This is a genomic window from Flavobacterium sp. ov086 (genome assembly GCF_900187965.1).
Taxonomy (GTDB): domain Bacteria; phylum Bacteroidota; class Bacteroidia; order Flavobacteriales; family Flavobacteriaceae; genus Flavobacterium.
Genome location: NZ_FZNL01000013.1, coordinates 115343 through 173013, shown reverse-complemented (window position 1 = coordinate 173013; position 57671 = coordinate 115343). Strand labels below are relative to the sequence as shown.

Genomic DNA, 57671 nt, shown 5'->3' with positions numbered 1-57671 from the left:
GAATATTAAAATCTAAAAACTAGATTATAAGAACCTTAACAGCTTCTTTTGAAATTTAGTTGTAATTTTAAAGGATTGAAAATAAAAGCCATGAAAAAATGTCTTTCCATATTAGTTCTTCTGTTTACAATAATCGCTTGCTCTACGGCATCAAAAAATACTAGCGTAACAAATCCTGTACCTACACCCAAAGTTGCTCTAAACGATACCGTACGAATTGCCAATGATTCTCTGGAATATGAGGTTATTATTATTGACAATGGTTTTAGTACCTGGCTGGCCTCAATGGCACTTCCTCGAAATTATTACTCACTGTCCTATCTCGAAATCAAGAATCGCTTGTATGTAACAGAATGGAATATCAGAGCTTCGCAACCACAGCGTTACAATCCAAATTTATACGAAATGACGATTGATTACCGACCTGAAATTCATTACGGATATGAGGTAAACTATTTGATTTATAATTATATGATTTATTTTCAAAATACATATAAACAAAAGCTTGCGGGTTACGTTCCAATGCGATAATCTTGCTATATTTGTAATTGTTATAAATAAAGCATGAATAGATTAAAGAAACGTTGGGGAATAACCTCAAATCTACAAGCCATTATCATACTTACCGTTTTTGCCATTACCGGATCGGCATCTGCGTATTTGTCTAAACCTTTTTGTGTATGGTTAGGTATTACCAAAGAAGATTTTGGCGGTTGGTTTACTTTAATATGTCTATTGATTATTTTCCCTATTTATCAGGTTTTATTGGTTGCAATAGGAGCCATTTTTGGGCAATTCCGTTTCTTTTGGAATTTTGAAAAGAAAATGCTTAAAAATATGGGACTTGGATTCCTCTTCAAAAACTAAATTTCCCTATCTGATTTTTGAAAATAATAGGTATAAATCCACGTCAGTGTAAACGACGGAATCACATCTGTAAAAGGTAATATCTCTTCAACAAAAGTCAAAATACCCGCTACTTTCCCTACTCTGCCTTTGTACATTCTGGTCATTACAAAAGCTGCAATTGGCGCCCAAATTACATCTGAGAATTCTCCCAAAAGCGGAATTGTAAACGAAATCATCCCAATTCCGTCCAAAAGTAAACCCAAAAGCAATTTTCTGGTTCTGTCGTCTTTCGTTACTTCTAAATCTTGCATTTTCATTTATTTAGATATTATTCGAATTTAAAAAGATTTTACTAACTAAAATTATTTCCTAAAACAATTTCATTATTTAATTACCACCTTGATTAATCTTTCTTTTTTCCCGTTACTGCAAATATTACACCAAAATTACCATCGGTCTGAATCCAATTTTCTGACGGAATATAAGCACGTGATACAAAACCATCCAAATACAAGGCATTTTTACATCCTAAACTTTTAAAATAATTCGCGAAATCATAGAAATTAATTTCTTTTTTAGACAACACAAAAACTATTTTTCCATTTGGTAAAATTCCAACTCCATTTCGAATGTTCAAATTAACTGATCCTTCTTTAAAATCCGGATGAATTTTACCATCGATAACTAACATTGGTCCGGATTGTGTCGCATATTCTATTTTTCCAGTGTTCTGAAATTTTTCAGTAGTACAAATTTCAGCCGTTTTATTCGTTGTTAAATAAAATACTCCATTCGGCTTTAGATAGAAATTCCCCTCTGATTTAGTCGTATCTAATGGCGACAAAACCTTCTTCTTTTCAATATAAAGACCTTGCGGAGAATTGTCTTTTTTATACATTCCGGCATTCATTGCAAATTTCAATGTCAAATTATTTTTTTCTGTCCAATTTTTCAAATTTAGAATACTCCCAAAATTTTGCGCTGCCTCATTTTTCCAGTACAATTTTAGATCTTGTTTTTTAAGATCTACTTTATAGACCACGAATAGATCATCAGAATATATTTTTGCATTGATAAAAACCGCAAGAACAATTACGATCAATACCCAAAATCCAATTTTTAATTTCATTTTTCAGATACTTTCTCATAAATGTAAACAAAAAAACTAATACTACTTTATATATCATTCTTCTTAAATTTCTGTTACAACCCATTTTTATATCGGCAGAATCTTTGTTTCTTTGTAAAAACAGTTTCAAAATGATACACGCAAAAAATATACATAAATTCTACGACCAACTTGAAGTTCTAAAAGGAGTTGATTTGCATATTAAAAAAGGAGAAATTGTTTCGATTGTTGGTGCTTCAGGCGCCGGAAAAACAACTTTATTGCATATTTTAGGAACATTAGATAAACCTTCGAAATCCGAAACAGAAAGTTCTTTAACCATTAATGGTCAGAATGTTTTGGGTTTTAATGACAAAGCACTATCCAAGTTCCGAAACTTGAATTTAGGTTTTATATTTCAGTTTCATCAGCTTTTACCAGAGTTTACAGCTTTAGAAAATGTTTGTATTCCAGCGTATATTGCGGGCAAAAAACCTTCAGAAACCGAAGCCGAAGCCAAAAAACTATTAAACTTCTTAGGATTATCTCATAGAATTAATCATAAGCCAAACGAACTTTCTGGCGGAGAACAACAACGTGTTGCCGTAGCAAGAGCGTTAATTAACAAACCCGATGTTATTTTTGCCGATGAACCTTCGGGAAATCTGGACACACATTCTGCCGAGAATTTACATCAATTATTCTTCCAGCTTCGTGACGAATTCGGACAGACTTTTGTAATCGTAACCCACAACGAAGAACTGGCTAATATGGCCGATAGAAAATTAGTTATGGTCGATGGCTTAATTAGTAATTAGAAGCAATTTCCTGCTATCCACTTGTATCTTTTTCTGTCTGAAAAAGCCAGAAAAAGGATACCGCTTCTATCAGGGCTAAGGCTTTACGATAACAATTACCTTTCATTAAATTATGACCAAATCAGAATTAAAAGATTTCCTTGACGAAAAAGTCATTCAATATAACAATCAGGATTTCATCGAAAGTGATCCCGTACAAATTCCGCATTTGTTTACTCAAAAAGAAGACATTGAAATTGCCGGTTTCTTAAGCGCTACAATTGCTTGGGGAAATCGCAAAATGATCATTAAAAATTCGCATCAAATGATGGAATTAATGGGCAATACGCCTTACGATTTTGTCATGTCACATAATGATGAAGACATCGAAAGATTAGAAAATTTTGTTCATCGTACCTTCAACGGAAAAGATTTTGGAGGATTTATAAAAGGATTACAGCATATCTACAAAAATCATAATGGTTTAGAAGCTGTTTTTGTCAAAAATCAGGAATCAGACAGTTTACAAAAAAGCATCAGCGAATTCAAAAAGATCTTTTTCGAAATTGATCATTTGCCCCGAACTCAAAAACACATTTCAGATCCGCTAAATAATTCGGCAGCAAAAAGAATCAATATGTATTTGCGCTGGATGGTTCGTCAGGATACAAAAGGAGTCGATCTGGGAATCTGGAAAACCATTTCGCCAGCTGCATTATCATGTCCGTTAGATGTACATTCCGGAAATGTAGCCCGAAAATTAGGTTTACTTGCGCGAAAGCAAAATGACGGTAAAGCATTAGCCGAGTTAGATTTAAAACTCAGAGAGATGGATGCACAAGATCCAGTTAAATACGATTTTGCCCTTTTCGGATTAGGAGTTTTTGAAGGATTTTAGCTTCAAAAACAAGAGATTTTATTAGCTTTTCTCCTTTTTTTTTCGTAATATTACCATATAAAAGCCTTTTGTATGGAACATTTTATTTTCGATTTAAAATATTATATCATTCCGTCTTTTTTAATTGTAACGCTGTCTTTAGCCATTATTCTAATATTCAATAGAGTTTATTATCAATACAACCTGCCTTACAGACACATCATAATTCGCAAATCTGAAAAATTTTTAACCGAAATTACTTTATCAAAACCGGATAAAAACATTCTAAAATATAAGATCGCAAAGTTCAAATCCGAAATTCCCATACATCGTACCTGGTGCAAGGAAATGCTCATTGAAGATATGATCAGAATGAAAAGTAATCTAAAAGGACAAACGGCAAAAAACATTCTAATCATTTATAAACAACTCAATCTAAATCATTATTCAGCGAGTTTAATTCGGGATTTTAGAAAATATAAAAAATGCGAAGGCATTTATCATTTCCAAGCTTTGGGTTACAAACCCGGAATTTCTCTTATCAGAAAGTATTTATACCATCCCAATAAAATTATTCGTTCCAATGCTAATATTGCTTATCTGGCTTTATCAAAAGGAGATTGGCAGGCAATTAATAAAATTCACGTTAAGGTTTCGATCATAACCACCATAAAAGTAATGGATGTTTTGCATTCAGAAAAAATTCCAATTCCGCCACAAATAGATCTTTGGATAGAATCAGATAGTCCAACTATTTTAAAATTAGCGATTATGACGATGGTTTTTTACAACTATACCAATAAAGCTGCCCAGATTATAAAGCTGCTGCATCATGAAGATAAAGCATTAAAAATTGATGTTATTACGGCAATTCAAGATCTATTTCTAGAAGAAGCCGAAGAAGAACTCATCAAAATTTTACCCACAGAATCAGTAGAAATTCAAATCGAAATATTAGACGCTCTTGCCGTAATAGGTTCTGAAAAAACAATTGCCTATTTAAAAAACGAAATCGAAAAGCAGGAAATAAAAGATATCAAATTAAAAATGGTCTTTTGCTTAAACAAGCTAGATTCAATAAGTCTTGATGTTTTAGGAATTCAAGATCCGGACACTCAAAAAATGATTAATCACACTAGAAAATTACAGCTATGATACATGATTTTCTATCTTACCTTATTCGTGCTTATGATGTTTTTGTAGCCTGTTTTTCTATTGGTTATATCTTGTTTTATATCGTGCTTTCCGTTTTGTCTTATTGGGCGATTATAAAGCATTTGAAATATCAAAAATATCTAGAAGAAGAAGTCCTGATTCGGTCCAATCATATTTTAGGCGTTTCTATTGTAGCTCCTGCGTTTAACGAAGGTGTAAATATTGTTTATAATGTAAAATCATTGCTTTCATTAACTTATCCCAAATTTGAAATCATTATTGTAAACGACGGAAGTTCAGATAATACACTGGAAAAATTAATAACCGAATTTGATTTGGTTAAAATCGATTTTTATTATCAGGAAAAGATCGTAACGCAACCCGTTCGCGGACATTATAAATCAACAAATCCCGTTTATTCAAGATTGCTTATTGTAGATAAAGTAAACGGAAAAAGTAAAGCAGACGCCTCAAATGCAGGAATAAACTCCTCGCAATATCCGCTGTTTTTATGCACAGATGTAGATTGTATCTTAAAAAGTAATACAATTCTAAAACTGGCAAAACCATTCATGGAAAATGAAAAACGTGTTATTGCAACAGGCGCGGGAATCAGAATTTCAAATTCATGCGATATAAAAGAAGGCTTTTTGTACAAAGTTCATTATCCTAAAGAATGGTATCCGCGTTTTCAGGAATTAGAATATGTGCGGTCATTTTTGTTTGGCAGAATGGCATGGAGTCAAATAAACGGTTTGTTACTGGTTTCCGGCGGACTCGGAATGTTTGACAAAGATATTGTCATAAAAGCCGGTGGATATTGGCATCAATCCTTAGGCGAAGACATGGAACTTATTACCAGAATGAGAAAATACATGCATGATACTAACGAAAAATTTCTAATAAAATACATTCCCGAATCGCTTTGCTGGACAGAGGTTCCAAGCACCAGAGAAATATTCTTAAGGCAACGAGTTCGCTGGGCAAGAGGATTGGTACAAACCTTGTATTTACATCGAAAAATGTTTTTAAATCGCAAATATGGCCGAACTGCATTTGTCGTTTTACCGTTCTTTTTTAGTTTTGAATTTCTGGTGCCCATTATAGAATTTATTGGCATCATCACTTTGATAGCAAGTTTTGCCTTTGGAATAATAAACTTTCAATTTCTATTTCTTATTAGTTCTCTGGTTTACCTGTTTTATCTGTCAATAACCATAATATCAATCTTAATTGATGAAGTACTTTATAAGAGTTATGCCAGTTACAAAGAACTGATTACACTTGTTGGAATGGCAATGATTGAGCCTTTTGTATTTCATCCTATTACGGTTTATGCATCGTTAAAAGGATATTGGTATTTCTTTAGAAAAAAAGAACAAAAATGGGGTGTTATGGTTCGCAAAGGTTTTGAATCTCCCTCTAAAAAATAATCTGATTATGAAGTATCTTAAACACATAAATATAGCCAAACTGCTTTTCTGTTTGTTTTTACTTTCAAATCAAACTATTAAAGCACAAAAAAAAATCGACACTGATAGTCTTTTGACCGTCGTGACAAAAGATATGAAAAGCGCACATCCTGATTACAAACTCAATATTCAAAGAGCTTTATTAGGTAAAAAACTAGCACCCGATTATATTGATTTTCACTTGGCTTTAGGCCGAAATTACGATTTGCTAAAACAAAAAGACAGCGCCCGATTCTATTATAATTATGTAATCGAAAAAAATCCGGGATACGAAGATGCTTTTCTATATCTCATAAACATGGATTTGGAAGACAAAAACTATGACGAAGCTTTAACCACAACTTATAAAGCGATTGATTTATATCCTGATAACAAAACGTTCAGGCTTAAGAGAATTGCTCTTTATTCGCTACAAAATGATACTCAAAATGAAGCAAAATATCTTAAATCAATTAGAGCAAAATTCCCTCATGACGCGGATATTGAACAGCGTCTTTTTGATTTATATTCTAAAACAAATATTGACCGTATAGGCGCTTATTACAACCTGACCACGATTGATCGGGACGGAGTTGGTCCATGGCATTTGGTCAGCGCAGATTATATGCATCAACGTACTTGGGGAAGTTTGATTGGAAGAGTTAGTTATGCAAAAAGACTTTCGTCTAATTTGGTTATGGCAAGCGGACTTCAGTTTGAAGCTGAATCGTATCTTTTTGCCCAGAAAAAGCATTATCATTATATTGATGTTGCTTATAGCAAAGACAGTGCTTTTCCGGAATGGAGATTGGGTTATTCCTATTTTCAGAATTTCAATAATGGCTGGGAGGCAGATTTAGGAGTTCGATATATTGTAATGCAGGATAATAGCGATTTAAAAACTTTGAATGTAGGAATAGGGAAATATCTTGGTTCTTATTGGCTTAATTTTAGATCGTATATTCAAAAAGATAGTCCGTCATTTATTTTAACTTCTCGTTATTATTACAAAACAAAGTTTGATTATGTAACCGTAATTACAGGATACGGAACTTCGCCAGATGATAGAACAAGAGCTGCAGAATATGATACGAGAAAATCATTAAACTCTTATAGATTAAGTGCAGGATTCTATAAACTAATAAAAAACCATTATGTTTTTGGATTTCTAATCACGGATAATGAGCAGGAATACACACCAAATAAATACCAGACTGAACTTGATTTTGCAATTCAGCTGCAATATAAATTTTAAATATCATGAAAAAAAAGCATCACATTTATACCCAATTTCTCTTTTTTTTCCTGTTTACCTTTAATATGATGGCACAATCTGAAATCGTTATAACCGAAAAAAATAAAATTGTTACTGCTTCTGAAAACGCTCAGCAAGCAGCAAAAGTTTTAAAATTCTATTTGGATAAAGCCTTTAAAAGACCTTTTGAAATCACATCAGAAAGTAAAAAGGACAATACTTCGGCTGAAATAATTTTAGAAATTTCAAATACAGAAAAACTAAAAGCCAATGAGTTTATTATCAAAAGCGACACAAAATCAATTTATTTGATTGCTCCAAATCAAAAATACCTGCGTTATGCAGTTTATAGTTTACTTGAAATTTGGGAGTTCAGAAAGTTTACTGCTGCAGAAACCTATATTCCGAATATAACACAAGTCACTTTTGCAAAAAACACACTAAAAAAAGAGCAGCCATCTTTTGATTACAGAGCCCTATTTTATCCGGATTGTTACGATGAAGATTTTAGAGATTGGCACAAACTCGACTGGCAAGTGGATGATTTTGGAATATGGGGACATTCTTTTAGCATGCTTGTCCCTCCAAAAGAATACTTTAAAAGTAATCCGAAGCTTTTTGCCTTATACGAACACGAGCGAAATGGAGAATCTTTATGTATGACCAATGATACCGTCGTAGATTTAGTGGAGAAAAAAATTGCAAAAATTATTTCCGAAACTCCAAATGCGGAATTCTATTCTGTAAGCCAAAACGACGATGTTGTATATTGTGAATGTACCGAATGTAGAAAAATAAACCAGAAATATGGCGGTCCGCAAGGTTCTCTATATTATTTTCTGAATAAAATTGCAGCTCATTTTCCTAAAACAAAAATTACAACACTTGCCTATCTTCATACGCTTAAACCACCCGTAAATCTTAAGATTGAACCGAATATTTATACCATTTTTTGTCCGATAGAATTAAATAGAGGAAAAGCAATTACGGCTCAAAATTCCCCAACATTTGTAAAAACACTTGAAAACTGGAGCACAACTTCTCCGCATTTGTTCCTATGGGATTATAATGTTCAGTTTTCAAATTATATGTCGCCATTTCCAAATCTGCAGCCTTTTCAGAGCAATTATAAACTCTTTAAAAAAAATAAGGTTAAAGGAATATTTGCACAGGGATATGCCGATGTACCGGGAGATTTCTCAGAACTGAGACAATATCTTTTAGCCAAATTAATATGGAATACGAATATTAATATAGAAGCTACAACTGCCGATTTTTTAAGAGGTTTTTATGGTAAAGCAGCTCCATTTGTAGACAAATACCTGAATCTTTTGGCAGAATATCAAAATAAAAGCAACACCAATTTAGACATTTATTCTGGTCCGGTTCAAGCCCGAAATACTTTCCTGACACCCGAAGCAATGGATCAATATGATAAATTGTTAGAGCAAGCTGCGAATGCTGTCGAACAAGATTCTGTTTTAAGTCCGAGAATTCAAAAATTAAGGTTAGCTTTAGAGTTTGCCTATTTTGAGCAATCTAAATTCTACGGAAAAAACCAACATGGAATGTTTGTTGTAAATAATAAAGGAGAAAAAAAAGTACGTGAAGGGTTGACTGAAAGAGTTCTGAAATTTTCTAAATCGTGTAATGATTTTGGAATTTATGAATTAAGCGAAGGAGGACTTTCACCCGATAATTATTACAAAGAATGGCTGGAAATTTGTAAAAACACAACAACTCATTTAGGAGAAGACTTAAAAATAAATTTTATAACACAACCTTCAAATGAGTTTATAGGTAAGGGAAGTTATAGTTTAGTCGATGGAAATAGAGGTTATAAAGATTTCAATATTAACTGGATTGGCTGGTATGAAAACAATCCGGAATTTGAAATCGAAACAAAAAATTTAAACTTTAATACTTTAAAATTAAACTTTTTGAACGATCAGAGACACTGGATTTTTACACCAAAAAAAATAAAAGTACTTGGTTTTAAAAATCAAAAATGGACGCCGTTGCAAGACCTCGATTGCGAAATTTTAACAGAAAACAACGAAATTACAACAAAATCATGGGAAGTTAAAAATCAGAGCTTTAGTAATTTTGCCAAAATAAAAGTCATCATAGAAAACCAAACAGAAATACCTGTTTGGAGAAAACGTAAAAATAAAAAGCCAATGGTTATGCTTGATGAAGTAGAATTGTATAAAAAATAAACGCCAGAAATGAACACCAGTGAAAAAAAAATTATGATTATTGAGAATGACGAAATGACAATTGAAATTCTAAAATTTATTCTAAAAAGAGAAGGCTACAAAATAAGTATTGCAAAAGATGGTATAAATGCTATCGAAAGAATTGCTACAATTATGCCTGATCTCGTTATAACCACAATAATAATTCCGCTAAAATCCGGATTAGAAATTATCAGTTATATCAAAAGAAATTTCAAGGACATTCGTGTTGTAGCACTTTCGTCACTTGGCGAAGAAGAGAATACTGTAGAAGAAGCTTTTGAATTAGGAGTCGATGATTTTATTGCAAAACCATTTAATCCAAACGAGCTTTTATTGCGAATAAAACGTTTTTTATAGTATTTGAAACCCTAATTTTGAGAAATACGAATGTCCCAAGCTTTCGTAATTTCAAAGAAACATCGATTTTTCAGCTATTTATAGTTACATTTGCACAAAATTTAATGCAAATGAGCACTTTCGAAAAATTCAATCTCCCAAAATCAGTACAAAAAGCAATCGACGAATTAGGATTTGTTACACCTACTCCTATCCAGGAAAAATCCTTTTCAGTGATTATGTCTGGACGAGATATGATGGGAATTGCACAAACCGGTACCGGAAAAACATTTGCCTACTTATTACCTCTTTTAAAATTATATAAGTTTACCCCAACCAATACACCAAAAATTGTAATTCTGGTTCCAACTCGTGAATTAGTTGTTCAGGTTGTAGAAGAAGTTGAAAAACTTACCAAATACATGTCCGTTAGTACACTTGGTATTTTTGGTGGAGTAAATATCAATACACAAAAAAAAGCAGTTTATGAAGGTGTCGACATTTTAGTTGGAACGCCTGGTCGTACAATGGATTTAGCTTTGGATGCTGTAGTTCGTTTTGATGAAACTCAAAAATTAGTTATCGATGAGTTTGACGAAATGCTGAATCTTGGTTTCCGTACACAATTAACAGCGCTTTTGGCGATGATGAAAAACAAACGTCAAAACATTTTATTCTCTGCAACAATGACTGATGAAGTTGATGCTGTTTTGAATGACTTTTTTGATTTCCCGGAAGAAGTAACACTTGCAGCTTCAGGAACTCCATTGGAAAACATTACACAAATCACCTATAATGTTCCAAACTTTAATACAAAAGTTAATCTGTTAAAACATTTATTAGAAACAAACGAAAGCATGGAACGTGTCTTGGTTTTTGTGAACAATAAAAAGATTTCTGATATGCTTCATACCAGAATTGAAGAAGATTTTGAAGGTCAGTTTGGAGTAATTCACTCCAATAAATCTCAAAATTACCGTTTGAGCACAATGGCGGAATTCCAGGAAGGAAATCTTCGCGGATTAATCACTACTGATATTATGGCGAGAGGTTTGGATATTTCGAATATCTCTCACGTTATTAACTTTGAACTTCCTGAATTTCCTGAATTGTATATGCACAGAATTGGTCGTACAGGTCGTGCAGATGCTACAGGAACAGCAATTAGTTTTATCACACCTCGTGAAGAAGAATTTAAAGTAGAAGTGGAAGTTTTAATGAATCAGGAACTTGAAATTGCTGAATTTCCGGAAGAAGTGGAAATTTCGACTAAATTAATCGAGCCTGAAAAAGACAGACAACCAATTAAATTTTTAATGAAAAAGCAGACACTAAAAGGTGATGGTGCTTTTCATGAAAAAGATAAAAAGAATAAGAAAGTTAACTTAGGCGGACCTTCTAAAACAAAAAAGAAAACTCACGGATCTGTCAATAGAAATATGTTGAAAACAAGAGATAAAAAGAGAAAAGATAAGGATAAATAGTTTTTTTGAGAGACAAAGGTTCAAAGTATAAAAAAGCTCGAAGATGTAAGTAAGTTGCTATAAACTTAAATTTACATCTTCGAGCTTTTTACTTTATACGTCCCAAAAGAAACCTTTGAATCTTTGTTACTCTGAGCCTTTGAACCTTTGAACTATATTTTTGTAAAAACTAACCCAACTGGCGAACAAAGTTCGATTTTCTTACCCGTATCAGTAAGCTTTCCTGTTGTTTTATCTCTTTTAAATATCACAATATCATTGGTATATTGATGTCCTATCAAAAGGTAATTTCCTGTTGGATCGATTGCAAAATCTCTTGGACCTTTTCCTAAAGTACTAAGTTGCTCAACAAGTTCAATGCTTCCGCTTTTAAGGACTTTATAAACCGAAATGTTGTTTGCATCTACACGATCTGTAACATATAAAAAGTTCCCGTCAGGCGAAATTTTGATAGCTGCAGCGCCGGTTCCACCAGTAAATCCTTTTGGCAAAATACTTGTTTCTGCTATTACTTTTAAACTTCCTGATTTATCATAACTAAAAGTCGTCAAAGTAGCATCTAATTCCTGAATTAGATACACAAATTTACCGTCTTTGCTAAAAGTTAAATGTCTTGGACCACTTCCTGCTTTTACATCAACAGTCTCTTTTAAAGTCAATATTTCGTTTGCTGAATTTGGATTGTATTTATAAATAAAAACTTTATCCAAACCTAAATCATTAGACAACACAAACTTTTTATCCGGTGAAAAAACAACCATATGTACATGCGCTTTTTCCTGACGCGCAACATTTGGTCCTTTTCCTTCATGCTGAATTAATTGTTGAACTTTGGTAATACCTCCGTCAGGTTTTTTCTTAAAAACTACAATATTCCCACCTGAATAATTGGCAACAAGTACATTTTTGCTATCATTAATCAAATGACAAGGATCTGCACCCAAAGCGTCATTTTTATCTATAAAACTAACTTTTCCTGATTTTGAATTGTATCCAAAAGCACTAACTGCACTTTCTTTTCCGTTTTCATTTACCGCATATATAAATTTGTTATCTGCAGAAACGGACAAATAACTTGGACTTACCACATTTTCAGATGAATTCTTTAATTTAAAATCGCCGGAAGAAGCATCAAATTCGTAAACGTAGATTCCATTACTCTTGCAAGTATTAGTATAAGTTCCTACCAATAAATTGAATTTGTTCTGAGCTTGCACATTTATAAAAGTAAAAGCTGAAAAAAGCAGTATATATAATCTTCTCATAGTTTTTTGAGTTATTTTTTGAATAGGCTAAAATACTCAATAATATCATTCATAAATTGATTTTTTGCTACAAATGAAACGTCAAAAGTTACATTTTTCAACTCAAATGTTATCCTTTTAAACCATATAACTGATATAAGTTCATTTAACTTTTGCCTAAATTAGAGTTTGCTCGTAATATCTTACATTACTTAAATGGTTAAACTAAATATTACTTATATGGTTTGACTAAAAATTTGTATTTTTGACCAGCATCTACAAAACGTAGTGAAATAAATCTAAGCCGGAATGCATTTTAAACATCCTGAAATTCTATACTTTCTGTTTTTATTGATTGTTCCAATTTTGGTACATTTATTTCAATTACGACGTTTTAAAATTTCTTATTTCACCAATGTTCGATTCTTAAAAGAACTTGCTGTTCAGACTCGAAAAAGTTCAAAAATCAAAAAAAGACTTTTATTAGCTACTCGTTTATTGTTGCTGACTTGTATTATTTTGGCTTTTGCTCAACCTTTTTTTGAAGCCAAAGACAGTAAAAATGCTTCCAACGAAATGTATATTATTCTGGACAACTCCTTTAGTATGCAGGCAAAAGGAAAAAAAGGTGAATTACTAAAACGTGCTGTTCAGGAATTATTAGAAAATACGCCCGAAACTACTCAATTCTCTTTGTTAACCAACACTGAAAATTTTTGGAATACAGATATCAAATCATCTAAAAGTGCTTTACAGAATCTAAACTACAGCGCAACTCCTTTTGAGCTTCCGTCTATTATGGCGAAGATAAAAGCGCATAAATCGGCATATAAAAAAGACATTGTTATTATTACTGATGCCGTTGGTCTGGCCGAAAAAGATGTAAAAAATATTGATACCGAAGAGAAACCTTATTTTATAATTCCAGAAGCTGAGCAAAAAAACAACATTGCTATTGATAGCGTTTTTATCAATCAGACTTTAGAAAATTTCTACGAATTAAGCATTAATTTATCCGCTTATGGCGAAGATTTCAAACCTGTTTCGATGGCACTGTACAATCAGAATAAATTGATTGCTAAAACAATTATCAAATTTGATACGAAGAAAAAGAAAATCAACTTTACAATTCCAAAAGAAGCTTTTCATGGTTATGTAACTATTGAAGACAATGGTTTGACGTATGATAACAAACTCTATTTCAGTATTTCAAAAACTAAAAAAACGAACGTTATTAGCATCGGAGAACCAGAAAAAAGTAATTTCCTATCCCGAATTTATACTACATCAGAATTCAATTATAGTAATTATTCGATAAGCAATTTAGATTATAATAGTTTAGACAAACAAAACACCATTATTCTCAATGAATTAATAGAAATTCCGCAAGCTTTACAAACTACCTTGAAAGCTTTTGTTGCCAAAGGCGGAAATCTGGTTGTAATTCCTTCCGAAAAAAGTTCTGTTTCTAATTTGAATTCTTTTTTAGCCAATTTCGGAAAAGTACAATTTGGATCTCTTGAAAATAAAAACAGGCTAATTACCAAAATAAACTTTGATCATCCTTTGTTTTCAGGCGTTTTTGAGAATAAAATCACCAATTTTCAATATCCAAAAACAACAAATTCCTTTGTAATTTCCAGCCCATATCCTGCTGTTTTGTCTTATGAAGATCAAAGTGTTTTTGTAACTGCAATTCAAAATCCGGTTTCGGGAATTACTGTTTTCTCTGCACCAATAAATACAACAAATTCTAATTTCCAGCAATCTCCTTTAATTGTTCCGTTATTTTATAAAATGGGACAAAACAATCAGAAGACTGGTGTAAATGCATTAACAATTGGCAATAATCAGCCTTATTTTGTAGATGTCTTATTGACAAAAGATGCTATATTGGAAGTAAAAGGAAATGATGATTCTTTTATTCCGATTCAGCAAATATTGAATAATAAAGTAAAACTAACCTTTAATGATTTCCCTGAAACAGCCGGAAATTATAGCATTTTTGATAAAAAAGAATGGGTTGAAAATCTAAGTTTCAATTATAAAAGAAGCGAAAGTGATTTAAGTCAGGTAAATACAAATGTGGTTTCAGATTTTAAAACTGCTGATACGATTTCAACCATTTTTAATACACTACAAACTGAGCGAACAGACAGCCAAATTTGGAAATGGTTTGTTATCTTTGCACTGTTATTTTTAGCATTAGAAATGGCAATTATCAAGTTTGTAAAGTAAAACTTAAAATTTTATTTTTTGAACCATTAAGAAATTAAGAATATGAAGTTTTAGAACTTCTTAATTTAAACTTAATTCCTTAATCGTGAAAATACCTTAGTGTTTGACTAAATAAAAATCTACATATGAAAATAATCATCAGAAGCGCCAAAATTATCGATTCAAAAAGTCCGTTTCATAACCAGACTGTTGATCTTTTAATTGCAGATGGTTTAATAGAAAAAATAGGAACTTCAATTCTTGATATTGAGGATACAACCGTAGTAAAATTCGATAATTTACATCTTTCACAAGGTTGGTTTGACAGTAGTGTTTCTCTTGGAGAACCAGGTTATGAAGACAGAGAAACAATCGCAAACGGATTAAATGTTGCTGCCAAAAGTGGTTTCACGGCAATTGCTTTACAACCCAACTCCTTCCCTATTATCGACAACCAATCTCAGGTAAATTTCGTAAAAAATAAAGCAAATGGTTTTGCTACAGAGCTTTTCCCTATTGGGGCTTTAACAAAAGCCAGCGAAGGAAAAGATATGGCCGAATTGTTTGATATGAAAAAAACAGGTGCTGTAGCTTTTGGAGATTATAACAAAAGTATCGACAACGCTAATCTTCTAAAAATTGCTTTGCAATATGTACAGGATTTTAACGGATTAGTAATAACCTATGCACAAGATGCCAATATAAAAGGAAATGGTGTTGCAAACGAAGGAATCGTTTCTACCAAATTAGGCTTAAAAGGAATTCCGAATTTAGCAGAAGAATTGCAAATTGCCAGAAACTTATTTTTATTAGAGTATACTGGAGGAAAACTACACATTCCGACTATCTCTACAGCAAAAACTGTTGCCTTAATTAAAGAAGCCAAAGCAAAAGGTCTACAAGTAACGTGTAGCGTTGCCGTGCATCATTTGGTTCTTACCGATGAAAAATTAGAAGGTTTTGATACAAGATTCAAAGTAACACCTCCATTAAGAAACGAATCTGACAGAGCTGCTCTTATAAACGCAGTTCTTGACGGAACAATTGATATGATTACTTCTGACCATAATCCAATTGATATCGAATTCAAAAAAATGGAATTTGATATGGCTAAAAATGGAACAATTGGTTTAGAAAGTGCTTTTGGAGCTTTATTGACCGTTTTGCCTCTTGAAACTGTAATCGAAAAATTAACTTTAGGAAAAGCAGTATTTGGCATCGAAAACAATTCAATTACTGAAGGTTCTAAAGCTAACTTTACTTTCTTTACTCCGGAAGGCAAATCAACTTTTACGAAAGCAAATATTCTTTCAAAATCTAAAAATTCTGCTTTTTTAGGAACTGAAATAAAAGGTTCTGTGTATGGAATTTTAAATCAAAAACAACTTGTTATATCTACTAAATAATTAAAATGAATAATTCAATCGAAGAGGGAAAACCAATCGCAATTACCAGTTATATTTTGATCATTGGTGTTTTAATCGCGATGTCTATGAACTCTGAAAATAAAAATACTTTTGCTTCATTTCATATTCGTCAGGCGTTAGGATTATCACTTACTTTTATTTCTTTTGGCGCAATTATAAGCAACTTCGACAGCTTTATGATTACTTTCCCAATGTGGATTTGTATCTCTATTTTATGGACTTACGGAATCTTTAGTGCTATTCAAGGACAAATGAGACCTATTCCTTTAGTTGGAAATTTATTTCAAAAATGGTTTAAATCTATCGGATAGAATTTAAATTCCAATCCCGAAGCCTCGGGATAAATTCCAAATTCCAATAACTTTGTCAAAGTTTTGAACTTTGACAAAGATTTAATCGGTTAATCAAACCAACAATTCACATTTCACATTTCAAAAAATGAATCTATCTTTAGAATATAAAATACAAGAACCAAAAGTTATCTTAGATAAAAATCCTGTTTTACTTTTATTACACGGATACGGCAGCAACGAAGCCGATTTATTCTCGTTTGCTACTGAACTTCCTGATAACTATTATATAATTTCGGCCAGAGCACCTTATGATTTACAATATGGAGCTTACGCTTGGTACGCTATAAATTTTGATGCTGATCAGAATAAATTTTCAGATAATGAGCAAGCAAAAACTTCACGTGATTTAATTGCAAAATTCATTGACGAGTTAGTTGCCAATTATCCAATTGACGCTAATAATGTAACTTTAGTAGGCTTTAGCCAAGGTTCGATTTTAAGCTATTCTGTAGCGCTTTCTTATCCTGAAAAAGTTCAGAGAGTTGTGGCTATGAGTGGTTACTTTAATGAAGAAATCATAAAAGAAGCTTACGAGAAAAACGATTTCAAAAAACTTAAATTTTTCGCCTCTCACGGAACTGTAGACCAAGTAATTCCAGTTGACTGGGCTAGAAAAACTCCAGCAATCTTAGAAAAACTAAATATCCCTATTACTTATAAAGAATATCCGGTTGGTCACGGTGTGGCTCCGCAGAATTTCTTTGATTTTAAGAATTGGCTGGCTTTGTAGCTTCTTTAAATGTTTGTTTTTTTTAAGAAAATTCTTTCAAAAAATTTCCTTACTCTAAATATAAATTGTATTTTTAAAAACTTATAAAAATACACTATTAACTAAATACGCAAAAGTATCTTTAAAAGGAAACTTTTGCGTATTTTTGTAATGAGAAAATGAAGTGAAAAAAATTTTTGATGTAATATTTCTAGATGAAGCATTTTCATTTTTAAAAAATTTAGAATCAAAACATTCTGAAAAAATCATTTACAACATCCGTAAGTCACAAATCAAAAATGATCCGGAACTTTTTAAAAAATTAAATGATGAAATTTGGGAATTTCGCACCCTTTATCGGGGAAAACAATATCGACTATTAGCGTTCTGGGATAAACAAATTCACAAAAAACTCTAGTTGTTGCAACACATGGATTTGTAAAAAAACAAAGTAAAGTTGGCGAAAAAGAAATCAAAAGAGCACAATCCATTAAATTAAATTATTTCAAAGAGAAAGATCTATAAAAAATTATTAAAATGAAAACACATACTTTAGATGATGTTACTGATAAACTAGTTGGAAAAATTGGAACTCCAAATAGAGATAAATTTGAATATGATTTGCAAATAGATTTAATAGGAAGTGCTATAAAGCAAACCCGAAAAAGTCAAAATCTGACTCAAGAAGAGTTGGGAAAACTTATAGGTGTTCAAAAAGCACAAATTTCCAAATTGGAAAATAATGCAGGAAATATAACATTAGATACTTTAATTAAAGTATTTACCGCATTAAAGGCCAGAGTAAAATTTCAGATAGAATTATCGGACTTAAATATTAGTTTTGATAAATAATTAACATTAAGCTTTAAATCAACTAATCCCAATTATTGAGCTAGAAAAACTCCTGTAATTATAGAGAAATTAAATATTCTTACTACTTATAAAGAAGATCTTGTTATCTATATCAGTCTCAGTTTTCAGTTAATGTAAATCCTAAATATTTAAATATGAGCACTTCACAAATTAATAATCCTTCACTAATTTTAATTGATATTCAAAAAGGATTTAACGATATAGCTTATTGGGGTGGAGACCGTAATAATGTAAATGCGGAACAAAAAGCCGGTGAGCTTTTGGAAATTTGGAGAAACAAAAAATTCCCTATTTTTCACGTGCAGCATTGTTCCTCTAATCCAAATTCAATTTTAAATGAAACAAATCCAGGAAATGAATTTCAGGATATTGTAAAACCAATTGAAGGTGAAATCATTATCAAGAAGAACGTAAATAGCGCTTTTATCGGAACAAACTTAAAAGAATTACTTGATGATGCAAAAATCACAAATCTTGTGATTGCAGGCTTAACAACAGATCATTGTGTTTCGACAACTACAAGAATGGCAGGTAATTTTGGTTATACCGTTTATTTAGTTTCTGATGCAACAGCTACTTTTAACAAAAAAGGTCTAAACGGAGAAGAATTTTCTGCAGAAATAATTCATCAAACTGCTTTAGCAAGTTTAAACGAAGAATTCGCTCAGGTAGTTACTTCGGATTTTATAAAACAGCATATTTAATGTGATTTATTTTTCGAAACAAAAATATCTACTATCATAAAACAACAAAGGCGAGAAATAATTTCTCGCCTTTGTTTATTTTATATTTATTCTCCCGTATAAATAATCTTATCTCCTTTTTTCAGGACATAACCTTTCCAGGGAACTAATTGCAGATCGCCTTTGATCCAAGGTTGTCCTTCTGCTTTTCTTTCCAGAATGACTGATTCTTCTTGGGTGTCAAGAAAAAGCTCGGCTTTATTTCCGTCAAAAATCACGAAGGCAGCAGTAGTGTATGTTTTTCCGGTTTCTTCTGTATGAGACAACTTTGTTCCTTCAAAAATACGTATACATTCCTTTTTAAGTGTAGACCAGCTATACCCTGCCGAACCTTTACATCCGTGAGTGTCAGAATCTCCTCCAACTAAATGTGGTTTTACTTCTTTTGTAGTGTTATTTTCTTGAGAAATTTTTTTCCCGCAAGAAAACGAAAGACCAATAATAATCGAAAGCAAAAATATCTTTTTCATAAGTTCTATTTTTTACTTGATTATGGTAAAAAATAGAAAATCCTATTTTTGATATAACCAAGTCTGATTTACTTCAAAAGTAATCTTTTCATCCTGATCAACAAAATATTTTAACAAGACTTCTCCCCATAATTCTCCATTACTATAATCTGCAATGATCCATCTGTGGTTTAAAATTTTTATTTTGTTGATGATAAATTTGTTTGGACCAATTTTGTCTTGTCCTGTATAAGGATTTCCGTTTGGATCTGAATTTAAATCTAATAATTTTTCGGTTACAACCGGAATCAATTTTTCATATAAAATTACTTTTCCGCCTGAAGCACTATTGTCAAAATAGTTTTGTGCGTTTTCATTATGTTCTAGAGAAAAATAATCGGCATCAGCCAGTTTTGTTGCTACTAAATTGATGCTATCTCTTAGTTTCTTAGTTGTTTTATCATATCTTTCTTGCTCAAACTTTACTTCTCTGCTGTAAAACATATAAGTAAAAACGTTCATTAATATCGCAAGGATAAAAAGGTAAAGCATTAAGGATTTTTTCATTTTTGTGGTATAATTAAATTGTAATTTCTAAGTTATCGTAAGCCAGGAAAACATTTTTAGGCAATTGCTTTTGCACTTCTTCATGAAAGCCCAAAACATGGCTAATATGCGTTAAATAAGCGATTTCCGGCTGCACCAAATTTATAAAATCAAGTGCTTCCTGCAAATTAAAATGTGTATCGTGAGGTTCTACTCGTAATGCATTCACAACCAAAACCTTAAGATTTTTAAGTTTCTTAATTTCAGCTTCTTCAATGGTCTTAACATCGGTTAGATATGCGAAATCATCTATACGATATCCAAAAACCTGCAAATCTCCATGCATTACATTTATAGGAATTGCCATTTTATCACCAACGGCAAATGGCTCGTTATTGATTACTTCAATGGTTTTAACACTTGGAGCACCGGGATATTTGTTTACGGTTTCGAAAACATAATCAAAACGGCGCTTCAGATTATCAATTACTCTTTGATGTGCATAAACAGGGATTTCGCCCTGACGAAAATTATACGGACGAATATCATCTAAACCGGCAGTATGGTCTGCATGTTCGTGTGTAAATAATATAGCATCAAGATGTCGGCAGCCACACGAAAGCATTTGCTGCCTAAAATCAGGACCGCAATCGATCACGTATGAATGCTCATCCCAAGTGATCCAAATGGCTACTCTGAGCCTTTTATCCTTAGCATCAGTGCTTTTGCAAACAGGATGATCGACTCCGATTATCGGAATACCTTGTGATGTGCCAGTACCTAGAAAATAGACCTTCAATTGAACTTATTTTTTTTACAAAAATAGGATTATTTCTCTTTCATTAGAAGCCTAATTTGCTAACTTTGTAACAAATCTATTTAAAATAAAATGGGTACAGAAATAAAACTCAAAGGTGACAAGGTCATCGAACAGATTCCTTCTATAAAAGACAAAGCTTTACGCATAAATTTAAACGAGAATATTTACGGAACATTTGCTGAAATTGGTGCCGGACAAGAAACGGTTAGACATTTTTTCAGATCCGGAGGATCATCGGGAACAATTGCAAAAGCAATGTCTGCCTATGACAAAGATTTTAGTGACGCCGTTTATGGAATTGAAAGCGATGGTCGCTACGTAACCGAAGAGCGTTTAAAAAAAATGCTGACTCTTGAGGGCCAGATAATTGAAGAGCGTTTAAGCAGAGAAAAACATCCTACTAAACTTTTCTTCAGTTATGCTAATACGGTTGCTACGATAGATTTTGCTAAACAATTTAAAGGTCACGGTTGGGTTGGAATTCGATACCAAATTGAACCTGACGAAGCTTATAACGAAATTATTCTTCACATTCGTTTTAAAGAAACTGATGCCAGACTACAACAGGAAACACTGGGGATTTTAGGTGTAAACTTAATTTACGGTGCTTTTTACAAATACAATGATCCAAAACGATTACTTCGTTATTTATACGATCACTTAGACAAAGACCAATTAGAAATTGATACGATTAACTTCTCAGGACCTCGTTTTGCAGATGTTGATAATCGTTTGATGAGCTTACAATTGGTTAAAAACGGAATGACGGATGCGGTAATGTTTAATCCTGAAGGGAAAAACATTTTGCCGGCTGCCATTTTATACAAAAAAAATCTTCTTGCTTTAAGAGGAAGTTTCCGTCCAGTTACGAAAGTAAACATGGACATGTACGAGAAATCGCTTAAAATGTTTCTTGAGGAAAATAAAGTTGAGAAAGACAATACTTTAGTCGTTTTTGAAATTACACTTTCGAATTTACGTTCTGATGGTGAAATTGATGAGCGTGATTTTATGGATAGAGCCGAATTGCTTTGTTCATTAGGTCAAACGGTTATGATTTCGAATTTCCAGGAATATTATAAGGTTGTGGAATATTTTGCTAATTATACCAAGGCCAGAATGGGATTAGCAATGGGCGTAAACAATTTAGTTGATATTTTTGATGAGAAATACTATCGTCATTTAAGTGGTGGAATTCTGGAAGCGTTTGGAAAATTATTCTACAGAGATATGAAGGTTTTCCTATATCCAATGTTAGACGACAATGGCGTTTTGATGGATTCGAACAACTTAAAAGTACACCCTAGAATGAAAGAATTATACAAATTCTTTAAATTCAACGGAAAAGTTGTTGATATTGCTGATTACGATCCGCATAATTTGGAGGTTTTCTCTCGCGAGGTTTTAAAAATGATCAATCAGGGAAAAACGGGCTGGGAACATATGCTTCCTTCCGGTATTGCCGAAATTATAAAAGAACACCACCTTTTTGGATATCATCCGCAAAAGGAATTGGAACAAAATACTTAGAATTAAAAAAGTCCCTTAATTGGGACTTTTTTTTTGTTTCAGGTCGAATAAAAATTTTACCGCAAAGTGCGCAAAGTTTTTTTGTTGTTGATTGTAGTTTGCAAATATAAAGTTCGCAAAGCTTTGTAGCGATTGAGTTTTGGGGAGTTTCTAGCGTGGTAAATAGTACGCGGATTATACGGATTCGCCTTGCGAAAACGCAGATTTACACGGTTTTTTTTATTTAAGCAATTTAGATTGCAGGTTACGATTTGAATAAAAATTTTACCACAAAGCACACAAAGTTTTTTTGTTGTTGATTGTAGTTTGCAAATATAAAGTTCGCAAAGCTTTGTAGCGATTGAGTTTTGGGGAGTTTCTAGCGTGGTAAATAGTACGCGGATTATACGGATTCGCCTTGCGAAAACGCAGATTTACACGGTTTTTTTTATTTAAGCAATTTAGATTGCAGGTTACGATTTGAATAAAAATTTTACCGCAAAGCACACAAAGTTTTTTTCTATACGTGATTTTATAAAATCGCAAAGTTCGCAAAGCTTTCTATTGATTAAACTTTGCAAACTTTGTGTTTACTAACCAGAATCCAGAACAAAAAACTTAGCGTGCTTTGCGGTAAAATCTACTTTGAGTTCAGAAATTAAAACCTGAAACAAAGAAAACCTGAAACCTGAAACAAAAAACTATTTCAAGATCTGTGCTGCGTGTTCTTTTGTTTTTACTTTTTCGATTACCTCATCGATGATTCCATTTTCATTGATTACAAATGTGGTTCTGTGAATTCCGTCGTATTCTCTTCCCATGAATTTTTTAGGTCCCCAAACTCCGAATGCGTTGATTACAGATTTGTCTTCGTCTGCTAATAATGGGAAAGGAAATTCGTATTTGTCTTTGAATTTTGACTGTGCTTTTTGACTATCGGCACTTACTCCCAGAAGTTCATAATTATTGGCTTTAAATCGCTCAAAATTATCTCTTAGATCACACGCTTCTGCCGTACAACCTGGTGTACTTGCTTTTGGATAAAAGAAAACTACTAGTTTTTTTCCGGCATAATCTGCCAATTTATGTGTTTTACCATCTTGATCTACTCCTGAAAAATTTGGTGCTTTATCACCGGCTTTTAATGTTATCATTTATTTAGGTTTTTAGATTGTTGATTTTAGAATAAATTAATTTAGATTCTAAAATTTAATTACTTATTGACATATTGATTTAAATCGACTTTAATTTTTTCAATCAACCACTTATTAGTTTCTTTTGTTTTGTATTTATATTTAATTTCAAAAATACCGTTTTTAATTTCCCCCTTTTCAAATAAGTACTCCGCAAAAATATAGTTTGATTTTTTTAAAGCCTGATCAATTCTTCCTTTCGGCAAATTAATTTTAAATATTTTATTAGTATTCAAATTTAAAAAGCTTAAAAAACTGTATTTTTCTTTATCGATAGTTACAAAATAAGGATATTTTTGAATTTCACTATGAAATACTTCTCTACCTAATTCTGCTATTTTTTTTCCACTATTCTTATCAAACAGCACATATTCAGGTGGATCACAACAACCTGAAATTAAACGGTTTTCTATTATAAAGGTACTTTTATATTCAACCCAACTAGTGTAACCTAATTTTTCTGTTAATTCGATTAGATTTTTATCTAAAGAAAAAAGTATTCTCTTTTTCCTTGCTTTACTTTCAAAAACAAGCCAAGAGGAATCACAATTAAATTGACGGTAAATTTTTGTTCCATTATTAAAAGTTGATTTTTCACAAGATATAATTTCATTCAATTTAGGTAGTTTTTTACAACTACAATTTTGGCTCAAACAAAATTGGGAAACAAATACAAAAATAACCGTCATTATAATTTTCATTATTTAAAATATCTACATTAATAAAGACTAATAGTTCTCATGCCCCAGATTACAGTGAAAACCCCGGAATTGAGGTAGTTTACATTTTTTGTATTTAGAAAGCGACCAGAGGAAGCTCTTGTAAATACTTAAAAATGTTACTAACGCAATGGGAGTTGCAACGGAAAGCTGGATTAGGCTCATCATTAAAATTATGCTATTTTTACAGGATTAAAAATACGGAAATGAATAAAGAAGCTCGCGTACAATTTGTTATAAATACGTTAAAAGAACTCTACCCTACTATACCTGTTCCATTAGACCATAAAGATCCTTATACACTTTTGATTGCTGTTTTACTTTCGGCGCAATGTACAGATGTTCGCGTGAATCAGATTACACCTTTGCTTTTTGCAAAGGCTGATAATCCGTATGATATGATTAAAATGTCGGTAGAGGAAATTAAAGAGATTATTCGACCTTGTGGTTTGTCTCCTATGAAATCGAAAGGAATTCATGGTTTGTCACACATTTTGATTGATAAACATAACGGGAAAGTTCCGCAGAGTTTTGAGGCACTTGAAGAACTACCCGCAGTGGGACATAAAACAGCAAGTGTGGTGATGTCACAGGCTTTTGGCGTTCCTGCTTTTCCTGTTGATACTCATATTCACAGATTAATGTACAGATGGAATCTTTCGAACGGGAAAAATGTTGTACAAACTGAAAAAGACGCTAAACGATTATTTCCCAGAGAAATATGGAACGACCTGCATCTTCAGATTATTTGGTACGGACGTGAATATTCGCCTGCGAGGGGCTGGAGTCTGGAGAAAGATATTATCACGAGAACTATCGGGAAAAAATCTATAATAGAAGAGGCTGCTAAAAAGTAATATTTTAACAGCCTCTTTATTTATTCTTTGTTTTTTTACATGCTGCTCTTTAGTGCATTGTATTCATTTGTCATGTCTAAAGATCTGTAAACGCCTAAGAGTGTTTTTGTAGCATCTGTGTTTTTAGGCTCGATTGTCAGCACTTTTTTAAGATACGGAATGGCACTGCGGGCAACATCGTCTTTTCTGGCATTTAACTTGTCGTATTTTTGCATTTCAGCAGCCGAAGTTCCTAATAATGATATTTCTTCGGCTAAATCTTTTTTCATCTGTAACTTCAAATAAGCCATATTAATATAAGCATCAACGTAGTTAGGATCTAATTCCAGAACATAATTATAAGTTGACTCTGCTTTAGCATAATCCTTTTTTTCCATATAAGAATATGCTAAATTATTATTAACTTCAATTTTTTTTGAAGGAACTGATTCTGTTCTTGGTTTTTCGTATAATCCTCCCAGAACTGCAGCTTCTCTGGCTTTTGGAGAAATAAAGATATCTTCTTCTTTTGTTTTCTTGTTTGTAGCAAGATACAGAACTCCTTTTCCTGAAAAATTAATCTTTTTTAGGGCTTCATAAAATTTAATTGCTGAGTCATAATCCTTAGCATTTACAGAAGATGCTGCGGCATTATACAGGTTTAATGTGTCTTTTTTATCAAACAAATAAACTTTATAACTTTTCTCGGCACTTTCTTTGAATTTACCTGCATTAAAATCTGTCATGGCGCCATTAACTAAACTAGATTTCATTTCTTTCAAAGCTATATTTGCTTTGGCCGTAAATTTAAATTTACCCGATTCATTCTCGTACAAAAATACATCCTGATAAGATTGCGATGCCAATGTAAAATTATTGGCTGCATCTATGTTTTTTACTGCTAAATCTTTTAATACATTTCCTTTTAAAAAGTAAAAATCCGATTTGTCTTCATCAGGTGCATTAAGAATAAGGTATTCTGTTTTGTTTAAAATCGTTAAAGATTCCTCACTTTTTCCTTTATCAAATAAAGTTTGCGCCTCTTTAATCTGGTCTTTTTGAGCAAATACTCCGATACTCACCAATAGTAGAAATGATAGTATCTTAAGGTTCTTTTTCATTTTTTTGGTTTTGTTAGTTGTTAAATAGATTGGAACAAATGATACTTAAAATATAGCGCAAAAGTTATTCTTTTGCCCATACTAAATATTTAGCACAAAGACACTTTTGATCTTTATACTTTTTTACGCAACACTATCGCGTTCAACAAACAAAACAAAATAAAGTAGTGTAATTTTTCTTCATAGATAATCTGGTTATTTTGGTTAAACTTTTATTTTTTGGCCACAATATTAGTATTTTTTCACATATCTTAATTTTTTAATACGAAAAACTTCATAATTAAGCAATTCGCTTGAATAAAAAATTATTTTTTAACCAAAATAAAGCTAATTACTGAATAAATAAACAAAATATTAACAAATTATTAAATTTTAACATACACATTACCACAACAACACACAACTACCAAATAATCAAAGCACTAACGTATTATTTTTCGCATAAGCAAAAATAAAAAACTTAAGATTACCGCATAAAAAAACTCACTACCTGTATTTGCATACAAATAGTGAGCTTTCAACCAAAACGACCATTTGGTTTTTCTTTCGAAATAAACATCCGACCAAAGTAGTGGGCTGTTTAATTAGCTATAATTTCAAAACTTTTATCTTCAATTTTCACAATTGTTAATGCTTGTGAGTAACTAAGTAAAAAAGAAACAACTTCTTTTTTCGGTTTTAAATTTTTAGAAGCTAATGCCTTTTTCGAGTAAATTTTCGCCATACTATGAAAATGTTTTATAATAGTATAACGGGCTAATACTCAAAATAGTATTAGTTGGTCAAAATAATTTGATGTTTGTCGATTATTTTTCTCAAATTCATCAATGCATAACGCATTCTGCCCAATGCTGTATTAATGCTAACATCTGTTAATTCTGAGATTTCTTTGAAGCTCATATCCTGATACATACGCATCACTAAAACCTCTTTTTGATCTTCTGGCAGCTCTTCGATTAGCTTTTTTAAGTCGACTTCGACCTGATCAACAATCATTTTGCCTTCTATGGTTAAAGAATCATCTGACATTACAGAAAAGATAGAAAACTCTTCTGTTTCTCTGTACATTGGCATTTTTTTAGTCTTGCGAAAGTGGTCTACAATTAAATTGTGAGAAATACGCATAACCCAAGGTAAAAATTTACCCTCTTCATTATAGGAGTTACTTTTTAAGGTTTTGATTACCTTAATGAAAGTATCTTGAAAAATATCGTTTGAAATATCTCTATCAGCGATCTTAGAATATATGAAACCATATATTTTAGATTCGTGTCTCTTTATTAATGTTCCAAGTGCAGATTCGTTGCCTTCGACATAATTTTTTACCAATAGAGCGTCTGGAATATGCAGATCAGCCATAATACTACCTTTTTAGTTTTTGTATAAAATTTTAAGTAATTTTTTCTAAAAAGTAATTTTATTGTATAGGCGTATCTTTTTTTGAGTTATGTTAATATTGTGACCAAATTTAACAAATAAATGTTTTAAAAAGCAAATAAAAGAAACAATAATTAACAACAAAACATTAAGTTTTGTAAAATAAACTTAAACTTTGCTTGAAAAAGGCTAAAAATGCTCAAATTTAAACGTATTTTTAACAATTAAAAACAGACATAATTAACTTACAATTAAATAGTTAAGCGCTTTACATCTGTTTTAAACTGCATGTTTTTAAACTATTGTTTTTTTACTGATAAACACGTACATAATCGACATAATATTTCTGTGGCAGCACTTTATCATCGACTTCAGGACCTCCAAAATTTCCCCCTATGGCCAAATTTAGGATAATATAGAACGGTTTGTCAAATGGCCAGATGTCTTCGTTTTTTACTTGCGGATTAAAAGTATAAACTAAAATTTTATCTACAAAAAAGTCAATTTTTTCTTTTGTCCACTCAATCGCATATACATGATACCCCTCTTCGATATTTGGAAAAGCAGTTCTTTTGGTGTTAATTGTATTTCCGTGACTGTCTTGTGTGTGCAAGGTTGTATATACCATATGCGGATCTCTGCCAATATATTCCAGAATATCAATTTCTCCGGTTTTAGGCCATTTTACGGCATCGATATTGGCGCCCAACATCCAGAAAGCAGGCCATAAACCGTGACCAACTGGCAATTTTGCTCTGGCTTCTATTCTGCCATATAAAAATTCTTTCTTTCCTTTTGTGGTTATTTTTGTAGAGGTGTATTTATCTCCTTCCTTTCGGGCTTCAATAACTAAATTCCCGTCTTTTAATTCGTGATTTGTTTTGGTATAAATCTGTCTTTCATTGTTTCCAAAACCGCAAAGATCAGGACAACCGTCTCCAATTTCAAAATTCCAAACAGATTCGTTTACTTCCTTTTTATTAAAATTTTCTTCCCAGACTAGTTTTCGTTTTACTTGCTGGGCAAAACCAAAGCTGGTAATCAATAATAACACAATTACTTTTTGCATAATTTCATTTTTAAAATTGCTAAAAATTAAGAAGGTCAGCCTTAAACTGACCTTCTTGCTTCATTCTTACTAATTAATTTGTATTCTATTGATATACTCGTACATAATCGACCTCCATAGAAGATTGTGTAAAAGCGGGATCAATATTACCGCCCAGATTACCTCCCATTGCAACATTTAAAATTAAGAAAAAGTCACTATTAAAGGGAAGAGTACCGTCATTAGGAACTGAATGAATCATTGTGTCATCTACATAAGTTTTGACTGATGATGCTGTCCAGATTGTTTTATAAACATGAAATTCTGTTGAGACATTTGGTATTGTTTTCGAGCCTGTATTGCCTTCTCCTCCTGAATGTCCGGGATAATGAAGTGTGCTCAAAATAACATTCTGGTTATTGCCCACATGTTCCATCATATCAATTTCTCCACAGGCAGGCCATGGTTTGGTGGTATAATTTTGTCCTAACATCCATAATGCCGGCCATGTTCCTGCTCCTGTTGGAAGCTTGGCTTTTATTTCGAGTTTTCCATAAGTGAATGAAAATTTACCATCGGTTTTTAGTCGTGCCGAAGAATAATCTGCTCCGCCTGAAGCTTCTTTTTTAGCGGTTATTTTAAGATTTCCACCTTGAACGATCACATTTGTTGCTGAGTTGGTATAGTTTTGTTTTTCATTATTTCCCCAACCGTTTGTTCCTTTTCCTAAATCATAAACCCATTTTGCAGCGTCTGGTGCTCCATCTGTATTGAATTCATCAGACCAAACCAGATTTGTAAAATCAGTATCCGGAGTCTGAGTAGGTGGTGTTGTGGTAAAAATATGGTACCAAGCCAAAGAAGAATCTCCGCCCATAATAGCTCTAACAACCATTCTGTTTGCTGTAATTGACAATATCTCATAAGAACTTTGACCAATGTAATACCCCATAAATCCACCATCAGAGAAGTTTAACATTGTACCTCTTGTTTGAGTTTGATGATCAGGATTTTTTGTTACAACAGATTCTGACGGGCTTAATGAAACGGTTTTAACTCCCGTAGCATCATACGTTAAACAAGCATCTCCGGATCCGCTTCCTCCTGCTACATTTTTGAATGATGCATTAAAGAATGTTGCTCCTCCATTGTCTAATTCGAATTTCAATTGTCCTCCAACTAGCGAGAACGTCAATACGTTTTCGTATAAACAACTGCTTGTTGGCGATCCTGCTTTTTCAAAAGGTGTCGCAGAATAGTAGTTTGGAAAAAAGTTTTTAGCAGCATCACTATCATTTTGTCCTACTCCCAGATGTCCAGGTTCTGATGCTGACCAATACCATTTTTGTGAACTTCCGTTGGTCAGGAACTGAACAGCTTCGTCATCGCTAAAATTACTTAGCACGGTAACGTCTACTGTACTATTTGTAGCAACACCTCCTTTTCCGGTTGCAATTATTGTAACGGTATAGGTATTTACGCCGGTTTTGGTAAAACGTTTGGTATATACACCGCTTGGAGAATTTTGTGAGGTTCCGTCGCTAAATATATATTTATAAGACACCGCATTATCTGCCGTTGCTATTAATTTCACCATTCCTGAGCCGTCTCCGTCCGGGGCATCGGCAGTTTTTCCGATAACTTGAGCTGTTACTTTAAGATTTGATGGTGCTGACAAATCGCCAAATGCATAATCATCTTTCTGGCAACTTACGGTCAAAAATATTGACAGTAATGCTATTATATTTATAATTATTCTTTTACTCATGATTTCGTTTTTTTAGTTGGATTGTTTAATATCATCAAAATAATAGGTTTTCCCTGTGCCGCTGGCTCCAAAGTCAAAGAACACTACTACTCGTTGAAATTGGTTGGCTGTTGTGGCTCCGGTGAAATCAAAAGTGAGCTCTTCCCATCCGTTTGCGACAGTTGTAGTAGCATCTACTTCTTTATTGATTGTACTATCAGACATGTTTTCAAACTTCATTTTAACAACTATTCCTGCCTGAGGTGACCATACTTTCATTTTCAACTTCTTGAAAGTAGAAAAGTTAAGCGGGCTTGCCAATTCAATGAAAGATCCCGCCCAAACTTCAGAACCGCTTCCTTTTGTTAATGCGCCAACTTTTGCCGATGTATTAATTCCTGTTTTATCCGGATTATCTGCCAATACCGAATTTGCTCCTCCAAAACTGGTGAACTCATAAGTCAATACCGAAGACTCAAAAGTCAATGGCAATTTTACAGTTTCAACACCTGCAGTCAATTCAATATCATCAAAATAATAATCAGCTCCTGTTCCGTTATTTCCGAAATCAAAGAAAACAACCACTCTTTGATAATTCTTAGTATTATCGACTGCTGAGAAATCAAAAGTTAATTCTTCCCAACCGTTAGCAATTGTATTGGTTACATCAACTTCTGTATTAATATTAGAATCTGTTAAGTTTTCTAATTTCATTTTAACTACAATTCCAGCTTTTGGCGACCATGCTTTTATTTTAATTTTTTTCAATGTTGAGAAATCAATCGGTACACCTAATTCTATAAATGAACCGGCCCAAACTTCAGAACCTGCACTTTTGTTTAGCTTAGCTACTTTTGCGCTCGGATTATCTTCGTTTACACTTGGATTATTCGCTACAGTTGTATTTGCTCCTCCAAAATTATTAAAGGCATAATTAAGCGTTGCAGATTCGAAATCTACCGGTAATAAAACCGGATTCGATATTGCAATTGTTTCTTCGTAAGTTGTAGTTGCAATACCTCCGCTCAACGCTACTACTTTTACTTTGTACTCTCCTACATTAGCATAAGTATGCTTAATAGTTTGACCTTCCATAAAATCTACAGGAATTTCCTCTGGGGTTTCACCAAAATATACCTGAAAGAAAGTTTCTAAGTTTGCTTTTGCTGTAACTGATGCTGACAAATTATCTCCTGCAACATGTGCCAAAGTCACTTGTAGGTTCGTTGGAGCCAAAAACGAAACGGTTACTTCCTGATCTACTTCGGTTACTTTTCCGTTGATTCCCATTGCTTTAATTTTAGCATGGTAAACCCCTTCTTTATAAGTATGTATTACAGTTCCTCCAGATCCAAAATAATCAGACTCAGGACTTCCGTCGCCATAATTCACTTTGTATTGTGTAACACCTTCGCCTTTAGGTAAAAAAGTAACTTTACCTGTGTTATCCTGCGTTACAGTAGTCAAAGCAGATACATTAGACGGTGCACCTATGCTGTCTAAATCAATATTGCTATTATCGTCATTTGAACAACCCAGTAGTATTGTCAAAACGAAAAGACTTATAATAAAATGTAATTTTTTCATAATAATGTTTTTTTAATATCCAGGGTTTTGTTTCCAATTTCCATTTGCGAACTGAATTTCTTCGATTGGCAGTGGGAATAATTCATTTTTGTTTGCTGTAAAACCTGGTATTTTTCCAACTGCTTTTCCAGTTCTTACTAAATCGAAGAAACGATGTCCTTCTCCAAAAAGCTCTGCTCTTCTTTCTGCCCAAATAAAATCAGTAAGCGCTGCTCCTGAAACTGATATATCATGATTATTATCTCCAAAAGCACGTCTTCTTACCTGATTCAGGTATGTTCTTGCTTTTGCATCATCAATTCCGCCACGGTTATAGGCTTCTGCTGCCATTAATAAAACATCTGCATAACGAATTGCTCTGTAATTATTTGGATTGGTCAAATTCAAATCTCCCTGAGCATTATTACTTCTTTTTCTTGGCAAGTATTTTCGGTTAAAGTAACCTGTGTCCTCATTTCCTTTTCCAAACGTAACTCCTTTACCATTATCATAAGATTTGTTTGCGGCAGCCCAGGCTGCGATATCAAGTATGGCAGTATTTTTACGTTTATCACCTACTTCAAAAGAATTTGCAGCTTCGGCAGTAGGTACATTAAAACTAAACCCTGAAGAAAAAAGTGGTCCTGAATAATTTCTTACTCCGCTAAAACCAACTGCAACGTTTCCTTCACTACATTGCAAACAAGTAAATCCTGCTCCTTCAACATCTGTATATTGTACTTCAAAAACAGATTCGGTTCCGTTTTCTCCGTCCATCTCAAACATTGCATCATAATTCGTTTGTAGACTGTATTCTCCTGAAGTTATTACAGCATTAAAAGCGGTAGCAGCCTGTGCATATTTATTTTGATATAAATAGGCTTTTCCTAATAATGCCTGAGCAGCACCTTTAGTTACACGTCCTGTTTGAGATGCTTTTGGAGATAAATTAGCAGCAGCAAAAATCAAATCAGCTTCTATAGAAGCATAAACTTCCTGAACTGATGAACGTGGTACTGTTTTTTCATCTCCAACTTTAAATCTAGCATCCCCTTTCATCGGGATTCCACCAAACCATTTAACTAACTCAAACTGGTAATACGCTCTTAGAAAATGTGTTTCTGCGAGTAGTTGGGTTTTTCCCTCAAAATCGGTTTTATTTTGAAATTCAAGAATATAATTGGCTCTTTGAACTCCTGCAAACATCCAATTCCAGATATCTCTTAAATTACTGTTTACCGGTGTATGAATCATGTCGTCTACTTGCTGCCAGCCAATTACATCTGTTGGGCTTTCTCCTCCGGCTAATGTATTATCTGAAGCAATTTCTCCCAATAAAGCATTTGCATAAGTAGATTGCAACAAATCATAAGCAGCAACAAGGGCATCATTATAGTCTTCTTTTGAATTGAAATAATTTTCAGAATCTATAGAATACTGCGGTTTTGGACTTACAAATTCGTCTGAACAAGAAATACTTATTGTCGAGAACAGTGTAAGTGTTATGATGGTGGTAATTAAATACTTTTTCATTTTTATTGAAATTAAAAATTAATGTTTAAACCCAATAAATAGGTTCTTGGAACTGGGTAAAATCCATAATCAATTCCGGAACCAATTGGTGATTGAGAAACTCCGTCTTTATTTGTTGGTCCAAATGAAGCGCCTGGATCAAAACCTTTATATTTAGTAAAAGTGTAAAGGTTATTTACTCCTGTATAAAGTCTTAGTTTAGTAATTCCTGCTTTTTGAGTTACTTTTGGATCAATTGTATATCCTAATTGTATGTTTTGAATTCTGAAATAAGAAGCATCTTCAACAAAATAATCAGAAAGTACATTATTTGCCGTTGCTCCTGTAGTTACTCTAGGTACAGAATTACTTGTTCCCGGACCTGTCCATCTGTCCAAAACATAATCCAATCTATTAGCATCAGAAAGTACACGCTCGTAGTTACGAACCATATCATTACCAATTGAAGCAAAACTATAAAGTGCAAAATCAATGTTTTTGTAATTTAACTGTATATTGAAACCCATTGTAGCATCCGGAATTGGATCTCCAATATTGGTTTTATCCTTAGAATCAATTATTCCATCACCGTTTACATCTACATAACGAATATCTCCCGGGGAAGCATTTGCCCCTAAAGCTAGTTGTGACGGATGTGCATCAACTTCTGCCTGATTTTGAAACAATCCATCTGTTTTATAACCGTAGAAATATCCTATTGGCTGTCCTGCTTGCATGCGTGATGCTGCTGGCTGACCTACACCAAAATTTCCTTGCTCGATAATTCCGGTTCCATTATTTACTTCCAATACTTCATTCTTGATAAAAGTTACGTTATAACCGATACTCAAGCTTAAATCATTCGAAAATTTCTCTTTGTAATCTATCGCAAATTCAACTCCCGAATTTCTAACAGTACCTGCATTCAAAGTTGGAGGATTTGCCCCCGGAGCACCAACTCCCGTAATTCCAGAAACTGGAATATCCGGTATCAATAAATCTTTTCTGGTATCAATAAAATAATCTGCTACAACAGAAACTTTATCGTGGAATAATCTAAGATCTAAACCAACATCAAACTTTTTAGCTTCTTCCCATTTCAAATTTGGATTAGGGATTTGTCCAGTTGCTACTCCGCTTACTAATTTGCCATCAAACACATATGTAGCTTCTCCGTTTAAAAGGCTTAAGAAACCATTATTCGGAATTTGATCGTTTCCTAATGTACCATAACTGGCTCTTAATTTCAGGAAATTAAATGTTTTTGATTCTCCAAAGAAACCTTCGTCCGAAATTACCCAACCTCCTGTAAATGATGGAAAATATCCAACTTTATTATCCGGACCAAATTTTGTCGATGCGTCACGTCTGATCATTGCAGAAAAAAGATATTTTCCTTTATAATCGTATTGTGCTCTTCCAAAATAAGAAAGCCTTCTTTGGTCGTAAACATAACCTCCGGTATTCACAGCCGTTGGAACTCCTTTGGTCAAAGAAAGATCTGCATAATCCCATGAATTGTTAGGAACATCAAAACCTGTTGCATTTGCAGAATTTCCCCATTGTTTATAAATGGTATTTCCTAATGTTGCCGTGATATTATGGTTTTCACCGATTTTTGTAACATACGTTCCATAGATATCAAATGAATAATCATTATCGTTTGTTGTAGTTTGTGTTACAGAACTTCTTTGAACATCGAAGACTTTTCCGCCATAACTTATTTTTTTTCCAAATGTTTTACCTTCACTATTTGAAGTATTAAATCCTATTGAACTCGAAAGCGTGAATCCTTTGAAAATTTTATACTCCAAACCAAAATTTCCATTCAGTTTTTTATAATTGTAATCATTATAGGTATTGGCAATTTGTGCCAGCGGATTTATAATTTCTGTTCCTAACCCTGTTGTACTTGGTACTAAAGTATAATCACCATTTGCATCGTACGGAGCAAAAGTCGCCGGAACGTTAAGTGCATTAAACAATACAGAACCTAATCCGTTTTCGTTAATGGTTTTTCTATCAAAATACGTATAGATTACGTTTGTTTTTACTTTGAATTTACTACTCAAATCAGCTCCTAAGGCTAATCTTGCCGTATTTCTTAAAAATCCTGATTTATCTGATCCAACGATTCCTTCCTGATCCAAATGTGAACCACTAATAGAATACGTAATTTTATCAGAACCTCCGGAAATTGTTATGTCACTATTTAATATAGGAACACTTTTACCAAGAACCTGTTTTTGCCAATCAGTTCCACTTCCTAAACCACTTGCGTTTGGATAAGGAAGTGCTCTTCCTCCATTAGCATAACTTTCATTTAATAATAAAGCATATTCAGTAGCATTAAGCATTGGTAATTTTCTTGAAGCTTCCTGAAATCCTGTATAACTGTTGAAAGAGACTTTTGTTTTGGAATTCTTTTTACCCATTTTAGTGGTAATTAAGATGATTCCGTTTGCTGCAATTGTTCCGTAAATAGCTGCCTGAGCATCTTTTAATACCGTAATTGTTTCAATATCGTTTGGATTAAGCAAACTCAAATCTCCTACATAACCATCAATAATAGCCTGTGGTCCGTTCTCGCCATTGGTTGCGATACCACGAATTCTAACATCTAGCTTTGCTCCCGGTGCTCCGGATTGTGTGGTAACATTTACTCCTGAAACGGTTCCTTGCAATGCTTGTTCAACCTTAATTGGTTTTAAGATGTCAAGTGTTTTACTGTCAATTACAGAAACAGCTCCGGTTACTTCTCTTTTCTTTTGACTTCCATATCCAATTACAACAACTTCTTCAAGTGATCTGGCATCATCACTCATTTTCACTGTGATTTTTGGTGCAGAAACCACAACTTCTTGTGTTTTAAAACCTATATAACTGAAGACAATTGTTGTTCCTTTTGGAACTCCTAATAATTTAAAAGATCCGTCAAAGTCTGTGGTTGTACTTTGTGATGAACTTTTAACCTTTACATTCACACCAGGCAATGATAAACCTGAGCCATCTAGTACTGTTCCGCTTACATCAAAAGACTGCGAAAACGCATACGATGTAAACAGTAATAGCACGGTTAGTAATAATTTAGATTTCATAATTAGTTAGTTTTTATTGAAAGCTAAAATTATCCTATCCTCTTAAGAATACGTTAAAATTAACCTCAACAAAAAACATACATAACAAAAAAATAAACCTAAAATTCCGTATATCACAAAAAATACACCGATTTATATATAATCTCGGAATGAAAATTTTATTAACATTACCTTAACAAAAACACCATAAATGTCAAATGTTGAGGTAATGTATAGTTTTTTATCGGCGTTTTTTGAGTTCCTATACAGCAAGAATATATTCGACTAAACCAACTTCATGCTGTAAATCCATTTTTTTACGCAAACGATATCTTTTAATTTCAACACTTCGAACAGAAATATTAAATAAAGGAGCAATTTCTTTTGAGGAAAGATTTAATCGAAGATACGCACACAATCGTAAATCATTTGGAGTCAATAACGGATGTAGTAATTTGATTCTTTTCAGGAAATCTTTATCGGCATTATCAAACGCTTCTTTAAAGACATTCCACGAATCTTCTTCGGTTATGTTTTTATTAATGGTACTAATTACTGATTTAATATTATTGCTGTCATTCTGAGTCGTCTTTTTCAAATCATCTTTGATAAAAGCAAGCAATTCATTTTTACTATTCAAACTCATGGTTGAAACTGCCAATTCCCGATTTTTATTATCAACATCCTGCGACAATTGTTCGTTTCTGAGTTTCATTAATTGCTGTTCGTTTTCTAATTCTTTTATTTCTAATAAAAGATTATTCTCTTCAATTAATTTTGCTTCCTGCTTTCTATAATAATTGGTGTACGCTTTATTGATAAAATAAGCCAACACAAACATTAAAAGAAAATAAATAAACCAAGCCAGATTTGTCGAATACCAAGGTTTTAAAACCACAAATGTATAGGTTGCAGTATTTTCTAAAATTGTATTAGCATATTTGGCTCTTACTTTAAACGTATATTTTCCCGGCGAAAGATTTTTGAAATTCACAGTCGCTTTCGTACTCCATTCGCTCCAATCATTCTGGAAACCTTCTAATAAATACTGATACTCTGAATTGATGTATTTGTTGTATTCCGGAACTGTATAATTTAAGGTGATATTATTTTCGCTTGAGCGAAAGTTCCCCTCATCCTGAATTGCTACATTTTTTAAGGTTTCATTTTGTTTATTTATCGTAATATCAGTTATGAAAACCGTATAGTTTTTAAAACTTAAATCATCAATATTCAACGTATAATACCCGTCAGTTGTACCAATTAAATAGGTAGATTTTGAAATCTGTGTGATATTCTCGTAACCCAGCATCGAATTCGTTAGCGATGACGGAATCGGGATAACATTCTGTTTTAATTGATTACTGAGTTTACTGGCTGAGAAATAATGAATGTAATTTTTAGAAAACAACCAGATTTTATTCGAATTATCGACAATTAATTTACCCGAAGTATATTCGTCTTTTTCAAAAATAGAACTTAGTAAATTATCTTTTTCAAACCTTTTTGTCGCAGGATTAAGTTTAAAAATTCCGCCTTTGTAAGCATAATAAATTTGATTATTGAATTTGGTCAAACTTGCATTTTTTCCTTTCCCGGGAGATTTATAAGTATAAAACCCATTGGTTTTTAAGAGCGTTTTATCCAGTTTAAGCCTAAAAATTCCTTTGTATTCATGACTTACATAAACATCCAGATTATTTGAAACCTCAAAATATCTTGAAGAATAATCAAAACCCTGAACTTTATTCCTAAAAACCCATTGATTGTTTACTTTCTCCAAAACCGAAATTCCGTAATAATTCCCCTGAAGCAATTGATTTTTAGAATTTGGAACAGTCTCAAATTTCCATGTTCCAGATGCCGAAAATATACTTCTCGCAGAATCATTCGTAACAATAAAAGTACCGGAATCATGCCCACAAAAAAGTGTATTATCATATACAAAAAGCGACCAAACCTGACCTTTTGTTCCATTTATAAATTTAAATTCTGAATTGCTTTGGATATTCTTACAAAACAATCCCTGGTTTGTACCTACATAAAGCAAACCGTTAAAAGTCGCAGACGCATAAACGGTTCCTAATACTCCTGTATCATCAGTAAAACTGTGCACAGGCGACTGAATATTGATACAATTAATTCCGTTATCGAGTCCAGCCCATAAATTCTGGTCTTTATCTTCAAAAAGTGATAAAGCCGTATTATTACTCAAACCTTTGCTTTGCGAAATATGATATTTAAGTTTTCCCGTATCCGATAAAATAAAAATTCCGTTAGAAACCGTTCCCAAAGCAAAACTTCCATCTTTAAGACGCTGACTGCTATAAACAAAACTCGATTTTAATTGCGCATCAACATCAGTAGAAAAACGTGTCAGGCTATTTCCAATCAATTTATAAATACCATCCAATTGCGTCTGAATCAGTAAACCATCGTCCATTGTAAAAACATTAACAATCGTGAATTTTTTCAGAATCGGATTATCTGAAACCAATTTCGCTTTTCCGCTTTCAATTTCAAAAAGACCTTCTTTTATTGTCTGGAAATAAATTGCGTTTTTTGGAGCAAATGATTTTACAACACCATTTTTTGGAGCAATGATTTTAAATTTTCCGGTTTTCGTATCATAAATATAAATTCGATTCAGGGATTGAAACAAAATCCATTGATCGTACTTCAAAATATTCCAAAACTGCTCGTCGTCCAGTATTTTATTTTTAATGGTATCGCTAAGCGATGTGTATTTTAGCTTGCCATTGGTTTGTCTTGTCCAATAGCCAAAATTCATATAACAACCTGTATAAATCTTATTTCCGATTACTTTTACAGATCGAATAATCGTTTCATCTGGAGCAGGATACAATTGCCAGGTTGTTCCGTTATATTCCAAAAGACCGTCGTTATTGGCAAAATATAAATAGTTTTGATCGTCCTGCGAAATCATCCAGCTCTGATTTCCGGCGCCATAAACAGAAGATGAATATTTAATAATTGGCGGAAACTCCTGTGAAAACAGTAAGAAACCCATCAAAAAAAGCAGTATAGAAAGTTTAGTTTTCAAATCGATATATTGTATTAATTTAATATAAAAACAGTCCTAAAATAGCTTATTTTATATTGAAATGACAAGTTCCGCGCAGATATTTTTAACATTTGAAACAAACTTGCCACAGATTTTACAGATTAAAATGATTTTTTTTTCGCCACGAATTTCACGAATTTTCTCTAATTTTTTTTTGCGTATTTCGTCAATTCAATTGGTGCAAATTCGTGAAATTCGTGGCAAACTTTTTTACGCAACCAGTAATTCAAAAAATCTTTTTAATCTTTGAAATCTGTGGCAAAAAAGAACCAAAGCAAATTTCAACAATCTGTAGCGAGAGAATTAGTTAAAATTTGGAACAATCTGATTAACAAAACTCCAATCAAAATTGATTACTTTTGTAGAAATTGACTTTTTTTATGCAAATCGACCTTTCTACACTCGACCCAAAACATAATATTATAATTAAAGGAGCACAAGTACATAATTTAAAAAATGTAGATGTGGTGATTCCCCGAAACAAACTTGTTGTCATCACAGGACTTTCAGGATCAGGGAAATCAAGTTTAGCATTTGACACTTTATATGCCGAAGGACAACGTCGTTACGTAGAAAGTTTATCCTCATACGCGCGTCAGTTTTTGGGACGTTTAGACAAACCAAAAGTTGAATATATAAAAGGTATTGCACCGGCAATTGCTATTGAGCAAAAGGTAAACACAACCAATGCCCGTTCGACCGTAGGAACTTCAACTGAGATCTACGATTATATCAAACTTTTATTTGCCAGAATTGGTCGCACTTACTCACCAATTTCAGGATTAGAGGTTAAAAAAAACACCGTTACCGATGTCGTTTCTGATGTAAAAAGTTTGGAATTAGACAGTAAATGGCTGCTTCTTTCTCCTATTCACCTTGAAGAAGGACGACAATTAGAAGACAAACTAAAAGTACTTTTACAGCAAGGTTTTGCACGTATTTTGGTTGATAACGAAATGGTTCGTTTAGATGAATTTACACCTACAGAACTTCATAAATTAGACAATAAAGATATTCTGTTAATTATAGACCGAATTGTTGTCAAAGACGAAGAAGAATTCTACAATCGTCTTGCCGATGCGGTTCAAACTGCTTTTTTTGAAGGGAAAGGTATTTGTTACTTACAGGAATTAAACTCGGATAAAAGATTCACGTATTCTAATAATTTTGAGCTTGACGGAATTACATTCCTAGAGCCAAATGTTCATTTATTCAGCTTTAATAATCCTTACGGCGCTTGCCCGGTTTGCGAAGGTTACGGAAATATTATTGGTATCGATGCTGATTTGGTTGTTCCAAATACATCTTTATCCGTTTTCGAAAGTGCTATTTATCCCTGGAGAGGCGAAAGTATGAGTTGGTACAAAGACGAATTGGTAAAACATGCTTATAAATTCGATTTCCCAATTCATAAACCTTATTTTGAACTTTCAGATGAACAAAAAGATTTACTTTGGAAAGGAAATCAATATTTTCAAGGTTTAAACGGTTTCTTTAAAGAACTTGAAGAAAAAAATTATAAAATTCAAAACCGTGTAATGTTATCACGTTACCGCGGAAAAACCAAATGTCACGCTTGTCGTGGAAAACGCCTACGTGAAGAAGCATCTTACGTAAAAATCAATGGTAAAACGGTTTCTGATTTAGTTGATTTACCAATTAAACATTTGGTTACTTTTTTCAAAAATATCGATTTGAATATTTACGAACAGCAAATCGCAAAACGTTTGATGGTCGAGATCAACAATCGTCTATCATTTTTGACAGAAGTTGGTTTGGATTATCTGACTTTAAATAGAAATTCGGCAACACTTTCAGGAGGAGAATCCCAACGTATTAACCTTGCAACTTCATTAGGAAGCAGTTTGGTTGGTTCTATGTATATTCTTGATGAGCCAAGTATTGGTTTACACCCCAAAGATTCTGAGCGATTGATTAAGGTTTTACTTTCACTTCGTGATTTAGGAAATACGGTTATTGTGGTAGAACACGATGAAGATATCATGAAAGCTGCCGATATGATTATTGATATTGGTCCCGAAGCAGGAACTTTTGGAGGTCATTTAGTAGCTCAGGGAACGTATGAAGAAATCTTAAAATCAGACTCTTTAACGGCTAAATACCTAAATGGTGATTTAGAAATTTCTGTTCCTAAAAAAAGAAGGAAATTCAAAAATCATATTGATATTGTTGGCGCAAGAGAAAATAACTTAAAGAATATCAATGTTACTTTCCCTCTGGATGTTCTGACTGTAATTACAGGAGTTTCAGGAAGTGGAAAAAGTACGTTGATCAAGAAGATTTTATTTCCCGCAATGCAGAAAAAACTGGAAAATGCTGCTGAAAAAGCAGGTCAGTTTAGTGAATTAAAAGGTTCTTTTTCGCAAATAAAACATATTGAATATGTCGATCAAAACCCTATTGGCAGAAGCTCAAGATCAAATCCTGTAACATACATCAAAGCTTATGATGATATTCGTGATTTATATGCTAAAGAAAAACTATCCAAAATAAGAGGTTATCAGGCCAAACATTTTTCTTTTAATGTTGATGGTGGCCGATGTGAAACCTGTAAAGGAGAAGGCTCTATTAATGTCGAAATGGTATTTATGGCTGACGTTTCGCTTCCATGTGAAACTTGTGGCGGAAAACGATTTAAAAAAGAAATTCTGGAGATTAATTTCGACGACAAAAACATCAACGATATTCTGACAATGACAATTGATGATGCCATTGCTTTTTTCGAGAAAAATAAACAATCTAAAATCACTCAAAAATTACAACCACTTCAGGATGTAGGTTTAGGATATGTACAATTAGGACAATCTTCTTCTACTCTTTCCGGCGGTGAAGCACAACGTATTAAACTAGCGTCGTTTTTAGTAAAAGGTGCCACAAAAGACAAAGCATTATTTGTTTTTGATGAGCCAACAACTGGTTTGCATTTTCATGATATTAAAAAATTACTAGCTTCGTTTGATGCTTTAATTGATAAAGGACATTCGATAATTGTAATTGAGCACAACCTTGACTTAATAAAATGTGCGGACTGGATTATAGATCTAGGACCTGAAGGTGGAGAAAATGGTGGACATTTACTCGCTGTTGGAACTCCCGAGGATGTTGTAAAAGAGAAAAAATCAGTTACAGGAATTTATTTGAAAGATAAATTATAAAAAAAGGTTCTAAGGTACTAAGTTGCAAAGACGCAAAGGTTTTAATGTCGAGTTACATAATAAATAATATATTATAAACATTACCAACGGTTTAAACCATTGAAAAAACAATACATTAATCATGATTCGTATGTCGTAACGTAAAAGTTCGGTTCTAAGAAATAAGAAAGCCCTAAATTAAATCATAGTTATTTAATTTAGGGCTTACATTTTTTTGTGAATTAATAATTTACTAAGCAACCAAGCATTTTTCTTCAAATGGAAAACCATCTTCGTCAATCGCTACTAATATCTTTTTTTGTTTTGAAGCTTCAAAAGTAAGGTACAACCATGCAAATGACCATAACCCGAGCGTTAAACAAAAAATCATAAAGTTTAAACTATGATTGACAACTTTTCCACCTTTTGAAAGAACGGCAAAAAGAAATTCATCATTTCTTTCTTCCAGAATAAACCCGTTATGAACTTTATTCGATATCATATTCGAAAACACTTGTAAACTTTGCTCCTGACTGAGTTGATTGTTCTTCATAATTATTGATCTAAAATTACTCCAAATTCTACTACATCTACTTTGCATTTATTTTTCATTTTACATTTTTTCTGCAAAATTATCCAATCTAAAAAGAAACCACAATACCTACTTTCAGTGATTTTACAAACGTGTTAAAATCAGCAGCCTAAAAAGCGGTATATATTTTTGAAACATAAATTTAATTTTAAAAATTTAAACTACAAAACAAACCACTGTTAAATGTTAAAAAATTAACTAAGTATCAACATATTAGCTTTTGCTTTTAACATTAAACGTTGGTGGCTCGTAATCTTTTTTCAAATAATTCTCCGGAATAGTTGTCGTATTTCCATCACGCAGTGCATTATAATGTGGTGACATAATTTCGATTCCGGCAGCATTAAATGAATCCTGAATATTTTGATGCAAAGAAGAATAAATTCGGGGTTGCTTTGTTGGTTCTTTGGTATAAACGTTAACCTGATAAGAAACATAAAAATCATCCAAACTCGTTTGCAAAACAAAAGGCGGTGGAGTCTGCTCAATCATTTCGGTCTTTAATGCAGCATCTATCAAGGCTTTATGAATAGCTGCCCAAGGCACATCATAACCAATTGTAACAGTTGTATGAATTAACAAGCCATTATTCGCATGTTTTGTATTTGATGAATAATTTGTCGACGTACTTGATAAAACCGTTGCATTTGGGATTGTAATATCTTCAAATTTTGGTGTTCTTATTCGTGTTACCAAAGCTGTTTTCTCGATAACTTCTCCACTTACATCGCCAATTTTAATAAAATCACCAATCTTAAACGGACGCATATATGTAATTACCAATCCTGCAACCATATTTGCAATTGCATTTGAAGATCCTAATGAGAATAAAACCCCAACGAATACAGAAACTCCTTTAAAAATCGGCGAATCTGATCCAGGTAAATACGGAAAAATAATTACAACCATAAAAGCCAGCATTAAAAGACGAATTATATTGAATGTTGGCATCGCCCAGTCACTATAAAAACCATCGATTTTGATATTCTCTTTTTTAATCTCATCAAAAAAGAATCGGATTACTTTAATCGCATATTTAAATATGATTACAATAACAATTATCGTTACTAAACTTGGCAGGAAACCTACAAATCCCATAACAGCAAGTTTTGCAGGAGATAGTATCCAGCGTAATAATGTGGTTGTATAAGCTTCTGTAGCAGGAAAAATACTAAATAGTACCGGCAAAGAAAGATAAACGATTAAAATAAGCGTAATTCCTTTTATAAAACCATACAATTTCATTAATAGAAATTGCTGCTTCTGTGGCGAAAGAATACTGATATTATTATAAGTGAATCCTTTAAAGTATCGATCGCTATTTTTTAGGATATATAATTTTAATCTGTTAAAGATTTTCCCAACAAAGTATAGAATGAATCCAATAATTAAAACCAGTAATGCGGTATATCCGAGTCTTTTTGGGAGCATCGAATAATTTTCATTTTGGTAAATGATGGCTCTTTTTATCAGATTCAAATTCCTTTTGGCAATATAAGCTGCAGTTTGATTCTCTGATTTTCCATCAATATCCAGAACTGACATGATAACAAAATCATTCTTATACATAATGTCCTGCGAAATATCCGAAGGAACAATAGCAATGGAGTCTTTCTCGAAAAAAGAATCTTCATAAAGTTTTCTGATTTTTTCTGTAATTGCATTTGCTCTGCTTTCGGCAGAAAAAGAACCTACTTTATTATAAACATAAAAAAGGGTGTCTTTAAAAGGACTAACAGGATATCCCTTCGGTTTTAATTCAACAACGGTTGTTTTTGAAGTTTGTGAGCTATCTTTTTGAGCAAAAGTCAATGAAGAAAACAAAACAATAGAAAGCGTTAAAAAACAAATTAGTTTCTTTTTCATATTCTGTTAGCAATAAGTTGGATCTCCTTTCTAACAAATATAAAAACAAAATAGCTTATAATTTAAATTACTTTTTATTTTCTCAATAAAATCGTATTAAATTTTAATTCCAATCTTACTCAAAATTGTATCAATCACTTTATTAATGTCCGGAGAAATATTGAATTTATAATTGAGGTATAAATACAAAATTGTCACCAAAACTGATTTTAAAGCAATACTAATTAATTGATAAAAAGGAAATTCCCAAAAGTAAAACAATAAAAACAAAGCAAAAGTCAGTAATATTGAATGTATCGTTTGCTTGGTAAAAGGATACAAATCAAGTCTCTTGACTACAAAAAGTAATTTTGCCAAACTGTATAAAGTAATAGACAACAAAGTAGCAATCGCTGACCCCATAATTCCTAAAATTGGAATAAAAATCATGTTTAAAACGATCGTTAAAAACACTAACAACAATCCTAAATACAACACCATACGATAGTATTTAGTATTAAAGATAATGGCATTATTGTTTCCTAAAATCAAGTCAAAATACTTCGATAATCCTATCATAAACACAACTTCAATTCCTCCGCTATATTCTTTTGGAACTAATTCATACAATTGACGAATGTTTACAAAAATGCACAACATTACAAAACCACCAACGATTTGAAGATTTATTGAGGTCTTTTTGTACAATAAATTCAATTCATCATGTTTATTTTCATGCATTAATTTAGCTGTAATTGGATATACAATTTGATGCATCGCACGACTTGGAACTGAAATTACCAAAGCTATATAAGTCGCAACGGAATAATAGGCAATATTCTCAATTTTCATATACTGATTCAACATCAATTTATCACCATCCAAAAGCAAATTGGCAACACTTCCTGAAAGAATAATGAAAAAAGTATATTCCATTACATCTTTTACATTCTGAGGGATATTAATTTGAAATTTCGGCCTTTTGATATAAAAAGCATAAAACATGGTTACGATAAATGCTACAAAATAAATTCCTGCCGTTACATACACAAACTGAATAAGCGTCATCCATTTAAAGTATAGCCCAACCAAAGCAAAAGTCGAAAATAATCGTAATCCAACTTCTTTAATAAAATTTCCAAAAACCGAATGCATGTGCACTCTCGCCCACGCATAAAATATCTCGAAATAAGCCATACAAATTCCTATAAACGGAATCAGAAGCATAAACTCTTTTACAACAGGATTTTTCTTTGTTACAAATGCCGTAATATCATCAAAAAAGAATATTCCGATGATTCCTAACGGAATACACATCAAAATAGGAAATAATGCGGTAAAGGATAAAAACTGTTCTCTCTCCTCTTCCGTTTTATATTGCGAATAAAATTTTACCAATGTGTTTTGCATCCCGATGGCAAACAAAGGCATGATTACATTTGCAGCAGACAAGATATAATTTGTTAATGCATAATAAGTTGCACCTAAATAAATTGGATATAAATAAAGGGTATTAATAGCTCCGATAGCGAAACCTATGTAAGTAATAATTGTATTTTTGAAAGATTGATTTAAAACAATACCCATTTTTGGATTTAAGATTTTAGATTATTGACTTTAGATTATTGCAATCTTATGATTCAGTAATCAATTGTACTAATTGCTTGGTTAGATTTTTTCTTGAATATTGTTGTAAACCAACGCCATGAGATTGTAATTTTCCTTCCAAAAACTGATTATAAAAGTCCAAAATTACACTTTTTAGCTTCGCTTTTTCAGAATAATCAAAAAATACTCCTGTATTAGTTTCTTTTATAATATCGGCAAAATCAGAACCTTGAGGTCCTATGGCAATTATTGGGCGATTTGAAACCATATATTCGAATAATTTACCCGGAATAATACTCTTTGTATCTTCAGAATTTATTTCGATTAAAAGTAAAACCTGTGATTTTTTTTGATGCGCAATTGCTTCATGATGTGAAACATAACCAAGAAGATTCAAATAATCATTCAGGTTAAATTCTGCAATAGCATCCAAAACTTCCTGACTAACAGCTCCAATTAGTTTAATCTCTAAATGTGATTTAAAATCTGGAATTTCCTGTAATAATTCGACCAGACACTCCCATAAAAACCTTGGGTTTCTTTCTGACAAAAATGATCCGATGTGTGCCAGAGTAAATTTGGCATCTAAAGTTTGTTTCTCAACATTTTCGATATCATAGCCATTTGTAATTACCGAAATTGGTTTATTGGTAATTCCCTGAAACTCGGCTTTTGTAGTTTTACTGGTTACAATAATAGTATCAGCAGTATTAAGTACTTTATGCTCTAATTGTTTGTGTTTTTTATCGGCGTAAGCTGATAAACGCAACGCTTTATGATAACCAATTGTAGTCCAGGGATCACGAAAATCTGCAAACCATTTTACGTTTAGTTTTTCTTTTAATTCTAAACCTATTAAATGTAAACTGTGCGGCGGTCCCGAAGTTACAATAGTATCTATATTGTTTTCTTTAATATATTTTTCAAGATAAGAAACAGAAGGTTTTACCCAAAATACACGAGCATCCGGAATAAAAAGATTTCCACGAACCCAAAGAAATGTTTTATCTAAAAAAGTCTGTTTCTTTTTATGCGGAAAAATTCCTGAACTAATCTTCTTTGTTTTATTTTTCGAAAAGATAGATGCCAATTGATAAGGCTCCCAAATTTTATTTTTAAGAACAATTACCTGATCAGAAATTTCACTAACCAAGCCTTCGTCAATTATTGGATAAGTTGGATTCTCCGGAACATAAACAATAGGCTGAATATTAAATTCAGGCAAATACTTTACAAATTTCAACCAACGCTGAACACCAGGTCCGCCAGCCGGTGGAAAATAATAGGTAATGATTAAGAGTTTTTTTTGTTCCAAGAAAATTGGGTTTATTGTTTTAAAGCTGCAAATTTAGAAGTTATTACAATGATTAAAAAGTTATTTCACAGCTGATTTTCTAAATATTCTAAATAAGACATATAACAAAAATAAACAGTTTAAAACAATCCAAAAATTATAGAAAATCCAAACCACTTTATATTGGGTCTGCATGCTCGAAAGGCTAAAATATTCTCCTTGACTTTCATCATAAAAATCATCATAGCCCATCATATAAAGTCCACAAAAAATAAATACTAATAAATCAAAAATGACAAATAGAATTATTTTTAAAACTTTCAGAAGCATAATTGAACTGAGACTAAAAACTGATTACTGCTTACTTGTAACTTTCTTTCTCTCAAAATAAATTCCACCTATTAAAAGTAAGAACATTCCAATTGAGCTTGCCAAAACAATTGTTCCACCGGTTTTTACTACCTGAGGTTCAAATTTGAATTCGATTGTATGTTTTCCTCCCGGAACTTCCATCGCTCTTAATACATAATCAACTGGGAAATGATCTGTCAATTTACCGTCGATATAAGCATTCCAACCATTTTTATAATACATTTCAGAGAATACTGCCAAACCGTCTTTTCCATTATCAGATTCGTATTTAATATAGTTTGGTTTATATTCTACAACTTTAATGGTTCCGGTTGTATCCCAATCTTTTTTCATTCGGGCATTTCTAAATTTGCCTTCATGATCGTGAACATTAAAAACCGCTACTTGTTTAGTGTTAAGATGATCTAAAGCTTTCATGACATCATCTGGTTTATTTACCAATTTTACGGTACTTACAAACCAAGCGTTTCCGTTTGCATCAGGATTTACAACAGGAAATTCTTTCCCTTCTTTATCTGTCTGAATAATATACTTAACATTCAACATATTAAGTGCTTCAATATTGTTTTTTGCTATCTGATAATCAAATAACTGTTGCATTCTTCTAGGTTTTGCAGCATGATATCCTCCTATTGAGTGATGGAAATAAGAAGCACGTGCGCTCGAAAGATTTCCGTTTACCTCAAAAACTCTATAGTGTCCTGTATCTTTTAAAATTTGAGCATCTGAAGGTGTCTCCTGAAATGGAGCCGCAATTTCTACCGGACTCACAAAATCTTTAGCAGAAACATATTTTTTGTCAACAAAAAACAAATCAAAAATCATTAAAAGACCAACAATAATTAAGGTTGTATTTTGGGCCAGTTTATTTTTAATAAATAACCATAAAATTCCAAAAGTTAATACAATAAAAAAGCCTGAACGCAATAAATCAGCTGAATACAGACTCATTCTGTCCTCTTTTAATGCATCAACAAAAGCAGGTCCGTAAGTTTGCATGAAGTAACTATCACTGCTTCCTGTAAAATGGAACATTCCTTTAGCAAAAACAAAAATCAAAATAATTCCTAATCCAAAAACACCGGTTTGAACAAGTGCTTTTTGCTGTAATTTAGGTTCGTCTTTGGCTTTAAAAAACGATTGTAGTCCCATAATAGCCAAAACCGGGAAACACAATTCAAGAATAACCTGAATCGATGACACAGCTCTGAACTTATCATACATTGGAACATAGTCGATAAAAAAGTCTGTCAGTAATGAAAAGTTTTTCCCCCATGAAAGCACTAAAGAAAATAATGCTCCTGAAAGAAATACATATTTTATTTTTCGATCATCAATAAATAATGCCAAAACTCCTAAGAAGAAAACTACAACCCCAATATATGCCGGAGCAGCAACAATAGGCTGGTCTCCCCAATAAGTTGGCATTCCGGATACAAAATCCTGCGCTTGCTCTGTTGGAACCCCTTGTTCTATCATAAAGGAATACATACGGCTATCAGTTCCAACATTTTCATGATTTGAACCTCCAAAAAGTCTTGGCGCAATCAAGTTAAAACTTTCTGCAATTCCGTAACTGTATTCTGTGATATACTCACGGCTCAAAGCATTTTCATTTGTCTTTTTAGATCCATCAGGATTAAAAGTCAATTCGCTATTACTACGTGTACTAAATTTAGCATATTCACTTGTTGCCATTAAATTAGTGGCATTGGCACCAATAGCAAAAATTCCGGCTACAGCCAAAACTCCAATAGCTGTTAAAAGTGGCTTATATTCTTTTTCTTTGATAAATTGAAAAGCAAAGTATCCAGAAAGTATCAATAAGAAAATCAATAAATAATAAGTCATCTGAAAGTGATTTGCATTCACTTCAAGTGCAACGGCAAACATGGTGAGTAAACCTCCCCAAATATATTTTTTCTGAAAAACCATTATAAATCCGGCGATGACCAATGGCATATAAGCAATTGCATGTGCTTTTGCATTATGACCAACCCCAAGAATAATGATTAAATAAGTTGAGAAACCAAAGGCAATGGCTCCAATAAATGCTTTTAAAGGATCTGTTTTTAAAACTAATAACAAGCCATAAAAACCTAAGAAATATAAAAACAAATAATCTGCCGGACGAGGTAAAAAACGTAAAACATCATCTAAATGCCCCACGAAATCATTAGGATAATTTGCCCCTAACTGATACGTTGGCATTCCGCCAAATGCTGAATTTGTCCAATATGGTTCAGAATGTTCTGTTGCTCTAAAGTCATTTTGCTCTTTTGCCATTCCGGTATATTGAGCAATATCCGATTGGAAAATTTGCTTTCCTTGTAAAACAGGATAAAAATAAATTAAAGAAACGAGAATAAACCCTAATATAACAAGGGCATGCGGATAGAACTTATTTACTATTTTCAATTTTGGCAGGTTTGGTTAAATGATGAATCCTCTATTTTTTAGGACACAAACTTAATCTATTTCTTCGTAATCAACATAATCGCCAACCTTTTTGGTTTCACGAGGATTTTTTGCATTGGCAGTATTAATGATTATTTCATCATTATTTGTACGTGTTTTTTGCCATGTATTATCCTGACTATATTGTTGTTGTCTCTGAAAATTCTCGCCTGCTTTTTCAACTGCCTTTTTTACCAATACCGGTAAAAAGATTCTAGCCAAAAACTTAAAAATATAATAAAATGCCACCATATAGCATATGGCTTTTATTAAACCTGTAAAAGATGCTTCTTGCATAATCGTATAATTTTTTCCAAAATTAATAAATCCATTGTTTAAAATTAAAATATCAATCTTAAATAAATAATAAAATATAGTACATTTGAAATGCGTTATTACTTTTTAATCAAATAATACATCTATGTTAAAAACTAAAAACTTATTTCTTACAGCTCTTTTTTTTGTACCGCAAGTTTTTTTCGCACAATATACTGACATTATCAACTCCAATCGTCCAGGCGAAACAATGTCTGCATACGCCGTTGGAAAAACTGTATTTCAAGCTGAATTAGGGATTTACGGTATTAAAGAAAAACATGATTTACTAGGCTATAATTCTAATGGTTTTGGTACTGATTTAACCCTGCGCTACGGTGCATTTCTTGAAAAACTGGAATTCATTCTTGATCTTCAGTATCAAATGGAAAATTTTGATACTCCTTTTACCTCTTATAAAAAAAACAATTTCAGACAAACTGTTTTAGGAGCTAAATATTTGATTTACGATCCTTATAAAAACTATAACAAAACAGATAATATATACAGCTACAAAGCCAATCATAGCTTTAATTGGCATGAATTAATCCCTGCGGTTTCAATATTTGCAGGAGCTAATTTTGTGGGTGCTGATAATCCTTATTATTTTTCTCCTCAATCAGCTATTTCTCCAAAAGTAGCATTGATTACTCAAAATCTTTTTGGGGGTGGAAAATGGGTTTTTGTAACTAATATTATTGCTGATTACATAGGAACTGACTATCCTAGTTATGGTTACGTATTAACTTTAACACATGGATTCAATAACAAATGGTCTGGTTTTATCGAAAATCAAGGCTATAAAAGCGATTTCTACAGTGATGCCATTGTTCGTGGCGGAGCAGCTTATTTAATCAATCCGAATCTTCAGGTTGATGCTTCTATAAGTACGAACTTCAAAAACACTCCGTCAATACTTTATGGCGGTGTAGGAGTTTCATGGCGTTATGACGGACGCTATAAAGAGAAGCAGATCGAAGTAAAAAACAGCGCAAAAGCAAAAAAGAACAAGGATAACGAATTAGACCAAAAAGTAGATTATCAGGAAAAAGAAAGAAAACGTAAGTCTAAATACGAATAAGAATTTAACAACTAAACCTCTCCAAGAGAGACTTTTTATAATACCAACTGAATGATTACAATAAAAGAAGCCAAAACCAAAAAAGAACTAACTGACTATATTAAGTTTCCGTTTTCATTATACAAAGACAATCCATACTGGGTTCCGCCTATTATTGCAGACGAGTTAGAATCGTTTGACAAAACCAAAAACCCCGCTTTTGATAGTGCAGAAGCTTATTTTTATATAGCGTACAAAAACGATGAAATTGTTGGTCGTATTACTGCAATCATAAACTGGTCTGAAGTTAACAATCAGCATAAAAGAAAAGTTCGTTTTGGCTGGTTTGATGTTATTGATGATATCGAAGTTACAAAAGCTTTATTAGAGAAAGTTTACGAACTTGGAAGACAGCACGGTTTGGAGCATGTTGAAGGCCCAATGGGATTCTCAAATCTGGATAAAGTTGGGGTTCTCACTGAAGGGTATGACCAAATGGGAACTATGATTACCTGGTATAACAATCCTTATTACGTAACACATTTTGAGCAACTGGGTTTTCAGGTAGAAAAGGAATATATCGAAAGTATTTTTCCATTTTCGAATGTTAAACCTGAATTCTTCCTGAAAGCACAAGAACTAATCAAAAAAAGATATAATTTACGCGCTTTAACTTTCACCAAGACAAAAGACATTATGCCGCATGTCGACAAAATGTTTGATTTGTTTAATGATTCTTATGCAAGTCTGGCTTCTTTTGTGGCAATTACAGATGTTCAGAAAGAATATTTTAAAAAGAAATACATCAGTTTTATCAATCCGGAATACATCAAATTTGTGGTTGACAAAGATGACAATCTGGTTGCTTTTAGTATCGTAATGCCAAGCTTTTCTGAAGCTTTACAAAAAGCTAAAGGAAAGCTATTCCCTTTTGGATTCATTCACTTATTGAGAGCCCGCAGAAAGAGTAAAGATGTTGTTTTTTACCTTATCGGAGTTCATCCGGACTACCAAAACAAAGGCGTTACAGCAATTATCTTTGATGAGTATTTTAAAACTTTCTCTGAAAAAGGAATTCAAACTTGCATCAGAACTCCAGAATTAGCAGACAATACAGCGATTCATTTATTATGGAAAAACTTTGATCCAAAAGTTCATTGTCAGAGAAAAACATATTTGAAGTATCTTTAAGGGTATTTTTCGTATTATATAAAAAAATCCATTCGACGAATCGAATGGATTTTTTCTTTTTACATTTTTTTTATTTCTTTATTCCTGTACTACTGAGGACAATCTACTTTAGTCAAAGTATTTTTTGCATCAAATTTTAATTTCTTTTTATCCTTAAAAGTTACTTTATTATTTGCGTCTACCACATCTCCATATCCTTCGATAAGAGTTCCGTCTTTTTGTAAAAAAACTACTTCTCGAACAGAAGAAACACCTTCAGACACAAAAGTATAATCTGCAATTAGCGTATCACCTTTCATGTTTCCTATTAAGGTACCTTCATTTTTATCTTTTCCTGTTAAATTGTAACTTAATTTTCCGTTTACTTCCTGATGTGAATTTACATTAAAACTTAATGCCACGATATTTCCATTTAGTCTTGATGCAAAACACTGATCTCCTGCCGGTTCTGTAACCTCAGCTTCTTTTGGAGGATCTGGCGTAATTTCAGGTGCGGGTGTAGGCTCTGCCTTTTTACAAGAAACTAAAACAACTAAAATTATTGCTGTTATTGCTAATACTTTTTTCATAATGCTATTTTTTACTGTGGTTTAGAAATATAAATTTACACTAAATAAAAAAAAATCCATTCGCATAACGAATGGATTTTTTTACATAATTTCCATATTACAGGAATCTATTTTCTAGAAATTAAGCATCAAGATCAACAGTAGTTCTACTTGCAATTTCTTTGTACGTTCCGTTTTCTAATTTTTCACGAATTGCTTCAAATGCAGTAAGTGTTTCATCAATATCACCTAAAGTATGTGAAGTTGTTGGAATCATTCTCAATAGAATAATACCTTTTGGAATTACCGGATAAATTACAATCGATAAGAAAATGCCATAGTTTTCTCTTAAATCATTTACCATAACCATTGCTTCCGGAACACTTCCCTCTAAATAAACAGGTGTTACACAAGTATTTGTATCTCCAATATTGAAGTTTCTTGAACGTAATCCGTTTTGCAATGCATTAACATTTTCCCAAAGTTTATCTTTCAATTCCGGATGATTACGTAATAACTCTAAACGCTTCAAAGAACCAATTGTTTGAATCATTGGTAATGCTTTTGCAAACATTTGAGAACGTAAATTATATTTTAAATAATCAATGATGTCTTTATCCGCAGCAATAAAAGCTCCAATATTTGCCATTGATTTTGCAAAAGTCGAGAAATAAACATCAATACCATCCTGAACTCCTTGCTCTTCACCTGCTCCGGCTCCTGTTTTACCAAGTGTACCAAAACCATGTGCATCATCTACTAATAGACGGAAATTATATTTCTCTTTTAAAGCAACAATTTCTTTTAATTTACCTTGTTGTCCTCGCATTCCGAAAACGCCTTCGGTAATAAACAAAATTCCACCACCTGTTTCTGTAGCCATTTTAGTAGCACGTTGCAGATTTTTCTCCATACTCTCAAGATCATTGTGTTTGTAGGTAAAACGTTTACCCATATGCAAACGAACACCATCAATAATACAAGCATGAGAATCTACATCATAAACAATAATATCATTTTTAGTAACCAACGCATCAATAGTAGATACCATTCCCTGATAACCAAAATTCAATAAATAAGCTGCTGGTTTCATTACAAATTCAGCCAACTCATTTTCTAATTGTTCGTGGTATTTAGTATGTCCAGACATCATACGAGCTCCCATTGGATAAGCTGCTCCGTATTGAGTTGCAGCATCAATATCAGCCTGACGAACCTCTGGATGATTTGCAAGACCTAAATAGTCATTCAAACTCCAATTTAAAATATTTTTTCCACCAAATTGCATTCTTGGACCAAGTTCACCTTCTAATTTAGGGAAAACAAAATAACCCTCAGCTTGTGAAGCCCATTTTCCTAATGGCCCTTTGTTGTTCTGAATTCTTTCGAATAAATCTTTTACCATAAATATATTTTGAAGTAATAATTTTAATTTATACAGGGTGCAAAAATAATGATTATTATTCTAAAATAGAGTTTGGTAATTATTTTTATTAAAAAATATTGCCCATATCGAGTCCTTATCAGTAAAGCTTTCAGTCTACACATCTTTTCTTGTAAGATTATATCCTTCATAAAATCAAAAAATTTGAAATAACCGATCAAAAAGTACGAAATACATGACTTTTATCATAATAAAAGACAAAACAGTCTTTTATTTTTACTTCAGATTTAAAACTAAAATAGAACCAAATAATTATGAGAAAGAAGCACCTAACTTCCGGTAAAATGAAAATCTTTTTTTATGCAATATGCGTGGCAATGGTCGTATCATCATGCAAAAAAGACGAAACTCCAACCGATTACACCAAAATTAGTACTGACGGACAAATGGAAGCGGAACTTACAGCGCCGCCAAAAGTTCCGAAGCCTGTTGGTAATCGTCCCGCCATGAAACTAAAAGTAAACATGGAAATAAAAGAACAGGAAGGCACTATGGCCGATGGCGTGACATATACTTATTGGACATTTGGCGGTTCCGTTCCCGGAAGCTTCATTAGAACTCGTGTTGGAGACGAAGTTGAGTTTCACTTAAAGAATCATCCTGACAATAAATTACCGCACAACATTGACTTACATGCTGTAACTGGTCCTGGTGGAGGCGCATCATCCTCTTTAGTAGCTCCGGGTCATGAAAAAGTTTTTAGTTTTAAAGTAATAAATCCAGGTTTGTACGTGTATCATTGTGCGACTGCGCCTGTGGGAATGCATATTGCAAACGGAATGTATGGTTTGATTTTGGTTGAACCAGAAGGCGGACTTCCTCCAGTTGATAAGGAATACTACGTTATGCAAGGTGATTTTTATACACAAGGCGAATATGGAGCCAAAGGACTTCAGCCTTTTGACATGAATAAAGCAGTTAAAGAAACTCCGGATTATGTCGTTTTTAACGGAAAAGTAGGTTCGCTGACCAACGGAAATGAACTTACCGCAAAAGTAGGCGAAACGGTCCGATTATTTGTTGGAAACGGTGGTCCAAACTTAGTTTCGTCGTTTCACGTAATTGGAGAAATATTCGATAATGTTCATGTAGAAGGTGGCGCTCTTATCAATAAAAATGTTCAAACTACTTTGATTCCTGCAGGTGGATCTGCTATTGTTGATTTTAAAGTAGAAACTCCCGGAAATTTCATTTTGGTAGATCACTCTATTTTCAGAGCATTTAATAAAGGTGCTTTAGGAATTCTAAAAGTTGAAGGCAACGAAAATAAAAAGATTTATTCCGGAACAATTCAGGAAGGAATTTATTTGCCCGAAGGTGGAACTATCCAGAATATGCCAGCTAACACAGCAGTAAAAACAGCTCCGCCAAAAAGAACTGTAGCAGACAGAATAAAAATTGGAAAAGAAATTTTCGAGACAACCTGTTTTGCCTGCCATCAATCTGAAGGACAAGGAATTCCAAATGCTTTCCCTCCTCTTGCAAAATCAGATTATTTAAATGCAGATTCTAAACGTGCCATCAAAACAATTCTTCATGGTTTAAGCGGCGAAGTAACCGTAAATGGGAAGAAATTTAACAGCATTATGCCGGCACAAAACTTATCTGATGATGAAATTGCCAATGTTATGACTTATATCTATAACAGTTGGGGAAATAATAAAACCGAAGTTACTCCAGAAATGGTAAAAGCACAACGATAATCGCATCAATAATATGCAAAAGAGCATTTTAATTCTTATTCTTTTCTTAGTCCAAATTCCATCTATAAGTGGACAAGAATCGAAAATGGTTCCGATAAAAGAGGGCAATTTTGTCCCTCTTTACGGAGCTACAACAAAAAAACCTGTCAACGTCAAGTCATTTTATATCGATGTTTATCCCGTTACCAATAGTGAATATCTAAGTTTTGTCAAGAAGAATCCTGATTACGGTAAATCTAAAATAAAAGGGATTTTTGCCGATAAAAGCTATTTACAATATTGGAAAACTGATTTTGATTTTGGAAACGTAAATCCTAAATCTCCCGTTACAAATATTTCCTGGTTTGCCGCCAAAAAATATTGC

At 32.8% G+C, this 57671-nt stretch carries 48 protein-coding genes and 1 pseudogene (1 of these 49 cut by a window edge); 24 read left to right on the top strand and 25 right to left on the bottom strand.

The window, feature by feature from the left end; genetic code table 11:
* Positions 1 to 90 precede the first annotated feature (90 nt).
* Complete coding sequence (locus CHB81_RS15350; RefSeq protein ID WP_089352735.1) at positions 91 to 531, top strand: DUF6146 family protein; 441 nt, start codon at positions 91 to 93, stop codon at positions 529 to 531.
* A gap of 33 nt (positions 532 to 564) precedes the next feature.
* On the top strand, positions 565 to 867 hold the full coding sequence (locus CHB81_RS15345; RefSeq protein WP_089352734.1) for a DUF6787 family protein: 303 nt from the start codon (positions 565 to 567) through the stop codon (positions 865 to 867).
* Here the strand turns inward: CHB81_RS15345 and CHB81_RS15340 are convergent.
* Both CHB81_RS15340 and CHB81_RS15335 read right to left on the bottom strand, forming a co-directional pair.
* Complete coding sequence (locus CHB81_RS15340; RefSeq protein ID WP_089352747.1) at positions 864 to 1160, bottom strand: hypothetical protein; 297 nt, start codon at positions 1158 to 1160, stop codon at positions 864 to 866. The two genes, CHB81_RS15345 and CHB81_RS15340, sit on opposite strands and share 4 nt — an antisense overlap.
* A gap of 92 nt (positions 1161 to 1252) precedes the next feature.
* Complete coding sequence (locus tag CHB81_RS15335; protein WP_089352733.1) at positions 1253 to 1978, bottom strand: phosphodiester glycosidase family protein; 726 nt, start codon at positions 1976 to 1978, stop codon at positions 1253 to 1255.
* Between the two features lie 131 nt (positions 1979 to 2109).
* Between CHB81_RS15335 and CHB81_RS15330 the strand changes: the two genes are divergently transcribed.
* From CHB81_RS15330 to CHB81_RS15295, 8 genes are all read left to right on the top strand, one after another.
* Positions 2110 to 2775 (top strand): ABC transporter ATP-binding protein, encoded by a 666-nt coding sequence (locus tag CHB81_RS15330; protein WP_089352732.1) that lies wholly within the window; start codon positions 2110 to 2112, stop codon positions 2773 to 2775.
* A 112-nt stretch (positions 2776 to 2887) separates the two neighbouring features.
* Positions 2888 to 3652, top strand: a complete 765-nt coding sequence (locus tag CHB81_RS15325) for a TIGR02757 family protein (RefSeq protein ID WP_089352731.1) — start codon at positions 2888 to 2890, stop codon at positions 3650 to 3652.
* Between the two features lie 72 nt (positions 3653 to 3724).
* Complete coding sequence (locus tag CHB81_RS15320; RefSeq protein WP_089352730.1) at positions 3725 to 4786, top strand: hypothetical protein; 1062 nt, start codon at positions 3725 to 3727, stop codon at positions 4784 to 4786.
* Positions 4783 to 6219, top strand: coding sequence for a glycosyltransferase (locus CHB81_RS15315; RefSeq protein WP_089352729.1), 1437 nt, complete (start codon positions 4783 to 4785; stop codon positions 6217 to 6219). Before CHB81_RS15320 ends, CHB81_RS15315 begins: the two co-directional genes overlap by 4 nt.
* Positions 6220 to 6226: 7 nt before the next feature.
* On the top strand, positions 6227 to 7492 hold the full coding sequence (locus CHB81_RS15310; RefSeq protein WP_089352728.1) for a YaiO family outer membrane beta-barrel protein: 1266 nt from the start codon (positions 6227 to 6229) through the stop codon (positions 7490 to 7492).
* Positions 7493 to 7497: 5 nt separating this feature from the next.
* Positions 7498 to 9711 carry a DUF4838 domain-containing protein gene (locus CHB81_RS15305; RefSeq protein WP_254921119.1) on the top strand — a complete coding sequence of 738 codons (2214 nt, stop codon included), beginning with the start codon at positions 7498 to 7500 and terminating at the stop codon, positions 9709 to 9711.
* A 9-nt stretch (positions 9712 to 9720) separates the two neighbouring features.
* Positions 9721 to 10089: a response regulator transcription factor gene (locus CHB81_RS15300; RefSeq protein ID WP_089352727.1), complete on the top strand. Its 369-nt coding sequence runs from the start codon at positions 9721 to 9723 to the stop codon at positions 10087 to 10089.
* A gap of 110 nt (positions 10090 to 10199) precedes the next feature.
* Positions 10200 to 11552, top strand: a complete 1353-nt coding sequence (locus CHB81_RS15295; protein WP_089352726.1) for a DEAD/DEAH box helicase — start codon at positions 10200 to 10202, stop codon at positions 11550 to 11552.
* A gap of 152 nt (positions 11553 to 11704) precedes the next feature.
* Here CHB81_RS15295 and CHB81_RS15290 read toward each other — a convergent pair whose 3' ends face one another.
* The gene (locus CHB81_RS15290; protein ID WP_089352725.1) at positions 11705 to 12817 is read right to left on the bottom strand and encodes a lactonase family protein; all 1113 of its coding nucleotides are present in this window, start codon (positions 12815 to 12817) and stop codon (positions 11705 to 11707) included.
* Positions 12818 to 13105: 288 nt separating this feature from the next.
* Between CHB81_RS15290 and CHB81_RS15285 the strand changes: the two genes are divergently transcribed.
* The 7 genes from CHB81_RS15285 (at position 13106) to CHB81_RS15255 (ending at position 19079) form a co-directional block, all read left to right on the top strand.
* A complete protein-coding gene (locus CHB81_RS15285) occupies positions 13106 to 15034 on the top strand; it encodes a BatA domain-containing protein (RefSeq protein WP_089352724.1) in 1929 nt (642 codons plus the stop codon).
* A 125-nt stretch (positions 15035 to 15159) separates the two neighbouring features.
* Complete coding sequence (locus tag CHB81_RS15280) at positions 15160 to 16419, top strand: dihydroorotase family protein (protein ID WP_089352723.1); 1260 nt, start codon at positions 15160 to 15162, stop codon at positions 16417 to 16419.
* A gap of 5 nt (positions 16420 to 16424) precedes the next feature.
* On the top strand, positions 16425 to 16751 hold the full coding sequence (locus CHB81_RS15275; RefSeq protein ID WP_089352722.1) for a hypothetical protein: 327 nt from the start codon (positions 16425 to 16427) through the stop codon (positions 16749 to 16751).
* Between the two features lie 127 nt (positions 16752 to 16878).
* The gene (locus CHB81_RS15270) at positions 16879 to 17523 is read left to right on the top strand and encodes an alpha/beta hydrolase (RefSeq protein WP_089352721.1); all 645 of its coding nucleotides are present in this window, start codon (positions 16879 to 16881) and stop codon (positions 17521 to 17523) included.
* A 163-nt stretch (positions 17524 to 17686) separates the two neighbouring features.
* Positions 17687 to 17920 carry a type II toxin-antitoxin system RelE/ParE family toxin gene (locus tag CHB81_RS15265; protein ID WP_369597380.1) on the top strand — a complete coding sequence of 78 codons (234 nt, stop codon included), beginning with the start codon at positions 17687 to 17689 and terminating at the stop codon, positions 17918 to 17920.
* A 119-nt stretch (positions 17921 to 18039) separates the two neighbouring features.
* The gene (locus CHB81_RS15260) at positions 18040 to 18354 is read left to right on the top strand and encodes a helix-turn-helix domain-containing protein (RefSeq protein WP_089352720.1); all 315 of its coding nucleotides are present in this window, start codon (positions 18040 to 18042) and stop codon (positions 18352 to 18354) included.
* Positions 18355 to 18509: 155 nt separating this feature from the next.
* Positions 18510 to 19079: a cysteine hydrolase family protein gene (locus CHB81_RS15255; protein ID WP_089352719.1), complete on the top strand. Its 570-nt coding sequence runs from the start codon at positions 18510 to 18512 to the stop codon at positions 19077 to 19079.
* An 86-nt stretch (positions 19080 to 19165) separates the two neighbouring features.
* Here CHB81_RS15255 and CHB81_RS15250 read toward each other — a convergent pair whose 3' ends face one another.
* From CHB81_RS15250 to CHB81_RS15240, 3 genes are read right to left on the bottom strand one after another with little or no spacing between them, the layout of a single operon-like run.
* A complete protein-coding gene (locus CHB81_RS15250; protein ID WP_089352718.1) occupies positions 19166 to 19588 on the bottom strand; it encodes a hypothetical protein in 423 nt (140 codons plus the stop codon).
* A 42-nt stretch (positions 19589 to 19630) separates the two neighbouring features.
* Positions 19631 to 20134: a hypothetical protein gene (locus CHB81_RS15245; protein ID WP_089352717.1), complete on the bottom strand. Its 504-nt coding sequence runs from the start codon at positions 20132 to 20134 to the stop codon at positions 19631 to 19633.
* Between the two features lie 13 nt (positions 20135 to 20147).
* Entirely contained in the window at positions 20148 to 20912 is a 765-nt protein-coding gene (locus CHB81_RS15240; protein WP_089352716.1) for an MBL fold metallo-hydrolase, read from the bottom strand.
* Between the two features lie 90 nt (positions 20913 to 21002).
* On the opposite strand from CHB81_RS15240, the gene CHB81_RS15235 reads away from it, so the two are divergent.
* Entirely contained in the window at positions 21003 to 22463 is a 1461-nt protein-coding gene (locus CHB81_RS15235) for a TonB-dependent receptor (protein ID WP_089352715.1), read from the top strand.
* A 680-nt stretch (positions 22464 to 23143) separates the two neighbouring features.
* Here the strand turns inward: CHB81_RS15235 and bcp are convergent.
* Positions 23144 to 23596, bottom strand: coding sequence for a thioredoxin-dependent thiol peroxidase (gene bcp / locus CHB81_RS15230; protein WP_089352714.1), 453 nt, complete (start codon positions 23594 to 23596; stop codon positions 23144 to 23146).
* Between the two features lie 59 nt (positions 23597 to 23655).
* The gene (locus CHB81_RS15225; protein WP_089352713.1) at positions 23656 to 24252 is read right to left on the bottom strand and encodes a hypothetical protein; all 597 of its coding nucleotides are present in this window, start codon (positions 24250 to 24252) and stop codon (positions 23656 to 23658) included.
* Positions 24253 to 24560: 308 nt separating this feature from the next.
* Here CHB81_RS15225 and nth point away from each other — a divergent pair, with 308 nt between their 5' ends.
* A complete protein-coding gene (nth, locus tag CHB81_RS15220; RefSeq protein WP_089352745.1) occupies positions 24561 to 25211 on the top strand; it encodes an endonuclease III in 651 nt (216 codons plus the stop codon).
* Positions 25212 to 25246: 35 nt separating this feature from the next.
* On the opposite strand, the gene CHB81_RS15215 is transcribed toward nth, so the two are convergent.
* The 9 genes and pseudogenes from CHB81_RS15215 to CHB81_RS15180 form a co-directional block, all read right to left on the bottom strand.
* Positions 25247 to 26311: a lipopolysaccharide assembly protein LapB gene (locus CHB81_RS15215; protein ID WP_089352712.1), complete on the bottom strand. Its 1065-nt coding sequence runs from the start codon at positions 26309 to 26311 to the stop codon at positions 25247 to 25249.
* Positions 26312 to 26891: 580 nt separating this feature from the next.
* Positions 26892 to 27035 carry a hypothetical protein gene (locus CHB81_RS26900; RefSeq protein WP_165902296.1) on the bottom strand — a complete coding sequence of 48 codons (144 nt, stop codon included), beginning with the start codon at positions 27033 to 27035 and terminating at the stop codon, positions 26892 to 26894.
* A 50-nt stretch (positions 27036 to 27085) separates the two neighbouring features.
* On the bottom strand, positions 27086 to 27670 hold the full coding sequence (locus CHB81_RS15210) for an RNA polymerase sigma factor (protein WP_089352711.1): 585 nt from the start codon (positions 27668 to 27670) through the stop codon (positions 27086 to 27088).
* Positions 27671 to 27998: 328 nt separating this feature from the next.
* Positions 27999 to 28757, bottom strand: a complete 759-nt coding sequence (locus tag CHB81_RS15205; protein ID WP_089352710.1) for a family 16 glycosylhydrolase — start codon at positions 28755 to 28757, stop codon at positions 27999 to 28001.
* Between the two features lie 85 nt (positions 28758 to 28842).
* Positions 28843 to 30539 (bottom strand): annotated as a pseudogene (locus CHB81_RS15200) (family 16 glycosylhydrolase).
* A complete protein-coding gene (locus CHB81_RS15195) occupies positions 30517 to 32070 on the bottom strand; it encodes a hypothetical protein (protein WP_089352708.1) in 1554 nt (517 codons plus the stop codon). Before CHB81_RS15195 ends, CHB81_RS15200 begins: the two are co-directional and overlap by 23 nt.
* Positions 32071 to 32082: 12 nt before the next feature.
* The gene (locus tag CHB81_RS15190; protein WP_089352707.1) at positions 32083 to 33582 is read right to left on the bottom strand and encodes a RagB/SusD family nutrient uptake outer membrane protein; all 1500 of its coding nucleotides are present in this window, start codon (positions 33580 to 33582) and stop codon (positions 32083 to 32085) included.
* Positions 33583 to 33593: 11 nt separating this feature from the next.
* Positions 33594 to 36659, bottom strand: a complete 3066-nt coding sequence (locus tag CHB81_RS15185) for a TonB-dependent receptor (protein WP_089352706.1) — start codon at positions 36657 to 36659, stop codon at positions 33594 to 33596.
* Between the two features lie 241 nt (positions 36660 to 36900).
* Positions 36901 to 39702, bottom strand: coding sequence for a triple tyrosine motif-containing protein (locus CHB81_RS15180; RefSeq protein ID WP_369597379.1), 2802 nt, complete (start codon positions 39700 to 39702; stop codon positions 36901 to 36903).
* Positions 39703 to 40103: 401 nt separating this feature from the next.
* Between CHB81_RS15180 and uvrA the strand changes: the two genes are divergently transcribed.
* Complete coding sequence (uvrA, locus tag CHB81_RS15170) at positions 40104 to 42899, top strand: excinuclease ABC subunit UvrA (RefSeq protein ID WP_089352703.1); 2796 nt, start codon at positions 40104 to 40106, stop codon at positions 42897 to 42899.
* Between the two features lie 232 nt (positions 42900 to 43131).
* Here uvrA and CHB81_RS15165 read toward each other — a convergent pair whose 3' ends face one another.
* The 6 genes from CHB81_RS15165 to CHB81_RS15135 form a co-directional block, all read right to left on the bottom strand.
* A complete protein-coding gene (locus tag CHB81_RS15165) occupies positions 43132 to 43431 on the bottom strand; it encodes a hypothetical protein (RefSeq protein ID WP_089352744.1) in 300 nt (99 codons plus the stop codon).
* A 252-nt stretch (positions 43432 to 43683) separates the two neighbouring features.
* The gene (locus CHB81_RS15160; protein WP_089352702.1) at positions 43684 to 45336 is read right to left on the bottom strand and encodes a mechanosensitive ion channel family protein; all 1653 of its coding nucleotides are present in this window, start codon (positions 45334 to 45336) and stop codon (positions 43684 to 43686) included.
* A gap of 96 nt (positions 45337 to 45432) precedes the next feature.
* Positions 45433 to 46902 (bottom strand): lipopolysaccharide biosynthesis protein, encoded by a 1470-nt coding sequence (locus tag CHB81_RS15155; protein ID WP_089352701.1) that lies wholly within the window; start codon positions 46900 to 46902, stop codon positions 45433 to 45435.
* Positions 46903 to 46948: 46 nt separating this feature from the next.
* The gene (locus tag CHB81_RS15150; RefSeq protein ID WP_089352700.1) at positions 46949 to 48238 is read right to left on the bottom strand and encodes a glycosyltransferase family 4 protein; all 1290 of its coding nucleotides are present in this window, start codon (positions 48236 to 48238) and stop codon (positions 46949 to 46951) included.
* Positions 48239 to 48571: 333 nt separating this feature from the next.
* Positions 48572 to 51007 carry a YfhO family protein gene (locus CHB81_RS15140; protein WP_089352698.1) on the bottom strand — a complete coding sequence of 812 codons (2436 nt, stop codon included), beginning with the start codon at positions 51005 to 51007 and terminating at the stop codon, positions 48572 to 48574.
* Positions 51008 to 51058: 51 nt separating this feature from the next.
* A complete protein-coding gene (locus CHB81_RS15135) occupies positions 51059 to 51343 on the bottom strand; it encodes a DUF4834 family protein (RefSeq protein ID WP_089352697.1) in 285 nt (94 codons plus the stop codon).
* A 124-nt stretch (positions 51344 to 51467) separates the two neighbouring features.
* Between CHB81_RS15135 and CHB81_RS15130 the strand changes: the two genes are divergently transcribed.
* Entirely contained in the window at positions 51468 to 52442 is a 975-nt protein-coding gene (locus tag CHB81_RS15130; RefSeq protein WP_089352696.1) for a transporter, read from the top strand.
* A gap of 51 nt (positions 52443 to 52493) precedes the next feature.
* The gene (locus CHB81_RS15125; RefSeq protein WP_089352695.1) at positions 52494 to 53612 is read left to right on the top strand and encodes a GNAT family N-acetyltransferase; all 1119 of its coding nucleotides are present in this window, start codon (positions 52494 to 52496) and stop codon (positions 53610 to 53612) included.
* Positions 53613 to 53701: 89 nt separating this feature from the next.
* Here the strand turns inward: CHB81_RS15125 and CHB81_RS15120 are convergent, their stop codons facing one another.
* Positions 53702 to 54181 (bottom strand): hypothetical protein, encoded by a 480-nt coding sequence (locus CHB81_RS15120; protein ID WP_089352694.1) that lies wholly within the window; start codon positions 54179 to 54181, stop codon positions 53702 to 53704.
* Positions 54182 to 54302: 121 nt separating this feature from the next.
* A complete protein-coding gene (locus tag CHB81_RS15115) occupies positions 54303 to 55565 on the bottom strand; it encodes a pyridoxal phosphate-dependent aminotransferase family protein (protein ID WP_089352693.1) in 1263 nt (420 codons plus the stop codon).
* A 323-nt stretch (positions 55566 to 55888) separates the two neighbouring features.
* On the opposite strand from CHB81_RS15115, the gene nirK reads away from it, so the two are divergent.
* Positions 55889 to 57307, top strand: a complete 1419-nt coding sequence (gene nirK / locus CHB81_RS15110; RefSeq protein WP_254921118.1) for a copper-containing nitrite reductase — start codon at positions 55889 to 55891, stop codon at positions 57305 to 57307.
* Between the two features lie 13 nt (positions 57308 to 57320).
* Positions 57321 to 57671, top strand: partial view of a formylglycine-generating enzyme family protein gene (locus CHB81_RS15105; protein ID WP_089352691.1) — the 5' portion only. 420 nt of this gene lie beyond the right edge of the window; only the first 351 of its 771 coding nucleotides appear in the window; the start codon lies at positions 57321 to 57323; its stop codon lies off the right edge, out of view.

What these genes read in the sequence shown, in the direction of transcription:
- CHB81_RS15350 (WP_089352735.1), top strand. Translation starts at nt 91, where the DNA reads ATGAAAAAATGTCTTTCCATATTAGTTCTTCTGTTTACAATAATCGCT.
- CHB81_RS15345 (WP_089352734.1), top strand. Translation starts at nt 565, where the DNA reads ATGAATAGATTAAAGAAACGTTGGGGAATAACCTCAAATCTACAAGCC.
- CHB81_RS15340 (WP_089352747.1), bottom strand. Translation starts at nt 1,160, where the DNA reads ATGCAAGATTTAGAAGTAACGAAAGACGACAGAACCAGAAAATTGCTT.
- CHB81_RS15335 (WP_089352733.1), bottom strand. Translation starts at nt 1,978, where the DNA reads ATGAAATTAAAAATTGGATTTTGGGTATTGATCGTAATTGTTCTTGCG.
- CHB81_RS15330 (WP_089352732.1), top strand. Translation starts at nt 2,110, where the DNA reads ATGATACACGCAAAAAATATACATAAATTCTACGACCAACTTGAAGTT.
- CHB81_RS15325 (WP_089352731.1), top strand. Translation starts at nt 2,888, where the DNA reads ATGACCAAATCAGAATTAAAAGATTTCCTTGACGAAAAAGTCATTCAA.
- CHB81_RS15320 (WP_089352730.1), top strand. Translation starts at nt 3,725, where the DNA reads ATGGAACATTTTATTTTCGATTTAAAATATTATATCATTCCGTCTTTT.
- CHB81_RS15315 (WP_089352729.1), top strand. Translation starts at nt 4,783, where the DNA reads ATGATACATGATTTTCTATCTTACCTTATTCGTGCTTATGATGTTTTT.
- CHB81_RS15310 (WP_089352728.1), top strand. Translation starts at nt 6,227, where the DNA reads ATGAAGTATCTTAAACACATAAATATAGCCAAACTGCTTTTCTGTTTG.
- CHB81_RS15305 (WP_254921119.1), top strand. Translation starts at nt 7,498, where the DNA reads ATGAAAAAAAAGCATCACATTTATACCCAATTTCTCTTTTTTTTCCTG.
- CHB81_RS15300 (WP_089352727.1), top strand. Translation starts at nt 9,721, where the DNA reads ATGAACACCAGTGAAAAAAAAATTATGATTATTGAGAATGACGAAATG.
- CHB81_RS15295 (WP_089352726.1), top strand. Translation starts at nt 10,200, where the DNA reads ATGAGCACTTTCGAAAAATTCAATCTCCCAAAATCAGTACAAAAAGCA.
- CHB81_RS15290 (WP_089352725.1), bottom strand. Translation starts at nt 12,817, where the DNA reads ATGAGAAGATTATATATACTGCTTTTTTCAGCTTTTACTTTTATAAAT.
- CHB81_RS15285 (WP_089352724.1), top strand. Translation starts at nt 13,106, where the DNA reads ATGCATTTTAAACATCCTGAAATTCTATACTTTCTGTTTTTATTGATT.
- CHB81_RS15280 (WP_089352723.1), top strand. Translation starts at nt 15,160, where the DNA reads ATGAAAATAATCATCAGAAGCGCCAAAATTATCGATTCAAAAAGTCCG.
- CHB81_RS15275 (WP_089352722.1), top strand. Translation starts at nt 16,425, where the DNA reads ATGAATAATTCAATCGAAGAGGGAAAACCAATCGCAATTACCAGTTAT.
- CHB81_RS15270 (WP_089352721.1), top strand. Translation starts at nt 16,879, where the DNA reads ATGAATCTATCTTTAGAATATAAAATACAAGAACCAAAAGTTATCTTA.
- CHB81_RS15260 (WP_089352720.1), top strand. Translation starts at nt 18,040, where the DNA reads ATGAAAACACATACTTTAGATGATGTTACTGATAAACTAGTTGGAAAA.
- CHB81_RS15255 (WP_089352719.1), top strand. Translation starts at nt 18,510, where the DNA reads ATGAGCACTTCACAAATTAATAATCCTTCACTAATTTTAATTGATATT.
- CHB81_RS15250 (WP_089352718.1), bottom strand. Translation starts at nt 19,588, where the DNA reads ATGAAAAAGATATTTTTGCTTTCGATTATTATTGGTCTTTCGTTTTCT.
- CHB81_RS15245 (WP_089352717.1), bottom strand. Translation starts at nt 20,134, where the DNA reads ATGAAAAAATCCTTAATGCTTTACCTTTTTATCCTTGCGATATTAATG.
- CHB81_RS15235 (WP_089352715.1), top strand. Translation starts at nt 21,003, where the DNA reads ATGGGTACAGAAATAAAACTCAAAGGTGACAAGGTCATCGAACAGATT.
- bcp (WP_089352714.1), bottom strand. Translation starts at nt 23,596, where the DNA reads ATGATAACATTAAAAGCCGGTGATAAAGCACCAAATTTTTCAGGAGTA.
- nth (WP_089352745.1), top strand. Translation starts at nt 24,561, where the DNA reads ATGAATAAAGAAGCTCGCGTACAATTTGTTATAAATACGTTAAAAGAA.
- CHB81_RS15215 (WP_089352712.1), bottom strand. Translation starts at nt 26,311, where the DNA reads ATGAAAAAGAACCTTAAGATACTATCATTTCTACTATTGGTGAGTATC.
- CHB81_RS26900 (WP_165902296.1), bottom strand. Translation starts at nt 27,035, where the DNA reads ATGGCGAAAATTTACTCGAAAAAGGCATTAGCTTCTAAAAATTTAAAA.
- CHB81_RS15210 (WP_089352711.1), bottom strand. Translation starts at nt 27,670, where the DNA reads ATGGCTGATCTGCATATTCCAGACGCTCTATTGGTAAAAAATTATGTC.
- CHB81_RS15205 (WP_089352710.1), bottom strand. Translation starts at nt 28,757, where the DNA reads ATGCAAAAAGTAATTGTGTTATTATTGATTACCAGCTTTGGTTTTGCC.
- CHB81_RS15195 (WP_089352708.1), bottom strand. Translation starts at nt 32,070, where the DNA reads ATGAAAAAATTACATTTTATTATAAGTCTTTTCGTTTTGACAATACTA.
- CHB81_RS15190 (WP_089352707.1), bottom strand. Translation starts at nt 33,582, where the DNA reads ATGAAAAAGTATTTAATTACCACCATCATAACACTTACACTGTTCTCG.
- CHB81_RS15185 (WP_089352706.1), bottom strand. Translation starts at nt 36,659, where the DNA reads ATGAAATCTAAATTATTACTAACCGTGCTATTACTGTTTACATCGTAT.
- uvrA (WP_089352703.1), top strand. Translation starts at nt 40,104, where the DNA reads ATGCAAATCGACCTTTCTACACTCGACCCAAAACATAATATTATAATT.
- CHB81_RS15165 (WP_089352744.1), bottom strand. Translation starts at nt 43,431, where the DNA reads ATGAAGAACAATCAACTCAGTCAGGAGCAAAGTTTACAAGTGTTTTCG.
- CHB81_RS15160 (WP_089352702.1), bottom strand. Translation starts at nt 45,336, where the DNA reads ATGAAAAAGAAACTAATTTGTTTTTTAACGCTTTCTATTGTTTTGTTT.
- CHB81_RS15155 (WP_089352701.1), bottom strand. Translation starts at nt 46,902, where the DNA reads ATGGGTATTGTTTTAAATCAATCTTTCAAAAATACAATTATTACTTAC.
- CHB81_RS15135 (WP_089352697.1), bottom strand. Translation starts at nt 51,343, where the DNA reads ATGCAAGAAGCATCTTTTACAGGTTTAATAAAAGCCATATGCTATATG.
- CHB81_RS15130 (WP_089352696.1), top strand. Translation starts at nt 51,468, where the DNA reads ATGTTAAAAACTAAAAACTTATTTCTTACAGCTCTTTTTTTTGTACCG.
- CHB81_RS15125 (WP_089352695.1), top strand. Translation starts at nt 52,494, where the DNA reads ATGATTACAATAAAAGAAGCCAAAACCAAAAAAGAACTAACTGACTAT.
- CHB81_RS15120 (WP_089352694.1), bottom strand. Translation starts at nt 54,181, where the DNA reads ATGAAAAAAGTATTAGCAATAACAGCAATAATTTTAGTTGTTTTAGTT.
- CHB81_RS15115 (WP_089352693.1), bottom strand. Translation starts at nt 55,565, where the DNA reads ATGGTAAAAGATTTATTCGAAAGAATTCAGAACAACAAAGGGCCATTA.
- nirK (WP_254921118.1), top strand. Translation starts at nt 55,889, where the DNA reads ATGAAAATCTTTTTTTATGCAATATGCGTGGCAATGGTCGTATCATCA.